General features: G+C 33.2%; 49 protein-coding genes (1 of these 49 running past the window's edge). 27 read left to right on the forward strand and 22 right to left on the reverse strand.

The window, feature by feature from the left end:
* Positions 1-344 precede the first annotated feature (344 nt).
* Entirely contained in the window at positions 345-1,139 is a 795-nt protein-coding gene (locus tag AC13CQ_RS11490; protein ID WP_474507019.1) for a glycoside hydrolase family 16 protein, read from the forward strand.
* Between the two features lie 186 nt (positions 1,140-1,325).
* Here AC13CQ_RS11490 and AC13CQ_RS11495 read toward each other — a convergent pair whose 3' ends face one another.
* Positions 1,326-1,595, reverse strand: a complete 270-nt coding sequence (locus AC13CQ_RS11495; protein ID WP_474507018.1) for a hypothetical protein — start codon at positions 1,593-1,595, stop codon at positions 1,326-1,328.
* Between the two features lie 114 nt (positions 1,596-1,709).
* Entirely contained in the window at positions 1,710-2,954 is a 1,245-nt protein-coding gene (locus AC13CQ_RS11500) for a 3-deoxy-D-manno-octulosonic acid transferase (protein WP_474507652.1), read from the reverse strand.
* A 97-nt stretch (positions 2,955-3,051) separates the two neighbouring features.
* On the opposite strand from AC13CQ_RS11500, the gene AC13CQ_RS11505 reads away from it, so the two are divergent.
* Both AC13CQ_RS11505 and galE read left to right on the forward strand, forming a co-directional pair.
* Positions 3,052-4,197, forward strand: coding sequence for a DegT/DnrJ/EryC1/StrS family aminotransferase (locus AC13CQ_RS11505; protein ID WP_474507016.1), 1,146 nt, complete (start codon positions 3,052-3,054; stop codon positions 4,195-4,197).
* 45 nt (positions 4,198-4,242) lie between these two features.
* The gene (gene galE / locus AC13CQ_RS11510) at positions 4,243-5,259 is read left to right on the forward strand and encodes a UDP-glucose 4-epimerase GalE (protein WP_008611034.1); all 1,017 of its coding nucleotides are present in this window, start codon (positions 4,243-4,245) and stop codon (positions 5,257-5,259) included.
* A 103-nt stretch (positions 5,260-5,362) separates the two neighbouring features.
* Here galE and AC13CQ_RS11515 read toward each other — a convergent pair whose 3' ends face one another.
* Positions 5,363-6,145 carry an SDR family NAD(P)-dependent oxidoreductase gene (locus tag AC13CQ_RS11515; RefSeq protein ID WP_008611035.1) on the reverse strand — a complete coding sequence of 261 codons (783 nt, stop codon included), beginning with the start codon at positions 6,143-6,145 and terminating at the stop codon, positions 5,363-5,365.
* A 333-nt stretch (positions 6,146-6,478) separates the two neighbouring features.
* Between AC13CQ_RS11515 and mfd the strand changes: the two genes are divergently transcribed.
* Positions 6,479-9,859, forward strand: coding sequence for a transcription-repair coupling factor (mfd, locus tag AC13CQ_RS11520; RefSeq protein ID WP_474507015.1), 3,381 nt, complete (start codon positions 6,479-6,481; stop codon positions 9,857-9,859).
* Positions 9,860-9,898: 39 nt separating this feature from the next.
* The gene (locus AC13CQ_RS11525; protein WP_474507014.1) at positions 9,899-11,206 is read left to right on the forward strand and encodes a TlpA family protein disulfide reductase; all 1,308 of its coding nucleotides are present in this window, start codon (positions 9,899-9,901) and stop codon (positions 11,204-11,206) included.
* Between the two features lie 89 nt (positions 11,207-11,295).
* On the opposite strand, the gene AC13CQ_RS11530 is transcribed toward AC13CQ_RS11525, so the two are convergent.
* Together AC13CQ_RS11530 and AC13CQ_RS11535 are read right to left on the reverse strand one after the other, a co-directional pair.
* On the reverse strand, positions 11,296-11,955 hold the full coding sequence (locus tag AC13CQ_RS11530; protein ID WP_008611038.1) for a hypothetical protein: 660 nt from the start codon (positions 11,953-11,955) through the stop codon (positions 11,296-11,298).
* A gap of 138 nt (positions 11,956-12,093) precedes the next feature.
* Positions 12,094-12,453 (reverse strand): YraN family protein, encoded by a 360-nt coding sequence (locus AC13CQ_RS11535; RefSeq protein WP_335587546.1) that lies wholly within the window; start codon positions 12,451-12,453, stop codon positions 12,094-12,096.
* Between the two features lie 532 nt (positions 12,454-12,985).
* Here AC13CQ_RS11535 and metG point away from each other — a divergent pair.
* The 5 genes from metG (at position 12,986) to AC13CQ_RS11560 (ending at position 19,385) form a co-directional block, all read left to right on the forward strand.
* The gene (gene metG, locus AC13CQ_RS11540) at positions 12,986-15,082 is read left to right on the forward strand and encodes a methionine--tRNA ligase (protein ID WP_335587547.1); all 2,097 of its coding nucleotides are present in this window, start codon (positions 12,986-12,988) and stop codon (positions 15,080-15,082) included.
* A 188-nt stretch (positions 15,083-15,270) separates the two neighbouring features.
* Positions 15,271-17,397 carry a Tex family protein gene (locus tag AC13CQ_RS11545; RefSeq protein WP_335587548.1) on the forward strand — a complete coding sequence of 709 codons (2,127 nt, stop codon included), beginning with the start codon at positions 15,271-15,273 and terminating at the stop codon, positions 17,395-17,397.
* A gap of 224 nt (positions 17,398-17,621) precedes the next feature.
* The gene (locus AC13CQ_RS11550) at positions 17,622-18,497 is read left to right on the forward strand and encodes a phosphatase PAP2 family protein (protein ID WP_008611042.1); all 876 of its coding nucleotides are present in this window, start codon (positions 17,622-17,624) and stop codon (positions 18,495-18,497) included.
* Between the two features lie 119 nt (positions 18,498-18,616).
* A complete protein-coding gene (locus AC13CQ_RS11555; RefSeq protein WP_335587550.1) occupies positions 18,617-19,135 on the forward strand; it encodes a ferritin in 519 nt (172 codons plus the stop codon).
* An 85-nt stretch (positions 19,136-19,220) separates the two neighbouring features.
* Entirely contained in the window at positions 19,221-19,385 is a 165-nt protein-coding gene (locus tag AC13CQ_RS11560; RefSeq protein WP_337901009.1) for a hypothetical protein, read from the forward strand.
* A 157-nt stretch (positions 19,386-19,542) separates the two neighbouring features.
* On the opposite strand, the gene AC13CQ_RS11565 is transcribed toward AC13CQ_RS11560, so the two are convergent.
* Complete coding sequence (locus AC13CQ_RS11565; RefSeq protein ID WP_008611044.1) at positions 19,543-19,881, reverse strand: single-stranded DNA-binding protein; 339 nt, start codon at positions 19,879-19,881, stop codon at positions 19,543-19,545.
* 176 nt (positions 19,882-20,057) lie between these two features.
* On the opposite strand from AC13CQ_RS11565, the gene AC13CQ_RS11570 reads away from it, so the two are divergent.
* The 3 genes from AC13CQ_RS11570 (at position 20,058) to AC13CQ_RS11580 (ending at position 22,221) form a co-directional block, all read left to right on the forward strand.
* The gene (locus AC13CQ_RS11570; RefSeq protein ID WP_008611046.1) at positions 20,058-21,578 is read left to right on the forward strand and encodes a bifunctional GNAT family N-acetyltransferase/carbon-nitrogen hydrolase family protein; all 1,521 of its coding nucleotides are present in this window, start codon (positions 20,058-20,060) and stop codon (positions 21,576-21,578) included.
* A gap of 50 nt (positions 21,579-21,628) precedes the next feature.
* Entirely contained in the window at positions 21,629-21,781 is a 153-nt protein-coding gene (locus AC13CQ_RS11575) for a hypothetical protein (protein WP_474507013.1), read from the forward strand.
* A gap of 89 nt (positions 21,782-21,870) precedes the next feature.
* Entirely contained in the window at positions 21,871-22,221 is a 351-nt protein-coding gene (locus tag AC13CQ_RS11580) for a hypothetical protein (protein ID WP_456867898.1), read from the forward strand.
* Positions 22,222-22,225: 4 nt separating this feature from the next.
* Here the strand turns inward: AC13CQ_RS11580 and AC13CQ_RS11585 are convergent, their stop codons facing one another.
* Entirely contained in the window at positions 22,226-22,687 is a 462-nt protein-coding gene (locus AC13CQ_RS11585) for a CBS domain-containing protein (protein WP_008611051.1), read from the reverse strand.
* A 183-nt stretch (positions 22,688-22,870) separates the two neighbouring features.
* Between AC13CQ_RS11585 and AC13CQ_RS11590 the strand changes: the two genes are divergently transcribed.
* The 3 genes from AC13CQ_RS11590 (at position 22,871) to AC13CQ_RS11600 (ending at position 27,034) form a co-directional block, all read left to right on the forward strand.
* Positions 22,871-25,138 carry a M20/M25/M40 family metallo-hydrolase gene (locus AC13CQ_RS11590; protein WP_474507012.1) on the forward strand — a complete coding sequence of 756 codons (2,268 nt, stop codon included), beginning with the start codon at positions 22,871-22,873 and terminating at the stop codon, positions 25,136-25,138.
* Positions 25,138-25,950 (forward strand): NAD-dependent epimerase/dehydratase family protein, encoded by an 813-nt coding sequence (locus AC13CQ_RS11595; RefSeq protein WP_008611053.1) that lies wholly within the window; start codon positions 25,138-25,140, stop codon positions 25,948-25,950. Before AC13CQ_RS11590 ends, AC13CQ_RS11595 begins: the two co-directional genes overlap by 1 nt.
* Positions 25,951-26,299: 349 nt before the next feature.
* On the forward strand, positions 26,300-27,034 hold the full coding sequence (locus AC13CQ_RS11600) for a hypothetical protein (RefSeq protein WP_008611054.1): 735 nt from the start codon (positions 26,300-26,302) through the stop codon (positions 27,032-27,034).
* A 321-nt stretch (positions 27,035-27,355) separates the two neighbouring features.
* On the opposite strand, the gene AC13CQ_RS11605 is transcribed toward AC13CQ_RS11600, so the two are convergent.
* From AC13CQ_RS11605 to AC13CQ_RS11615, 3 genes are all read right to left on the reverse strand, one after another.
* Entirely contained in the window at positions 27,356-27,721 is a 366-nt protein-coding gene (locus tag AC13CQ_RS11605; RefSeq protein ID WP_008611055.1) for a hypothetical protein, read from the reverse strand.
* Positions 27,722-27,816: 95 nt separating this feature from the next.
* Positions 27,817-30,288, reverse strand: coding sequence for a DUF5916 domain-containing protein (locus AC13CQ_RS11610; RefSeq protein ID WP_474507011.1), 2,472 nt, complete (start codon positions 30,286-30,288; stop codon positions 27,817-27,819).
* Positions 30,289-30,351: 63 nt separating this feature from the next.
* Positions 30,352-30,765, reverse strand: a complete 414-nt coding sequence (locus AC13CQ_RS11615; protein WP_474507010.1) for a hypothetical protein — start codon at positions 30,763-30,765, stop codon at positions 30,352-30,354.
* Positions 30,766-30,898: 133 nt separating this feature from the next.
* Between AC13CQ_RS11615 and AC13CQ_RS11620 the strand changes: the two genes are divergently transcribed.
* On the forward strand, positions 30,899-32,266 hold the full coding sequence (locus AC13CQ_RS11620) for a sensor histidine kinase (RefSeq protein WP_337901002.1): 1,368 nt from the start codon (positions 30,899-30,901) through the stop codon (positions 32,264-32,266).
* 141 nt (positions 32,267-32,407) lie between these two features.
* A complete protein-coding gene (locus AC13CQ_RS11625; protein WP_008611058.1) occupies positions 32,408-33,088 on the forward strand; it encodes a response regulator transcription factor in 681 nt (226 codons plus the stop codon).
* Positions 33,089-33,175: 87 nt separating this feature from the next.
* On the opposite strand, the gene AC13CQ_RS11630 is transcribed toward AC13CQ_RS11625, so the two are convergent.
* From AC13CQ_RS11630 to AC13CQ_RS11660, 7 genes are all read right to left on the reverse strand, one after another.
* Entirely contained in the window at positions 33,176-33,454 is a 279-nt protein-coding gene (locus AC13CQ_RS11630) for a F0F1 ATP synthase subunit delta/epsilon (protein ID WP_008611059.1), read from the reverse strand.
* A gap of 55 nt (positions 33,455-33,509) precedes the next feature.
* Entirely contained in the window at positions 33,510-35,018 is a 1,509-nt protein-coding gene (gene atpD, locus AC13CQ_RS11635; protein WP_008611060.1) for a F0F1 ATP synthase subunit beta, read from the reverse strand.
* A 550-nt stretch (positions 35,019-35,568) separates the two neighbouring features.
* The gene (locus AC13CQ_RS11640) at positions 35,569-37,194 is read right to left on the reverse strand and encodes a G-D-S-L family lipolytic protein (RefSeq protein ID WP_337901001.1); all 1,626 of its coding nucleotides are present in this window, start codon (positions 37,192-37,194) and stop codon (positions 35,569-35,571) included.
* A gap of 22 nt (positions 37,195-37,216) precedes the next feature.
* Complete coding sequence (locus AC13CQ_RS11645; RefSeq protein WP_337901000.1) at positions 37,217-39,964, reverse strand: TonB-dependent receptor; 2,748 nt, start codon at positions 39,962-39,964, stop codon at positions 37,217-37,219.
* Positions 39,965-40,051: 87 nt separating this feature from the next.
* Positions 40,052-41,899: a glutamine--fructose-6-phosphate transaminase (isomerizing) gene (gene glmS / locus AC13CQ_RS11650; protein ID WP_008611063.1), complete on the reverse strand. Its 1,848-nt coding sequence runs from the start codon at positions 41,897-41,899 to the stop codon at positions 40,052-40,054.
* A 15-nt stretch (positions 41,900-41,914) separates the two neighbouring features.
* Positions 41,915-43,552 (reverse strand): BamH family beta-barrel-assembly machinery protein, encoded by a 1,638-nt coding sequence (gene bamH / locus AC13CQ_RS11655; RefSeq protein WP_474507009.1) that lies wholly within the window; start codon positions 43,550-43,552, stop codon positions 41,915-41,917.
* A 12-nt stretch (positions 43,553-43,564) separates the two neighbouring features.
* Positions 43,565-44,374, reverse strand: coding sequence for a glycogen/starch synthase (locus AC13CQ_RS11660; protein ID WP_008611065.1), 810 nt, complete (start codon positions 44,372-44,374; stop codon positions 43,565-43,567).
* A gap of 108 nt (positions 44,375-44,482) precedes the next feature.
* Between AC13CQ_RS11660 and panC the strand changes: the two genes are divergently transcribed.
* The 4 genes from panC to AC13CQ_RS11680 are packed head-to-tail and all read left to right on the forward strand — an operon-like array spanning position 44,483 to position 47,841.
* Entirely contained in the window at positions 44,483-45,331 is an 849-nt protein-coding gene (gene panC, locus AC13CQ_RS11665) for a pantoate--beta-alanine ligase (RefSeq protein WP_337900997.1), read from the forward strand.
* Positions 45,332-45,343: 12 nt separating this feature from the next.
* Complete coding sequence (panD, locus tag AC13CQ_RS11670; protein ID WP_008611067.1) at positions 45,344-45,694, forward strand: aspartate 1-decarboxylase; 351 nt, start codon at positions 45,344-45,346, stop codon at positions 45,692-45,694.
* Between the two features lie 2 nt (positions 45,695-45,696).
* A complete protein-coding gene (locus AC13CQ_RS11675) occupies positions 45,697-46,662 on the forward strand; it encodes a lysylphosphatidylglycerol synthase transmembrane domain-containing protein (RefSeq protein WP_335587559.1) in 966 nt (321 codons plus the stop codon).
* Between the two features lie 33 nt (positions 46,663-46,695).
* A complete protein-coding gene (locus AC13CQ_RS11680; RefSeq protein ID WP_008611071.1) occupies positions 46,696-47,841 on the forward strand; it encodes an alpha/beta hydrolase in 1,146 nt (381 codons plus the stop codon).
* A 217-nt stretch (positions 47,842-48,058) separates the two neighbouring features.
* Here the strand turns inward: AC13CQ_RS11680 and AC13CQ_RS11685 are convergent, their stop codons facing one another.
* Together AC13CQ_RS11685 and AC13CQ_RS11690 are read right to left on the reverse strand one after the other, a co-directional pair.
* The gene (locus AC13CQ_RS11685) at positions 48,059-48,553 is read right to left on the reverse strand and encodes a DinB family protein (RefSeq protein ID WP_008611073.1); all 495 of its coding nucleotides are present in this window, start codon (positions 48,551-48,553) and stop codon (positions 48,059-48,061) included.
* Between the two features lie 200 nt (positions 48,554-48,753).
* Complete coding sequence (locus AC13CQ_RS11690; RefSeq protein WP_008611074.1) at positions 48,754-50,190, reverse strand: glycosyltransferase family 2 protein; 1,437 nt, start codon at positions 50,188-50,190, stop codon at positions 48,754-48,756.
* A gap of 493 nt (positions 50,191-50,683) precedes the next feature.
* On the opposite strand from AC13CQ_RS11690, the gene radA reads away from it, so the two are divergent.
* Positions 50,684-52,045 carry a DNA repair protein RadA gene (gene radA / locus AC13CQ_RS11695; RefSeq protein ID WP_008611078.1) on the forward strand — a complete coding sequence of 454 codons (1,362 nt, stop codon included), beginning with the start codon at positions 50,684-50,686 and terminating at the stop codon, positions 52,043-52,045.
* A gap of 184 nt (positions 52,046-52,229) precedes the next feature.
* A complete protein-coding gene (locus AC13CQ_RS11700) occupies positions 52,230-53,018 on the forward strand; it encodes an META domain-containing protein (protein ID WP_008611079.1) in 789 nt (262 codons plus the stop codon).
* A 219-nt stretch (positions 53,019-53,237) separates the two neighbouring features.
* Here AC13CQ_RS11700 and AC13CQ_RS11705 read toward each other — a convergent pair whose 3' ends face one another.
* Positions 53,238-54,278: an aldo/keto reductase gene (locus tag AC13CQ_RS11705; protein WP_474507537.1), complete on the reverse strand. Its 1,041-nt coding sequence runs from the start codon at positions 54,276-54,278 to the stop codon at positions 53,238-53,240.
* Positions 54,279-54,499: 221 nt separating this feature from the next.
* On the opposite strand from AC13CQ_RS11705, the gene AC13CQ_RS11710 reads away from it, so the two are divergent.
* The 3 genes from AC13CQ_RS11710 to AC13CQ_RS11720 all read left to right on the forward strand — a co-directional run bounded on the left by AC13CQ_RS11710 (position 54,500) and on the right by AC13CQ_RS11720 (position 55,752).
* Positions 54,500-54,661: a hypothetical protein gene (locus AC13CQ_RS11710; RefSeq protein ID WP_474507538.1), complete on the forward strand. Its 162-nt coding sequence runs from the start codon at positions 54,500-54,502 to the stop codon at positions 54,659-54,661.
* Positions 54,662-55,192: 531 nt separating this feature from the next.
* Positions 55,193-55,438, forward strand: a complete 246-nt coding sequence (locus tag AC13CQ_RS11715; protein WP_008611083.1) for an AbrB/MazE/SpoVT family DNA-binding domain-containing protein — start codon at positions 55,193-55,195, stop codon at positions 55,436-55,438.
* Positions 55,429-55,752 carry a type II toxin-antitoxin system PemK/MazF family toxin gene (locus AC13CQ_RS11720; protein ID WP_008611084.1) on the forward strand — a complete coding sequence of 108 codons (324 nt, stop codon included), beginning with the start codon at positions 55,429-55,431 and terminating at the stop codon, positions 55,750-55,752. Before AC13CQ_RS11715 ends, AC13CQ_RS11720 begins: the two co-directional genes overlap by 10 nt.
* A gap of 166 nt (positions 55,753-55,918) precedes the next feature.
* On the opposite strand, the gene AC13CQ_RS11725 is transcribed toward AC13CQ_RS11720, so the two are convergent.
* Together AC13CQ_RS11725 and AC13CQ_RS11730 are read right to left on the reverse strand one after the other, a co-directional pair.
* Complete coding sequence (locus AC13CQ_RS11725) at positions 55,919-56,878, reverse strand: OmpA family protein (protein WP_474507540.1); 960 nt, start codon at positions 56,876-56,878, stop codon at positions 55,919-55,921.
* Positions 56,879-56,935: 57 nt separating this feature from the next.
* Positions 56,936-57,671 carry the 3' portion of an exodeoxyribonuclease III gene (locus AC13CQ_RS11730; RefSeq protein ID WP_008611086.1) on the reverse strand. Its footprint extends 29 nt past the window's final position, so 736 of the gene's 765 nt are visible here — the last part of the coding sequence; its start codon lies off the right edge, out of view; it ends in the stop codon at positions 56,936-56,938.

The raw sequence follows: 57,671 nt of genomic DNA on the forward strand, positions 1-57,671 counted from the left end.
GTATACTTGTCTGCTCTTTTATCGCTTCAATGGCTACTTTGGCCTTAAAGGATGCGCTGAATTTTCTTCTTGATGTTTTCATATTGACAGGGTTAAAATTACAACTTAATTTCCTGTCCTAAATTTGGGGAGTATTATATAGTTTAAAGAAACAACTTTATTAGAAATCCACTTTTTATTCATTTTTATTAATGGTAAGGGGTCTATTTTAAAAACCTCATTTAAACCTTGACACAATTGAAGTCCTATAAATCCCGCTAACTTTTATTGAGCAACAATAGATTAAAAAAGATAATTATTTTTTGTTAAATTCAGCCTCACTAAAAACCAACTAACAAAACAAAATGAAACTACTAACACTATTCTGCATTTTACTATTATCTTTTTCATGTTCAAAATCTACAAACGCACAAGAGCCCGAAACTTCAACAGACTTAAAACTTATTTGGGAAGAGAATTTTGATGGCGCATCTTTAAACAAAACCGATTGGAATTTAGAACTCGGTAATGGCTGTCCTAATAATTGCGGATGGGGAAATAATGAACGACAAGTTTATACCACCAACAATCATCAAATAAAAGATGGAAAATTAATTATTACTGCAAAAAAGGAAGGGGACAAATACACCTCTACACGAATGACCACTCAAAACAAACATCAATTTCAATATGGAACTATTGAAGCTAGAGCAAAACTTCCTATTGGACAAGGCATTTGGCCTGCCTTTTGGATGTTGGGAGCTAATATAAGCGAAGTAAGTTGGCCTCAATGTGGCGAAATAGACATTTTAGAATACGTTGGAAAAGAACCTGAAACTGTATACACAACAATTCACACTACCGATACTCATGGAGAAAATGCAAGTTCCCAGAAAACACCTTTTAAAAACATAGAAGAAGGGTTTCATACCTACAAAGTTAATTGGACCGCAAAAAAGATCGAGTTCTTAGTAGACAATAAATTAGTTTATACGTATGCTCCATTAGAAAAAACAGAAAGCAATTGGCCATTCAACAAACCTCAATTTATACTATTAAATATGGCTGTTGGAGGAAATTTTGGAGGCCCAGAAGTAGATGATAGTATTTTTCCGCAGGAATATATAGTTGACTATATTAAAGTCTATCAAACAAAATAATCATGTTTTTTAAACACGGATTCATTAAAGTTCTTTTATCTCCAATTACCCCCCTGTTACACCCTACAGAAATGGAGAATAATGGATACTTGGAATGTACCCTAAAAATCTACATAAAACCAACAAAAAAACCCGATGCTTGGCATCGGATTTATAATTCTTCTATAAAAAAGATTTTTTTCTAAATTACAGTTCAGCTTTTTCAGCCTCAGTTTTTACTTCTTCAGCAGCATTCTCAGCTCCTTCTTTAGTATCTTCTGCAGCCTCTTCAATAGCGTCTCCAGTTTCTTCTGCAGCTTCTTCAATAGCAGCTCCAGTGTCTTCTGCAGCCTCTTCTACGTCATCAGCAGCACTTTCTATAGCGTCTTCTGCTTTCTCTTTTGTTGTTTCTTTACAAGATACAACTGAAAATCCTAATGCGAATACAAGAGCTAAACTTAAAATTACTTTTTTCATGGTTTTTTTGTTTAATTATTTACTTAAATTTTGCGATACGAATGTAGTAATATTTTTCATTCGTAAACAAATAATTTCTATGCATTTCTAATATATTTATAGCTATGCTAAAAATCATTTAATTAATTTACGAATGTAGTCCCCTATTTGGATCTTAGCCCCTTTATTTTTATTTATAAAATTTTTATTTTTTTCACCTAAATCGTTTAAAATCAACCCATTATTAATCAAATAATCAAATTCTTTTTTAAACTCATTTTTTCCATTTACGGAAATTACTCCACCTATTCCTACCAAATTTTCAGCCTCTATAAAACCTTTATAGTTTTTTCCAATCAATACAGGAATCCCAAAAACAGCAGGTTCCAATGTATTATGCAACCCAGTTACGCCCATTCCCCCACCAACATAAGCAATATCAGCATAACTATAAATTTTTGTAAGCAGTCCAATTGTATTTATAATTAACACCTCAAAATCTGCTAAGTTTTTTTCTGCTATTTCTGAAAATAATATTGTTTTTTTATCTAACGAAGCCTTTAGTTTTTCAATCTCGCCTCCTTTAATATTATGTGGCGCAATTACATATTTTATAGCAGCAGAAGCATCATTATTTATATAGTCTTTCAATAAGACCTCATCTTCTGGCCACGTACTTCCCGCAACAAAGCACAGTTTATCTTGTTTAAATTCTTCTAAAAAAGCTAAAGCATTATCTCTTTCTAATATTTCTGAAACTCTATCAAAACGTGTGTCTCCACTTACGGTTACATTTTTAATATCTATACTTTCTAGTAATTTTTTGGAGTTTTCATCTTGAACAAATAAATGATCAAAAGTTTGAAGGGATTTTCTCATAAAGCTTCCATACCAATGAAAAAACGCCTGACTTTCCCTAAAAATTCCTGATACTAATAATGTTGGAACATTTTCTTTTTTTAAAGCGGAGAGATAATTAGGCCAAAATTCATATTTAACAAAAATAGCGAGCTCAGGTTTTACAATTTTTAAAAACTGCTTTGCATTGTAGGTTGTATCTAAAGGAAGGTAACAAACAATAGCTGCTGCAGTAGTATTCTTTTTTACTTCATACCCAGATGGCGAAAAAAAAGTAACTAAGATTTTATGCGAAGGAAATTCTCTTTTGGTTTGCTCAATTACAGGTAAACCTTGTTCAAATTCTCCTAAAGAGGCGGTATGAAACCAAATAATTTTATCGTTGTCTGAAATTTCTTCAGCTAAAAAATCAAAAATCCCAACACGACCTTTAACAAAAAGCTCTAACTTACTGTTAAATAAGGCTATTATTTTAATAAAAAAGCCCGATAAATAAACTAAGATATTATATAAAAAAAGCACATTATTTTGTTTGCTGCTAAAATACGTTACTTTCTGTTAATACATTGGGTGTGGTAACTTAATTTTGTAATTTTGTAGCTACTTAAGATTTATCTCCATGAGGAAAATACAGATGGTTGACTTACAAAGTCAATATAGTTTCATAAAAGAACAAGTAAACAATTCCATAACCGAAGTTTTAGAATCTGCCGCATTTATAAACGGCCCTGAAGTTCAGAATTTCCAAAAAGAATTAGAAGAATATTTAGACGTAAAACACGTAATCCCATGTGCAAATGGTACAGATGCATTGCAAATAGCAATGATGGGATTAAACTTAAAGCCTGGGGACGAAGTTATTACCGTAGATTTTACCTTTGCTGCAACAGTAGAAGTTATTGCTTTACTGCAATTAACTCCTGTTTTAGTAGATGTAGACCCGTCTACTTTTAATATTGATATTGAGGCCATAAAAAAAGCCATCACACCAAAAACAAAAGCTATTGTTCCGGTGCACCTTTTTGGTCAGTGTGCCAATATGGAGGCTATTATGGAAATTGCTAAAGAACACAATCTTTATGTTATTGAAGATGACGCGCAAGGAATTGGAGGCGATTATACATTTAGCAATGGAGTTACAAAAAAATCTGGCGCTATAGGTCATGTTGCTGCCACTTCTTTTTTCCCTTCTAAAAACTTAGGATGTTATGGTGATGGAGGAGCAATTTTTACAAATGATGATGAATTAGCGCACACGCTTAGAGGAATTGTAAACCACGGAATGTACGAACGCTACCACCATGATGTTGTAGGAGTAAATTCTCGTTTAGACTCTATTCAAGCTGCCGTTTTACGTGCTAAACTTCCATTATTAGACACCTATAATACTAAAAGAAGGAAAGCTGCAGTAAAATATACGGAAGCATTAAAAGGACACAACCATATTATTACGCCCGCTATTACTGAAGGAGCGTTAACGGAAAATAATAATCATCATGTTTTTCATCAATATACCTTGAGAATTACCAATGGAAAACGAGACGAATTAGTGAAATTTTTAAATGAAAACGGGATTCCTTGTGGCGTTTATTACCCAATTCCATTACACAGCCAAAAAGCATATATGGATTCTCGCTACAACGAAAATGATTTTAAAGTAACAAATCAATTGGTAAAAGAAGTTATATCGCTTCCAATGCACACAGAATTAGATGATGACCAAATTTTATTTATTACAGATAAAATAAAAGAATTTATTAACTAACCGGGTTATTCTATATAATAACTCACACCAAACAAACTACAATTAATGAAAATACTTGTAACTGGAGGACTAGGCTTTATAGGGTCTCACACTGTAGTAGAGCTTCAAAACAAAGGTTTTGAAGTAATTATTATAGACAACCTTTCCAACTCTTCTATAGATGTTTTAGATGCTATTGCTAAAATTACAGGCAAAAAACCTGAATTTGAAAAACTCGATTTAAGAGAAAAAGAAGCTGTATCTGCATTCTTTAAAAAACACACCGATATTGCGGGAGTAATCCATTTTGCAGCCTCTATTTTTGTAAATGAAAGTGTCGAGAATCCGTTATTATACTACGAGAACAACATCAATACTTTAATTTATTTACTAAAAGAAGTTTCCGCTAGAAAAGAGATGTCAATGATTTTTAGTTCTTCCTGCACCGTTTACGGTCAGGCAGACGAATTGCCAATTACAGAAGAAGCTCCAGTTAAAAAAGCAGAAGCTCCTTACGGAAACACTAAACAAATAGGAGAAGAAATTATAGAAGACACCTGTAAAGTTTATCCAAACTTAAAAGCTATTTCATTGCGTTATTTTAATCCAATTGGAGCGCATGAAACTGCCAATATTGGAGAAACTCCACAAGGCAAACCTCATCATTTAGTTCCTTATATTACACAAACTGCTATTGGCATTAGAGAACAATTATTGGTATTTGGAGGCGATTATGACACCGCAGATGGTACTTGTGTTAGAGATTACATTCATGTTGTAGATTTAGGAAAGGCACATGCCACAGCATTAGAACGCTTACTAAACAACAAGAACAAATCTAATTATGAAGTTTTCAATATCGGAACAGGTAAAGGAAGTACCGTTTTAGAAGTAATTTCTAGTTTTGAAAAAGTAAGCGGACAGAAACTTAATTATAAAATTGTAGACAGACGTCCTGGAGATGTAACTGCTATTTATGCCGACACCAAAAAAGCAAATAATGAATTAGGTTGGCAAGCAAAATCTACGCTAGATGAAGCCATGGATTCTGCTTGGAAATGGGAGAAAAAAGTTAGAAGTTAATAACTTCTAATTACACCAATATATAATTATAAATAGAGCGTAGTCAGACTATTATTTTCATGACTACGCTCTATTTTTTGTATTCCAACTAGGGTATACTAAATTAAAAAGCTGTTTTTACAGTCCCTCCATCCGCACGTAAAGCTGCGCCATTTGTTGCCGAAGAAAGCGGACTAGCAACATAAACTACCATATTTGCAACCTCCTGTGGATCGGTAAAACGTTGTAATAAAGAGGTAGGGCGTTCTGTTTTAAAAAACTGTTTTTCAACTTCGTCTCTTTTCCCCTCTTCAACGCCTGCAAATTCTTTCACTCCTTCAGAAAGTGTTGGTCCAGGTAACACCGAATTTACTGTTACATTAGTTCCTTTTGTAGTTTCTGCTATTCCACGAGAAATTGCAAGCTGTGCTGTTTTGGTCATTCCATAGTGCACCATCTCAACAGGAATATTTATACTACTTTCACTAGAAATAAATATAATTCGCCCCCAATTCTTTCTCTTCATTGCTGGTAAAAAAGCACGAGATAATCTAACCCCGCTCATTACATTTATGTCATAGAATTTCTGCCATTCATCATCTGCAATTTCTTCAAATGGTTTGGGCTCAAAGATTCCAACATTGTTTATCAGAATATCTACTTCTCCTACATTTTCAATAAGAGATTTCACTTCTTCAGGACTTGAAAAATCACACGCAACCCCTGTTACTTCGGCATCATTTATTGTTTCTTTTATTCTTTTTAAAGCATCGTCCACAGTGCTTTTACTTCTCCCATTAATAATAACTTCGGCACCTTCTTTGACTAATGTTTTCGCTATTGCAAATCCAATTCCTTTAGTAGAACCAGATATAAAAGCGCGTTTTCCTTTTAATTCTAAATCCATAATCTATTTTTTTATCAATTACTTGGAAGCAAGCCCGTAAAAAAGATAAATAAGCATAGTTTACTCATCTAATTCAGAGTCTTTCAATAAACTCAAGGCATGCTTTAGGGAATTAAACCCTCTATGAAGTATTAAATTATTCAATAAAAAACACTTAAAAAAGTTTCATTAGCGTTTTAAGTTTAATTTAGCTTTTGGAATGATTACTTATCAATTATCTTTGTAGCTAACTACCTTGTGGAATAGTCAATAACCGTTAAGATAAAATATATTATTCCGCATATTATATTGAATAAACAAGCCCAGTTATTGGGATAAAATAAATAAGTTTTAGTGAGTAATACAATCACGCTGGCCGGTCTCAGTCAGGTTATAACTACGTATAAAGAATCTCTGCAACAACAGAAATTAGGGCGTTCTATTGCCAATTCTAAAAATAATACTTATTTAAAAGGTCTTGTAGGCTCTTCTATTTCTATTGTAATTGCAAATGCTTTTAGAGAAACTGAACTTCCTTTTTTATTGGTGCTCAATGATAAGGAAGAAGCTGCATATCATTTAAATGATTTAGAACAACTTATAGGAGAAAAAGATGTTCTTTTTTACCCCGGAAGTTACCGCAGGCCCTATCAAATAGAAGAAACAGATAATGCGAATATTCTGCTTAGAGCTGAAGTTTTAAACCGAATAAATTCTCGGAAAAAACCCGCAATTATTGTTACCTATCCAGAAGCGCTATTTGAAAAAGTTGTTACTAAAAAAGAACTCGAGCGTAGTACGTTAAAAATAAATTTAAACGATAAACTTTCAATAGATTTTATAAATGAAACTCTTTTTGAGTACAAATTTAAAAGAGTAGATTTTGTTACTGAGCCTGGAGAATTTTCTGTTAGAGGAGGTATTGTGGATGTTTTTTCATTTTCTAATGATGAACCTTACCGAATTGAGTTTTTTGGAGAAGAAGTAGATAGCATTCGAACCTTTGATGTGGAAACACAACTTTCCACTGAAAAACTAAAGAAAATCAATATCATTCCGAATGTTGAAAATAAATTTTTAGAAGAAGAGCGGGAAAGTTTCTTAAAATATGTTTCAGCTAAAACAGTTGTTTTCAGTAGAAATAGCGAGCTCCTTTTTTCTAGAATAGACGGATTGTTCTCTAAAGCAGAAGAAGCCTTTACTAAACTTTCAAAAGAAATAAAACATGCGCCTCCAAAAGAGTTATTTTGTGATGGTGCTCTACTAAAAAATCAGCTTAAAGGTTTTATTACTATTCATTTAAGTGCTCCAAAAGCTAATGATATAGCTTATGAAACTATCCTTTTTAACACAACGCCACAACCGTCTTTTAATAAACAATTTGATTTATTAATAGAAGATTTAAATAGCAACCATGAGAAAGGATACAAAAATTACATCTATTGCGTAAGCGAGCAGCAAGCAAAGCGTTTCCATGATATTTTTGATGATGTAGAAACAGAAGTTCATTATCAAACCGTGGTGTTTTCTATGTATCAAGGTTTTATTGATAACGAATTTAAGATTGCTTGCTATACCGATCATCAAATTTTTGAACGGTATCATAAATTTCAACTAAAAAATGGCTATTCCAAAAAGCAAGCTATTACACTTAAAGAGCTTACCAATCTTGAAATTGGCGATTATGTAACCCATATTGACCATGGTATTGGAACTTTTGGAGGCTTACAAAAAATTCAAGTAGAAGGAAAACTACAAGAGGCTATAAAACTAATTTATGGCGAGCGTGATATTTTATATGTAAGCATCCACTCACTCCACAAAATAACCAAGTTTAATGGAAAAGATGGAAAACCTCCTAAAATATATAAGTTAGGGTCTGCTGCATGGAAAAATCTAAAGAAAAAGACTAAAAGTAAGGTTAAAGAAATTGCCTTTAACCTTATTAAACTCTACGCAAAAAGAAAAACTGAAAAAGGTTTTCAATACGGTCCAGATAGTTACCTACAAAACGAGTTGGAAGCTTCTTTTTTATATGAAGACACCCCAGACCAAAGTACTGCCACTGAAGATGTAAAAAGAGATATGGAAAGTGAACAGCCCATGGATAGGCTTGTTTGTGGAGATGTAGGATTTGGAAAAACAGAAGTTGCCATTAGGGCTGCTTTTAAAGCAGTAGACAACGGCAAGCAAGTAGCCATTTTAGTTCCTACAACAATATTGGCTTTCCAACACCATAAAACCTTTAGTGAACGTCTTTCCGATATGCCTGTAACTATAGATTACTTAAATAGATTTAGAACTGCAAAAGAAAAAAGAGACACCCTTGAGAGGTTGGAAGAAGGAAAAGTAGATATTATTATTGGAACCCACCAATTGGTAAATAAAAATGTGAAGTTTAAAGACCTTGGACTTCTTATTGTAGATGAAGAACAAAAATTTGGGGTTGCTGTAAAAGATAAATTAAAAACCATCAAAGAAAATGTGGATGTACTTACCTTAACAGCTACTCCTATTCCTAGAACACTTCAATTTAGTTTGATGGCAGCTAGAGACCTTTCTGTAATTACTACGCCACCTCCAAACAGGTATCCTATTGAGAGTAATGTAATTCAATTAAACGAAGAAATTATTAGAGATGCTGTTTCTTATGAAATCCAACGTGGTGGTCAGATATTTTTTATTCATAATAGAATTGAAAATATTAAGGAAGTTGCAGGAATGGTTCAACGTTTGGTTCCAGATGCTAAAATTGGTATTGGTCACGGGCAAATGGATGGAAAAAAACTAGAGCAATTAATGTTGAGTTTTATGAATGGGGATTTTGATGTTTTAGTTGCCACTTCCATTATTGAAAGTGGTTTGGATGTGCCTAATGCAAATACTATTTTTATAAACAACGCCAATAATTTTGGCCTTTCAGATTTACACCAAATGCGTGGGCGTGTAGGAAGAAGTAATAAAAAGGCTTTTTGCTATTTTATTACACCTCCCTATTCTGCAATGACAGACGATGCAAGAAAACGGATTCAGGCATTAGAGCAATTTACAGAGCTAGGAAGTGGCTTTAATATTGCAATGAAAGATTTAGAAATTAGGGGCGCTGGAGATATTTTAGGAGGCGAACAAAGTGGATTTATGAATGAAATTGGCTTTGATACCTATCAGAAAATATTACAAGAAGCTATTGAAGAACTTAAAGAAAATGAATTTGCCGATTTATACGAAACTCCTAAAAACGAGGATAAAGTATATGTAAAAGACACGCAAATAGACACCGATTTCCAGTTATTGTTTCCAGACGATTATATCAATGCTATTACAGAACGTTTAAATTTATACAACGAATTAAGCACGATTAAAACAGAAGAAGCGTTAACTTTATATGAAACTAGACTTATTGACCGCTTTGGAGAGCTCCCAGAAGAGGCAACCGACTTACTAAACAGTGTTAGGATTAAATGGATTGCTACCGAGCTAGGCTTGGAGAGAATTATCTTGAAGCAAGGAAAAATGGTAGGTTATTTTATTGCCGACCAACAAAGTAGTTTTTATCAAAGTAATCGTTTTAGAAATGTACTTCAATACATTCAAACACATCCAAACGTTGGAAAAATTAAAGAAAAACAAACTAGAAATGGGTTGCGCCTACTTATTACTTTTGAAAATATAAAATCTATAAACAAAGCGCTAAATACCCTAAAACCGTTTTTAGACCGTATTTACGTAGCCTAATTTATAGTTTCGATTATACATCTATAAAAGATTAAACTGATGAAAAAGATTTTATTCTTACTAATGTTAATTCCGTTTATTACATTAGCACAACACCATATTTCGGGAACTTTTACTCCTAAAGAACAATTTTCAAAGGTATTCTTGTATCAAGTAACGCCAAATTACCCAAGCTATATTTCTTATGCTTCCATAAAATCGGACGGAACTACAAGTATTCCTTTAGAAAGCAATTTAGAAACAGGCATGTATCGTTTGGTATTTGGTGCTCCTCAAGACGAATATTATTTTGACTTTATTTATAATGGAAATGAAGATATTACTTTTGAATACACAGCCACAGAAGGGGTTACTTTTTTAACTTCTGAAGAAAATGTGTTACTTCAAAATTATAATGCAAATGCAGATGAAGCTAAACATCTATTAGGCGCTACTTTTGAGCCCTCCGTTTCTAAGGAAACTTTCTCCAATGTTTTTAAAGCTATTGATGGAATTCAAAATGAATATGAAACAAAGAGTGAAGGCATGCTTGCTAATCATTTTATAAAAACTGGAAGACTTCCTATTCCACAAAAACAAATTTCTTTAGAAGAATATTTAGCCCTAGAGAAAGCTAATTTCTTTAAACATATCGATTTTAATGACAATGCCTTACAACATTCCAACTATTTAGTAAATGCTTCTAAAATATATGTATTCCGATTTGCAGACAAAGAACAACCTCAACAATATATTAACAATATTGAAGATGTTATTAAAGAAATTGGAGATAATCCAGTGGTTCAAAAGTCTATTCTAGAAGCTTTGTGGTATGACTTTTCGGACAATGAAAATATGAAGGTTGCCAATTATATCTCCGATAATTATCTAGAGAAATTAGCCACAGTTGCTGGAGATAAAAAATTGCTTTCAGAAATTAAAATATATAAAAATACAGGAGTTGGAGCAAAAGCTCCTAATTTTAATATTGGCAATTCTAAGAGTTTATACGACCTAAAAGATGCAAATAATTACCTCGTTATTTTTTGGAGTAGCACGTGTTCTCACTGCTTAAAAGAGCTGCCTGAAGTAAAAAAATTTCTTTCTAATTTAGAAAATAAAAACTTACAAATAGTGGCCTTTGGTTTAGAAGAAAATGAAAACCCTTGGAAAGATACCATTAAATTATATCCAGATTTTATACACGTCTATGGAGCTGGAAAATGGAATAATGCAACTTCCAATGCGTATAATGTTACAGAAACTCCTACCTATTATGTTTTAGATACCGATAAAAATATAATTGCAAAACCAGACTCATTAGAAGAACTAGAAGCTGCACTTCAGGGGTTACCAACAACAAAATAATAGCTTGATCTTTTTGTTGCAAAATCATTAATAAACTATACCTTTCTAAAGTATTAAACTCTCTAAGGTGGTTAAAGATTTGAAAACTTCTATAAAGCTTTCAAATCTTTAATTACTTTAAATGCAACATCAATTTGGTCTTCGCCAACAATAATGGTGAATTCATTGGTGGTAGAAATTACTTCGTGAAGTATAATTCCTTCCCAAGCCAATCTTTGAAAAATAAAGTAATAAATCCCTGGAATAATAACATTCTCTTCTGGAAGCTTCACACTAATAGAAGATAACTTATCTATTTTTTGAGTAAGCCTTTCATCTTTAAAAATGTTTTCAACCACTTCGTTCATAGAATCGCTTACTACAATATTGGTTTCATTAACTCCGCGTGAAGACGTATAAAACACATCTTTATTGTCATTAATTTCTTGCAATAAACGTGCTTGTTTGTTCAGAATAGTGTCGGAGACTAAAAAAGTATAATCAATCAGCGAGGAACGCACTGTAATTTCCCCTATGTTTTTTAATACTTTTAAAATTCGGTGTGTAGCTCTAAACTCTAATTCAGACGAGAGTCTTTTTAAAGCCATTACAATAGCTCCATTACGAACATCTTTACCTAGTTGCTCTTCAATTTCTGGCTTAATATTTCTAGAAAGGGAAGTTAAATTTATAATTCCTTGTGCCAGTGCACTTTGCAAAAATGGCTTTGATTTAATGTAATTTTCTACAATTGACGATATTGTTTTCATTTTGTGGTTTGGTTTGGTACTTATGAGGGCGTAAATTTAAGTCATCTTTTCCTTAAAAACAAAAAATTAAACGAAATGTTTTATTTATAACAATTTGTTTGTATTGAAAAAGCCCAGTATTAAAGGGCTTTCAGACGATTAAAAATAATAAAAAGCATCTTCAAAATGCTGGATATCGTAAATTCCTTTGTTTTTAAAGACGGCTATAATATCAAAACGAACTTCTTTATCAATACCATTCTCTATTATATAATGATTCATTACTTTAACCAACAATTTAATTTTCTTTGGGATTACAAAACTCTGTGGATCTCCATAAAAAATTGAACTTCTAGCTTTCACCTCTACACAGATAATTTGGTTATTTATTTCAGCTATAACATCTACTTCAGCAAAATTATATCTATAATTACGTTCTAAAATAGTATACCCCTTTTTAAATAATAATGCCACAGCCATTTCTTCTGCCTTTTGCCCAAATACATTATGAACTGCCATGATTCTATTTTATAGAAAATATTCTTCAATATAAGCTTTTAACCAGAATAAAAAAATATTTTCATAAAGTTTATAACTCATTAATTAGAAGCGTATTTATCATATTAAAATCATTAATGTCCGAGTAAAAATACAAGAATGCTTCGCTATTAGAAAAAAGAACAAATTTTAACTGTCACAAAATAGGTAGTTTATAGAAAAAAACAGCGTTGATGGTTAGCGCAGCTAAAGCCCTTTAGATTAGTATTAGAGCTAACAAATAATCAACGTAATTCTAAACTAGAGCCTAACAAAATTACTAAAATCATCTTTTTATTCAATTTTATTAATAGCAAGGGGTCTTATTTTAAAAACCTCATTTAAACCTTGATATAAATGGAGTCCAATAAATTCTGTTACCTTTTTTCATCTAAAACCAAAGTGTATATAAGTAATAAACAGTAATGATAAAACAAGCTTTATGAATTGATTACTATTTAATATAAAACTCTCTTGAAAATCCTTATTTTTGTGACTTCAATAAATTTTGAGAATGTCACAGAAATACAACGATACCCCCCAAAACAAAAACAGATTTACAATTACAGCAGCATTGCCATACACCAATGGTCCAATTCATATTGGCCATCTAGCAGGTGTTTATGTGCCAGCAGATATTTATGCAAGATATTTAAGACTGAAAGGAAAAGATGTAGCTTTTATCTGCGGAAGCGATGAACATGGTGCTGCCATCCCAATGAAAGCAAAAAAAGAAGGTGTTACTCCACAAGAGATTATTGATAAATACAACGGAATTATCAAGAAGTCTTTTGAAGAATTTGGAATTTCATTTGATAATTACTCTCGTACTTCTGCTAAAATTCATCATAAAACGGCCTCCGGTTTTTTTAAGAAAATGTATGAGGACGGAAAGTTTATTGAAGAAATTACAGAACAGTTGTATGATGAAGAAGCACAGCAGTTTTTAGCAGATAGATTTGTAGTTGGAACTTGTCCAAAATGTAATCATGACGGGGCCTATGGCGATCAATGTGAAAGCTGCGGAAGTTCTTTAAATGCTACAGATCTTATCAATCCAAAGTCTACAATTTCGGGTTCTATTCCTGTTTTAAGAGAAACAAAACACTGGTTTTTACCTTTAGACCAATACGATACTTTTTTAAGAGAATGGATTATTAAAGGTCATAAAAAAGATTGGAAATCTAATGTATACGGACAAGTAAAAAGCTGGATTGATGAAGGCTTAAAAGCCCGTGCTGTAACGCGCGACTTAGATTGGGGAATTCCTGTTCCTGTAGAAGGTGCCGAAGGAAAAGTGCTTTATGTATGGTTTGATGCGCCTATTGGCTATATCTCTTCCACCAAAGAATGGGCAGAACGCGAAGGAAAAGATTGGGAGCCTTACTGGAAGGACTCACGACTAATACATTTTATTGGGAAAGACAATATTGTATTCCATTGTATTATTTTTCCTGCTATGCTTCAGGCTCATGGAGATTTTATTTTACCTGAAAACGTTCCTGCAAATGAGTTTTTAAACCTTGAAGGACAAAAACTTTCAACCTCAAAAAATTGGGCAGTTTGGCTCCATGAATACCTAGAGGATTTTCCAGAAAAACAAGATGTTTTGCGTTATACGTTAACTGCAAATGCTCCAGAAAACAAAGACAACGACTTTACTTGGAAAGATTTTCAGGCTAGAAATAATAATGAACTTGTGGCAATTTTTGGCAATTTTATTAACCGAGTTATTGTCCTCACACATAAATATTACGATGGAAAAATTCCAGCACCAAATACTTTTTCCGATATAGATACACAAACACTTCAGGAATTAAAAAAATATCCTGAAATTATTTCGAATTCTGTTGAAAAATATCGATTCAGAGAAGCATCTCAAGAGTTAATGAATGTAGCGCGACTTGGAAACAAATACCTTGCCGATGAAGAACCATGGAAGGTTATTAAACAAGACGAAGAGCGCGTAAAAACTGTTATGTATGTAGCATTACAAATAGCTGCTGGATTGGCTGTTTTAAGCGAACCTTTTTTACCTTTTACATCCAATAATCTTAAAAAGATGCTTGCTTTTGATACCTTGAACAACATACCAGCATGGAATGATATTGCTGAAAAAGACGTGCTTCTTCCTGCCGAACATACTGTTGAAAAAGCTTCTTTACTATTTACAAAAGTAGAAGACGAAGAAATTCAAAAACAATTAGACAGATTAGAAGCTACTAAAAAAGCAAATCAGGCAAGCATTGCAGAAGAAAATGCAACGGTAGAGCCTCAAAAAGACACCATCACTTTTGACGATTTTTCGAAATTAGATATTCGTGTGGGTACTATTTTAGAAGCTGAAAAAATGCCAAAAGCAGACAAACTTTTGGTACTTAAAGTTGATACTGGATTAGATGTTAGAACCATTGTTTCGGGCATTGCAAAAAGCTTTACTCCTGAAGAAATTGTAGGAAAACAAGTTAGTGTTTTGGTAAATTTAGCTCCTCGAAAATTAAGAGGTGTAGAAAGTGAAGGCATGATTTTAATGACCGAAAACAAAGATGGGAAATTAGTCTTTTTAAATCCAGATGAAGCCAATATTCCAAACGGGAAAACCATCAATTAAAAAAATAATCTAATATATTTAATCCATTTCGACGTAGAGTCCTTCGGTAAACTCAGAAAAGGCTTTGGGGAATAAAACCCTCAATAAGGGATTTAAAACCCCAAAAGTTTAAAAAGCCTTTGGGGTTTTAAAATAGAGAACCTCAGCGCCTACTTTGAGGCACTAAATTCTCCAAGAAATTAACCACTATGCAATCACTCATTCATTATATAGCCAGTAAAACTTCTATCTCCAACAAAAGTATAGAAAGTACTATACATCTTATTAATCAAGACTGTACAATTCCTTTTATATCACGCTATAGAAAAGAAGCAACTGGAAATTTAGATGAAGTACAAGTTGGAGATATTGTTACGCTTAAAAAAGACTTTGAAGCCTTACAAAAACGAAAAGAGAGTATTTTAAAATCGTTGGAAGAGCAGGCAGTACTTTCTGATGAATTAAAACAAAAAATAGAGAATACAGATACGCTAATTGCGTTAGAAGATTTATACCTTCCTTATAAAAAATCGAGAAAAACAAAGGCAGACACTGCTAGAGAAAATGGTTTGGAGCCTCTTGCTAAAATAATCATGGCACAAAACGCTAACGACCTCGATTTTCTAGCTTCCAAATACTTAAATAAAAATATTTCTTCGGAAGAAAATGCACTGGAAGGCGCCAGACATATTATTGCTGAATGGATTAACGAACGCATCGATATTAGAAACTCCCTTCGTAATCAATATGACCGTTATTCAGAAATTACTACAAAAGTTATTAAAGCAAAGGCTGAAGAAGAAAATGCTCAAAAATATAGAGATTACTTTGATTGGAATGAACCTCTAAAACGCTGCCCATCTCATAGACTTTTAGCTATTTTAAGAGCAGAAAATGAAGGTTTTATAAAACTTAAAATTTCCATAGACCAAGACAGAGCGTTGGATTATATTGAAAATAGAATTATTAAATCTGATAACCACTGTGCTACTCAAATAGAACTTGCTATTAAAGATGCGTTTAAAAGATTATTAGCCCCTGCATTAGCTAACGAAGCGCTATCCAATGCAAAAGAAAAAGCAGATACTACTGCAATAGCTGTTTTCGCAAAAAACTTGAATCAGTTGCTTTTGAGTCCGCCATTAGGAGAAAAAACTATTTTAGCTATTGATCCTGGCTTTAGAACCGGCTGCAAAATAGTGTGTTTAGACAAGCAAGGCGGTTTAGTACATAACGAAACAATATATCCTCACGAGCCGAGAAAAGAAGCCACACAAGCAATAAAAAAAATAAGCACGCTTGTAAATGCATATAAAATTGAAGCCATTGCCATTGGAAACGGAACGGCATCTCGAGAAACAGAAACATTAATTAAGCGCATCCGATTTGAAACTGATGTTCAGGTTTTTGTTGTTAGTGAAGCTGGAGCTTCTATATATTCGGCTTCTAAAATAGCCCGAGAAGAATTCCCAAATTACGATGTAACAGTAAGAGGTGCAGTTTCTATAGGAAGAAGACTTTCTGACCCTCTCGCAGAATTAGTAAAAATTGAAGCAAAGTCTATTGGAGTTGGGCAATATCAACACGATGTAGACCAAACTAAACTAAAAGAAGCGTTGGACCGCGTTGTAGAAAGTTGCGTAAATAAAGTAGGCGTAAATATTAATACTGCAAGTCCTTCGCTATTAAGTTATGTTTCTGGTATTGGAGAAAAACTAGCCGAAAACATAGTGATTTATAGAGATGAAAACGGGGCTTTCACTTCAAGAGAAGAGATTAAAAATGTAACTAGACTAGGGAATAAAGCCTTTGAGCAAAGTGCAGGGTTTCTAAGAATCAAGAATGCTAAAAATCCGTTAGATGATTCTGCCGTACATCCTGAAAGTTATTCCGTAGTAAAAAAAATGGCTGCCGATTTAAAAGTTAATATTCAAGAGTTAGTTGGAAATAAAGAACTTATAAAAACTATTCAGCTTAAAAAATATTGTACCGAAAATATTGGTTTACCAACACTTACGGATATTGTAAAAGAATTAGAAAAACCAGGTATAGACCCTAGAGAAAAGGCGAAAATATTTGAATTCGACCCTACAATTAAAACCATAAACGATTTACGAGAAGGGCAAATACTCCCTGGAATTGTAAATAATATTACCAATTTTGGGTGTTTTGTAGATATCGGAATTAAAGAAAGTGGCTTAGTACATATCTCAAAATTAACCGATGGTTATATTACTGATGTAAATGAAGTGGTAAGTCTTCAACAGCATGTAAAAGTAAAAGTGATAGAAATTGATATCCCTCGTAAGCGAATTCAGCTTGCAATGAATTTTTAAGTAAATAATCTGTATCTTAATAAATTAGAATAATAACTTCCATTGGAAGTAGTTTATAAAACAATAGTAAGAAATACTAAAAAAACCGACAAAGTGTTATTTCAAGTAATTACCTCGATGCAAAGCAGGAGGTGCTCTGGGAAATAAAGCTCTCAATGAGGGATTTAAACCTCGATTATCGAGTAGCAGTATTATTAGTTATAAATTAATGAAAATTTTGTAAAATGTTTGTCAATCGTTATTTTAAAAAAGTAGTTTCAGGGTTTTGCTATGCTGTATTACTTTTTTTTATACTGAATTCTTATTCAGTTCAATCGCAAAATGTAAATTTTCTGGATAAAGATGCTACTCGGTGGCAAATGTTAAAATACGATACAGGAAACATGTTTAAAGGAATTTTATATTCCTACAGTCGCCCTTTTCATTGGCAGAAAAAACAATGGATACAATTTGGAGGAGTTGCAGCCACCACCTCATTTCTATATGTTTTTGACGAACAAACCAACGACTATTTTGTTGAGCAAAGTGATGACGTTCCTGAATTTATAAAAGATTATGGCTGGTATTACGGAAGTCCGCAAAACAACTATATGCTTACGGCTGCGGTATATTTAACAGGACTTGGATTAAAAAACGAAAAACTTAGAAGAACAGGAGTGCTTTTAATTTCCTCGGCATCGGCGGCTGGATTGTTACAGCAAATGAGTAAATATGCTTTTGGGAGAGCAAGACCTAGAAGTGGCGATAATAAGAACTCATTCTATCCGTTTACAAGTAATAAAGATTATCATTCATTTCCTTCTGGACATACTATTTTAGCTTTCACCAACGCCTATGCCATAGCAAAACAATTTAAAAACCCTTGGATAAAAGGCGGTATCTATACTTTAGGATTAGTTCCTGGCGTGTCAAGGTTATGGGCAGACGCCCATTGGCTTACAGATGTTGTTGTTGGAGTAGCAATAAGTATTGCAACCGTAGAAGCTATTGATAGATTTTTAGATAGTAAATACGAACAAAAATATAACGATAAAAGAAAAAAAGTTAGTTGGGATCTACGCATCGGTGCTGGTCAATTTGGGGTGGTTATGCAATTTTAAACACTTCCTATTACCCCCCTCTTACTTTTAGATAGACTATTTTTAAATTGTCAAGAAGACCTTCGGTTTTCTTAAATCTAATTTTTTATTTCGTTATTTTTATCAAAAACAAAGAAACCATGTTAAAGAAGAATATAGAAGACGCATTAAATAAACAGATAAGAGTAGAGGCTGAATCTTCTCAAATATACCTTGCTATGGCTTGTTGGGCAGAAGTAAAAGGACTTGAAGGAGTTGCTCAATTTATGTATGACCAATCTGATGAAGAACGCGAACATATGCTTAAATTAGTTAAGTTTATAAATGAACGTGGCGGACATGCAAAAATTTCTGCTTTAAAAGAGCCAAATGTTACTTTTGAAAGCTTTAAAGGAATGTTCGAGAAACTTTTTGAACACGAAGTATTCGTATCAGAAAGCATTAATAACCTTGTACATATAACTTTGGAAGAAAAAGATTATGCTACCCATAACTTTTTACAATGGTATGTTGCCGAACAAATTGAAGAAGAAGCAATGGCAAGAACAATCTTAGATAAAATTAACCTTATTGGAGATGATAAAGGAGGTCTTTACCTTTTTGATAGAGATATCCAACAATTAACTGTTACTAGCTCTGCTTCAACACCTCTAGAATAATTTTTTCAACTGAAAAAGTGTTAAAGTTTATTTAGATTAAGTTTAAATAAATATATTTGTCAACGGTAATTAAATCATTTTTCCGTTGGGCAAAAAGAAGAAAGATAAAGAAAAGAAGAAAAACAAGAAGATTAAGGAGCTTAAAGTAAAAGGCTTAAAATCTAAATGTTGTGAAAAATATCAGAAAAGCGAATCCAAGCGTTGTAAAAAATGTCCTTGTTTTGACTTAATGAAAGAAAAAGCAGCATAAGTTTATCTTTACTCCTCTTACTTAATAGTATAAAAAAGGTGTCTTAAAAATTTTATTAGTCAGTCTGAGTTTAAATTGACAACTATAAAATTTTTAAGACACCTTTTTATTTTTTAGAATTCGATTAAATGAATTTTAATTTCATCAAAATTTAATCCTAATTAGCCTTCCCTAACAACAAAAGTTCATTGCAATTTATTTCTGTAGTATACCGTTTTATCCCCTCTTTATCTAAATAGCTTCTGGTACTTAATTTCCCTTGTATAGCTACTTCTTTTCCTTTGGTTAAGTACTTCTCAACAATTTCAGCAGTTTTTCCCCAAGCAATCACATTGTGCCATTGCGTATCTTTAACTAAATTACCACTGTGATCTTTATAACTTTCGTTGGTAGCTATGGAGAATTTTGCTAAAATTTTACCGCTCTCTAATTTAATAATTTCAGGGTCGTTACCTAAGTTTCCTATTAACTGTACACTGTTTCTTAAAGTATTCATAATTGAAAAATTTAAAAGATTAATATTATTTTTAATTGTAAATTCGATTGACTCAAATCAACATTGCAAAGATTGATTAAGGTCATAAGTTTACTCGGTTCTTACTTAGTTACTTTCGTTTAATTTCGGTTGTAACCGTTTGTAATCATTTGTAAACTTTTATAAAAGAAGCATATATGGAAACTATAAGTAAAATAGAACTAAGAAACCTTCAAATAGAAGACTACCTTGAATTGCGTGCTTCCATGATAGAAGCCTATAGCGGAATTGAAGATGCTCCTTGGAAAGAACATGAAATAAAAAAATTACTTTCAATCTTTCCACAAGGACAATTAGTAGTATTGGCAGATGAAAAAGTAGTTGGTTGTGCCTTATCCTTGATTATTGATGATAAAGATATTGACGACAATCATACGTATGAAGAAATAACAGGTAATTATACTTTTTCAACGCACAATCCATCGGGAGATATTATGTATGGAATTGATGTTTTTATTCACCCAAAATATAGAGGTTTACGCTTAGGGCGTCGTTTATATGATAAACGTAAGGAACTAGCAGAGCAACTCAATATTAAAGCGATCATGTTTGCAGGAAGGATTCCAAACTACAGCAAATATGCAGAAGAAATTAGTCCGAAGCAATATATTGAGAAAGTGCGGATGAAAGAGCTTTTTGATCCAGTGCTTGCCTTTCAATTAAGCAACGATTTTCATGTAAAGAAAATCATGAAAAATTATTTAGAGGGCGACACACATTCCTTAGACTATGCTGTCTTGATGGAATGGAATAATATTTATTACGACAAAAGTCCGAAGCTAATTAATTCTGAAAAATCTATTGTGAGATTAGGGCTTATTCAATGGCAAATGCGACCCCTAAAAAATTTGGATGCCTTATTCGAGCAAGCTGAATTTTTTATTGATGCTGTTTCTGGATATGGAAGCGATTTTGCTTTGTTCCCCGAATTATTTACAGCTCCCTTAATGGCAGATTATAATCATTTAAATGAAGCGGATGCCATTAGAGAATTAGCAAAATACACGGAACCAATTTATCAGAAATTTCAAGAGTTTGCCATTTCCTATAATATCAATATTATTACAGGAAGTATGCCAAATATAATAGATGGAAACCTGTATAATTGTGGTTTTTTATGCAAGCGTGATGGTTCTTCAGAAATGTATACAAAAATACATATCACTCCAAATGAAGTTGCTCATTGGGGAATGAAAGGTGGAGATGTAATTAAAACCTTCGATACCGATTGCGGTAAAATCGGGATTATTATTTGCTACGATGTGGAGTTCCCAGAGTTAAGCAGACTTATGGCAGATGAAGGCATGCAAATTTTATTTGTTCCATTTTTAACCGATACTCAAAACGGATACACCCGTGTAAAAAGTTGTGCGCAAGCTAGAGCTATTGAGAACGAATGTTATGTAGCTATAGCGGGTTGTGTTGGAAATCTCCCTAGAGTAAATAATATGGATATTCAATACGCGCAAGCAGCTGTTTTAACTCCTTCAGATTTTGCTTTTCCTAACAACGGAATTAAAGCAGAAGCTACACCAAATACAGAAATGACATTGCTTGTTGATGTAAACATTGATTTATTAAAAGAATTACACGAACATGGAAGTGTTAGAATTCTAAAAGATAGAAGAACTGATTTATACGAAATAAAGAAAAAATAGTATATTTATAGATAATAATCTCTCATAAGAGAAATTTAAACCTATAAATTATGAATGTAAAAATTACTGGAAAAGTTATTAAAATATTTTTATTAGGCGCATTTGCCATGTTTATTTTAATATTAATTGTTGATTGGGATGAATTTAAAAAAGGTTACAATGAAGGTATATCAGCACATAAAACAATGAATGTAACAAAGTAAGAAAGGATTATAAACTGAAATAAATGAATTTGTAATTAAAAGCACTTTCAAATCAATACACCTACTTAACAACTAAAGGTGAAATTAAAATGGAAAAAACCTGTCTTGAATGTAATGAAAAACTTATAGGCAGAGCCGATAAAAAGTTTTGCAATGATTATTGTAGAAATGCATTTAATAATAATTTAAATAAAGACAGTAAAAATCTTATTAGGAATATAAATAACCGACTTCGAAAGAATTACAGAATATTAGAAGCTTTAAATCCAGAAAACAAAACAAAAACCACAAAAACCAAATTATTAGACAGAGGATTTGATTTTGAACATTTTACAAGCACCTATACTACCAAAAAGGGCACTACCTATTACTTTTTGTATGATTTAGGTTATTTACCGTTGGAAAACGATTATTATATGTTAGTCCGCAGAGAACAATAAAGCACTAATAATTATGACTGTTTAATTTTAAAGCAGCCACCACAATATCCTTACGACTTATTTGCCCAACCAATTTTCCGTGATCCATAACAGGCAATCTACGGCGATGACCTTTGTAAAAACGAGAAGCTGCGTCAAAAATATTCATGTCATGTGGAATTGTTTCCACATCTCTAGTCATAAAATTTTCCACATTTTTATCGAGAATTGGCATGTTAAAATAGCGACTTTCAGAAATTTGCTTCATACAATCTGCTTCAGATATTATCCCAACTAAATGTCCATTTTCATCACAGACAGGCCCTCCAGAAATCCGATGTTTTAAAAAAAGTTCCATTACTTCCAAAATAGATTGATCTGGTTTAAAAAGCACTAAATTTTTAGTCATATAATCTTCCACTAAAATTGGAGCATTATACTTCTTTTTTTGTTCTTCCCTTGCTCCTTGAAAACTTTTAATTCCCATATTCTTGCAGATTTTTTTGATTGGTGTGAAATATAAATATAATCAATATTCTTTGAATAAAATAAATTATTCGTAATCTTATTGTTAATTATCGTGATAATCATAAAATAACAAACTTGAATTCATCATTATGAAAAATAAAATTCTTATCCCTATATTTATAAAGCTAACGAACCTAAAGATTTGAAAAAACTATCGCTCCTATTATCGTTTATTATTATCATGGCGCTTACCGCTTGGCGTTTTTATGATTTAATGCCACAGAAGGAATTTTCTCCTCAAACTTTTTCTACGGAAAACACGCTAAATCACATTAAAAAAATTGCCGAAAAACCACATTTCGTTGGTTCTAAATCGCATGCCGAAGTAAAAGAATACATTATTTCTGAACTACAAAAAATAGGTTTAACAACAGAAGTTCAAAAGGGATACACAAGTGGCGACTGGGGAAATCTGAGCTATGCGCAAAATATTGTAGCTAAAATAGACGGATCCGAAGAAGGGAAAGCCTTGGTTTTAATGTCTCATTACGATAGCAACCCTCATTCTTCTCTGGGTGCAAGCGATGATGCCGTTGGCGTGGCAGTAATCTTAGAAGGCATCCGCTCCTATTTAGAAGCTGGGAAAAAACCAAAAAATGATATTATAGTTTTATTTACCGATGCTGAAGAATTAGGCTTAAATGGAGCTCAGTTATTTGTAAATGAGAGTCCGCTAAAAAACAATATTGGACTCATCCTCAATTTTGAAGCCAGAGGTAGTGGCGGCCCTAGCTATATGTTGATGGAAACCAATGGTGGAAATAAAAATATGATTGAATCTTTTAATGAAGCGAATCCACAATTTCCTGTTGCCAACTCTTTAACTTATAGCATTTATAAAATGCTTCCAAACGACACCGATTTGACTGTTTTTAGAGAAGATTCTAATATTAATGGGTTTAATTTTGCCTTTATAGACGACCATTTTGACTACCATACCGCCAATGATAGTTTTGAGAACGTTGACAAAAACACTTTACAACATCAAATTTCATATCTAATTCCGTTACTAAATTTTTATGGAGATTATGACCTAAACTCTATAAAATCCAATCTTGACTACATCTATTTCGATATCCCAGTATTTAATTTTGTTTACTATCCGTTTAGTTGGATTTTTCCAATGCTACTAATAGCCTTTACAATATGGATTGTGCTTGTTTATATAGGTGTTAAAAACAGAAAACTCTCTGGCAAAGGCATTCTTAAGGGCTTTTTAACATTCCTTGTCTCTTTGCTAATTAATGGACTTATTGGCTATTTTAGTTGGACAGCATTAAAAGAGTTATATCCACAATACCAAGATATTCTGCATGGATTTACATATAATGGACATTTATATATTGCTAGTTTTACTGCATTGAGTTTTGGGATTTGCTTTTATGCCTATTCAAAAATTAAGGATATTTCTGTTCCAAATCTTCTTATTACACCTCTCCTTTTTTGGTTGGTAATTTGCTCGGGGATTGCAATATATTTAAAAGGAGCTAGCTTTTTTATTATTCCTGTATTTGCAGCTTTAGGAGCCTTATTTATCCTTATAAATCAAAAAAAGAAGAGTCCGTCGCTACTTTTCTTAATTATATTATGTATTCCCGCTTTATGGATTTTTGCGCCATTAATACAAATGTTTCCTGTTGGATTAGGACTAAAAATATTAATTGCATCCTGCGTTTTAAGTGTGCTTTTATTTGGACTCTTACTTCCTGTATTCGGTTTTTATAAAAACAAAAAAGCATACGCCTATTTAGGGTTTGTTCTGGCTATACTTTTATTTGCTTCTGCACATTTCCAATCCAATTTCACCAAAGAAATGCCACATCCAACTAGTTTATTATACGTTTTAGATAGTGATACAAATACCTCACAATGGGCAACTTACAATAAAGTTTTAGATCCTTGGACTTCAGCATATTTTAATGAGAATAATACTTTTTCTGAAGATAAAATAAAATTTAGCAGTAAATACGGAACTGTGTTTACACATACCTCCAAAGCTCCCATAAAGGAAATTCTTGCCCCTACTATTAACATTGAAAAAGATACTGTTATTAACAATAAAAGACACGTTAGAATATGTGTTACACCTCGTAGAGAAGTAAATCGTTTAGAAATTACTACAAACAATGTCAACATATTGAGCTGTAATGTAAATGGCATTTCTTTTTCTGAAGATTTTTTAAAAAAACGAGGAAGCCGACTTTTAACACATTACATTAGTAATAATGATTATTCTGAAATAAATTTAGTATTTTATGCTACTGAAAAACCTGTTCTAACTTTTTTTGAAGCTTCAAATAATTTGTTAGAACATGCATTATTCAGTGTTCCTGTCAGACCTGAAAATGCAATCCCCATGCCTTTTGTTTTAAATGATGCTATATTGATTAAAAAAACATTAGAACTATAATGCCGAAAAAAATTGCTGTACTTGGTTGTGGTTGGTTAGGATTTCCACTTGCAAAATCTTTTGTAGAAAAAGGCTATGCTGTAAATGGAGCCACTACTTCTGTGGATAAAATTTTAAACATTGCCCACCAAAAAATAAATCCATTTCTATTAGCTGTACACAAGCATCATATAGAAGGAAATATTAGTTATTTTCTTCAAGATACAGATGTATTAATTATTAATATCCCGCCTCGAATTCGCAAAAATTCTGAAGCTAATTACATTTCAAAAATTAAAACGCTTTCAGAAAAAATAGAACAATCAAATGTCAAAAAGGTACTTTTTGTGAGTAGCTCATCAGTTTATGCTAATGATAATTCTATTGTAGATGAAAATACCCCTGCAAAACCTCAAACTGAAAGCGGAAAACAAATTTTAGCTTCCGAAGAGCTTCTTCAAAAGAATCCAAATTTCAAAACAACTGTAATTCGTTTTTCTGGATTGTATGGAGGAGACAGGCATCCAGTAAATACCCTTTCAGGAAAAAAAAACATTGCCAATCCAAATGCACCAGTTAATTTAATCCATTTAGAAGATTGTATTGGTATTATCAATAAAGTTATTGAAAAAGAAGTTTGGGGAATTACTCTAAACGCTTCCGCTCCTATACACCCTTCAAAAGAAGAATATTATACTGAGCAGGCAAATAAATTAGGCATCAAGATTCCTCAGTTTGAAAACACTAAACAAACCAAAGGAAAAACCATTACCTCTACATTAATTAACACTTATTTATCATATAATTTTATCTATCCAAACCTAGAATATTAATAGCTCTTAAAAACCTTAACACATGGAGTATTTTCTAGTTAAATATAGGTTAAACAGCTTAAAAGCTGAATTTTGAACGCTTACTTCTTTGTAATTTTACAGTGTAAAAGAAATTGAATTAGTTTTCATTTATAAAAAACACATAAAAATTTTAGGTTAGGTTTTTAAGTTAGTTTAGATTAGTTTATTAAAAAGGAGTATTGTTTGTCCATAAGAACAATGCTCCTTTTTTTTATGCTTTTGCATAGATTTAATATTTTTATTGAATAATTTTAATAGATTTGGCAGGTTAAACTGAAGTAGCAGACGTAAACCGCTTCATGTTATTTTTAAACTACAATTTTCTACTATGAAACATTCTATAATACTTTTGGTTTTTTTAGCATCTTTTGCTGGATTTTCTCAAAATAACAGTACTCTTTCTCAGCATTATGAAGCATTTTACAAGCAAATGAAAGAACAAGGCGATGTTAGAGGCGTAATTAATGCTTTGACGCATTTAAATGTATTGAGTCCAAATGAGGCAAGAAAAGATACATTGGCATATTTTTACAGTAATTCTGGGCAACATGCTCAAGCTATTAATCTGTTAGGTGCCGAGAAAGACACTAAAGCATCTAACCTTGCGGTAGAAGTAAAAGCTAGGTCTTTAAAAGCTTTAAATCAACCGCAATTAGCAGTTCAACAGTTTGATATTATGTTCAGCAGAAAACCAGATATCTATATTGCTTATGATTTGGTTGATCTTAATTTACAAATCGGAAAAACTGTAGAGGCTGCCACCTATATTAAGTATGGTCTTGAGCATTCTACGGATGAAGATATGCTTCCTTTCTATGAGTCTAATCCTCCTTACCAAGTGCCTCTAAAAGCTGCTTTTAAATATCAAGAAGGACTTTTAAAATATAATGAAGATAAAGAAAATATTGACGCTTCTATAAAACTTGTAGATGAAGCTATTGTAATGGCTCCAAATTTTAAATTGGCAAAGCAAATAAGACAACTCTTATTAAACCAGAAAGAAGCTGGTAATGCTGAAAAAGCTAAACTTACTCCTAATACAACTACTCCAAAAGAGAATTAATTTCTCCAATTTATTATAATAAAACTCCCTAAATAGTTTTAAACTGTTTAGGGAGTTTTTATTTTATTGACTGTAATGCAGACTAATTTTCGTCGATCCACTTGTATAAATAATCCAAATCAAAACCCAATGTAGTTAAGTTTGTTTTTAGATGCATTGCTGGAATTTCCTTATACTGACTTCTAAATGTTATTGTTCGAAAACAATTTGGGCATTTCCAATGCTCATGTGAAGTTCCTTTATGGCGTTTTTTGGAGCAATTGTGAGCTTTTAAAATTCTATCCAATCTTTAAGTTTAACTGGTCTATTATTTCCCAAACCTTAAACATTTGCTGGTTCCAAAATAGTTTTTTTAACTTGTTTTGGAGAATCAAAATTCTGTAATACTCCTTTATCATCAACATAAGCCGAAGAGTATTGTTGTTTAAAAAATTTATTTCGTGACCAACCCAGATTTTTTAATTCAGCATCTCTTTGACCTTGAGACAATTTAAATAAGTCATCACAAAGAACCTTAAGATTGTATTCTAAGTCTTTGATAGCTTCTTTTTCTGTATCCCCATAACCAGAAACGTTTAAAGAAGGAATAATACTTACCCAATACTCTCCCGATTTTCCAGTGAAATTTAAAAGTTTTCCTTTTAAACCATCATGAGTTAATTTTAGATGCTCTTTATTTTCAGTCATTTATACTAGAAATTATTTTTCAAGACTTACCAAAGTAACGAAAAAAACTGAATTAACTATCATATTTATCAAGCACTACTTTTAATATAAAACCGTTATAACCGCCTTCCATATTTTCTATTGTTATAGATAGAGGCGTGTTCTTCTTTTAAATGTTTCTTTCCAAACCAACTTTTAGCACGATTGTAATCCAAAAAATAACTAATTCGAAGCGACAAACTATGCAATTGTGGCTCGTTAAAAAGATTATCAAAATTTCTATTTAAGTCTCTTACCGCTTCTTCTTGATAACTTTCTATAGCATTTCGATACAATAAAGTTAACTGACTCCCAGGTGCAAACCACCAAGAGAAACGTAAATCTATATTCCAATTATTGTATGTAGTGTTATGATTTTCTAGATAATCAGGATTCAAAATTAAATTACCATCTTCTTCCAAACTAAAGAATTTATCATAACTCACATCCGAATAATAATGTCTAAAAGATAAATTTAGCGCCATTACATTATTAAAAATGTATTGAGATTCAATAGCATTTTCAATTGTATTTCGATCTCTTTGACCAAAAATTATATCCCCATCCAAATTATTTACATAGCCTCTGTCTTCATTATTTAAAATAATATTGGTAGTTAAAAACAATTTCCATTTATCTGAAAAGCGATAACGCGGGTAAAAATCAATTCGTTTTTCATCTCTCCAACCTTCACTATATACATACCAATCATAGGTAATTCCAATTGCAAACTTCTTCCTATAATCTGTTTCAAACCAAGCCCAACCATCATAATAACTAGGTACCTTAACGTACCTGCCTTCTTCTCTAGGTTCGTAAATATCGTTAACACCAAAGGGAGTCATTTCAAAACCTCCTCCAAAACTTATAAATTTTTTAGTTGTAAAACTGGAATTAAAATTAAAGTTAAATTCAGAATACAACCTTGGATCCAAACGCCTTGTTAGATTTAAATTAAAATTTAAATACATGTTATTTAAGTTGCCTTTCGGTTTTAAATAACGATATCCATAATATCCGTAATAGCGAATGTAATTGGTGGTACTAGAATACCCAAGATCGTTGATGTCATAATCTTTTGTCCTAAAGTTAACCTCTCCAGAAAGTCTATGGTTCCCAGCTATTTTAGAAATTCCTGTGCTTCCTTCTGTTCCAAACTTAGTAGAATCTCCTTGCATTACCCAACTCCCTTCTCCACTAACCCAATATTTTATGGTATTTTTTTTATTGGTAACATCCAAATAAAGTCCTGTTGCATTGGCATCTCTAAAATTGCCTTCGCGGGTGGTGTTTGTATTGACTAAAGAAATAGAAGAATTCTCCCCAAAACGCTGGTCTAAAACAAACACATTATAATTTGCTAAAGGCTCAACTAATTCCTCTCGGGTTTCGTTTGTATTTGTGTTTGTTATTTCGGCGTACGTACGCTCGGTAACAGCGTTAAAAAAACCAATTCCTAAACCTCCATCTGTACGACCCGAAATTTTCATGGCATTAATTAAATCTACCGTTTGCGGATAAAAAGAAAGTGAATCGTTATCATTAATTTGAACAGCTCCAGTTGGTGCACTTCCTACTCGACGAGAATAAAAAAGATTTCCTTTACTAAACAATTCTGTCCCTTCTGTAAAAAATTGCCGCTGCTCTTCATATTGAACTTCAAATGCAGAAAGGTTAAGCACTCGCTCATCAAATTTAGTCTGCCCAAAATCTGGAATTAAAATCATATCCAAAGTAAATGCATCTGTAATTCCATATTTTAAATCCATTCCTCCATTAACACTTACCTCAGATTTCCCATCAAAAGAAGTAATATATGAAGAAACATAAGGCTGAAATGATAATCTTAATGGCGCATCTATATTTTTAATATTATGAATTTCTCCATCATAAATAGAAAAAGAACCTTTACTATTATCCACATGATTCCAACTAAAACGCCTACGCTCTCGTCTAAACTCTCGCTCCATATTTAATCCCCAGGTTTGGATATCCTTCTCTGGAAATCTAAGTTGAGAATAAGGAATAAATATTTCGGCTGTCCAATTATCCTCATTTATTTTCACATTACTATACCAAACTCCATTCCATGAGGAATCTTCATTTCCGTTTGTCAGTTTCGCATCCCATTGAACACCAGCCGCGGTAACAATAAACTCAAAACTCTGCTGATGATCGTTGTATCCATTCAGTAAAATAAAAAAGAAATCGTCGTTTCCTATATCATCTCTTTCGGTTAGTTCTTTTGCTATTTCACTAGTATTAGGATCATTCATAATTGCTCCAAAATAGATTCCAAGGTCGTCATACACAATTCTAACTTCCGTATGCAGACTATCTGGAATTGGAGTGCCATTATTAGGTTCTCTCTCAATAAAATTTGTAGCTACAGAAGCACTATTCCAAATAAGCTCATCAAGAACACCGTCTATTTTTGGTGCTTCTGTAATTCTAATGGCATCTATTTTTTTTCTGGAAATAGAGTCTCCTTCTTGAGCGCTCACTATATGCAAGCTAAAAAGTAGAAAAATAAAGTTTAGGTATTTCATTAAAAGTTCAGTTTTTATAAAGACAACTTCAAACAGCAATTGTTACAATTATAAAAAAGGAACTTAACTACGCTGGGGTGTTTTAGGAGGTTCTGGAGTTTCTTCACTACCAAGAGTTTCTGAAATCTGATCGGCTAAATCTTCTATTTTTAATTGAAATGACTTGGTGGTTGCTTCTTTTTCCATTTCTATTTTAACTCTCCCCTGACGCAATTGCACGCTATATCCAGTTCCTTCCCAGTAAGCAGTACGTGTATTTTTATCTAATGCTACCCCCAAAACCTCTTCAATAACTTCTTTAACACTTTCTGTATTTTCCTTATCAAAAGAAGCCGTATAATTATATTCAAAATCGGTGTTGCTTACTGAAATAGATAAATAAGAGTTATTACTTACGGATGTAGAAACCGATGTACTTTGCGACCATAGGTTTACAAATGAAACCAAGAATAAAAAGACAATTACTAATTTTTTCATGATATTTAAGTTTTAATTATAAAAGCAAATATGAAAAAACATTGGGGCAATGTGGGTTAACCGTAGGTTAATGAAGGGTTAATGCCCAAATTATCTCCCTATAATTTTTTAAGTTGGTTATTTTTGTAAATGAATGAAACAGCGAAATAAAATAAAACTCTTAGTCTTTTTTTGCCTCCTTGCATTAGCTGGACTGGTTTCTATACAATACTACCTTATTCAAAACACTTATCAATTAACTTCCAAAACATATATAAACGATGTTAAAAAGCAAATAGCTCCCGTAATAGAATCTGCCGAGATTGATACTATTGAAGAACAGTTTTTCGAAGATTTTAAAAAGCTTTGCTTTCAAAAAGTTTATGATAGTATTACGTCAAATCAATTTCAAGCAAGCGCACATATTTTAGCAGATTCTATCCAAAAAATAAGTCATATTTATCTACAATCTCACTTTAAAAATTACCCTATTTTAAAAGAGATTAGCATTCGTATACAGTTAACTCAGATTATTTTTGAAGCTAATGGAGTTTATGATACGGTGCTAAAAACTAACGATAATCCTCTTGTTTATTTTGGTGAAGATTTTGAAGGAAAATCTTTTAATATCAGTAAAGGAATAGCACAATCTTCTATAGACCAAAAAAAGGATTCTATTAATGAAGCCATTAAATACTCTTATAAGCATCTTCAATCTGTTGATATGGATATTTCCAATTTTCAACAAAAAATTTGGAATAAAATGCTTTGGATGCTGGTTGCTGGAGTTGCACTAATAGTTGCAGTTGTTTTATTGTTTTTTTATATGTATCGGTCGCTCATAAAGCAAAAAAAGATTGCTGAAATGAAAACCGATTTTGCCAACAATATTAGTCACGAATTAAAAACACCTTTAACTTCCCTTAACCTCATTACAAAATCTTTACAAAAAGAAGAAGCTTTTCAAAATTCTGAATCTGCAAAAAAGCTTATTCTTACACTTGCTAGACAAAACACTAGGATTCAAACAATTGTAGATCGAGTAATGGAAACTTCTCTGGAGCCTCAAAAGCTAGAATTGCAGGAAATAGACATTGTAAAATTCTTAAAAGACGTAACATCTCATTTTGATTCAAATACGCACAGTCTAAAATCTAATATATCTCCTAACAGATTGATCCTAAAAACAGCTATTGATCAATTGGAAAGTGTACTCCAAAACTTACTAGAAAATGCTATAAAATACAGTCCTGATGCTACAGAAATAATTTTAAAATCTTATGTAAAAGATCATTTTTATTATATAGAAATTACAGATTTTGGAAATGGTATCCCGTCTTCAGAGCAAAAAAACATTTTTAAAAAGTTTTACCGCATATCAGAAGGAAATAAACATGATATTAAAGGCTTAGGACTGGGTTTATATCTATGTAACCAGATAATGAAAAATTTAAAAGGTACTATTAATGTAAAAAGTGTTCCAAAAAAGGGGAGCACATTTATTTTAAAAATTCCCACCTAGGAATTCACTAGCTCTGGGCAAGCCGAGAGGTATTCAAAGGAAAATAATTTAATCCTTTTTCGACCTAAAGCCTTTCGGTAAACTCAGGGAAAGGCTCTGGGGAATTAAACCCCAAATGAGGGATTAAAAGACAGCTAAACCATGATTAAAATACTAATAGTTGAAGATGATTTAGATTTAGGAGATTTACTAAAACAGTACCTAGAATTGAACAAATTTGACGTACAACGTGTTTTTAACGGGATTGAAGCTCGAGAAATTTTAAAGGAGCAAAGTTTTAATATCCTCATTCTTGATGTTATGATGCCAAAGGAAGATGGTTTTACGCTAGCACAAAAGCTCCAAATTAAATATCCCGATTTGCCTTTTCTTTTTGTGACTGCTCGTAAAATGAAAGAGGACATTTTAACAGGATTAAAACTTGGCGCCGATGACTACATTACAAAACCTTTTGATGCTGACGAGCTCATCCTTAGAATTCAAAACATACTAAAAAGAAAACCGCTTGTTAAGGAGAATAAATCGGAAACATATTCCATAGGGAAATTTATATTTGAACCTAAAAATTTGTTACTAAAGACTTCTTATTCTGAAAAATATCTTACCGAAAAAGAAGCCCAACTCTTGGAATATCTGTACAAAAATAAAGACTGTGTTATCCGAAGGGAAGATATTCTTAACCATTTATGGGAAGAAACTGATTTCTTTTCAGGGAGAAGTCTGGATGTTTTTATCAGTAGGTTACGGAAATACCTTTCAGAAGATAAATCTATTCAAATTGAAAGCCTGCGTAGTGTAGGATATCGATTTATAATAACATAACTTTCATTTCGTCTAGTCTTTAAAACTACACCATAAAAAAACGCCACAATACTATTGCGGCGTTCTTATATATATTATGTTTATTCTTTAATCTGCTAGAACAATAACTTTATTGTTGTTCATCTCTACAGTTCCACTAGTGATAGGCAATATTGTCTCTCCATTTTCTCCTTTAGAAAACTTAGAAGCATATGCTTTTTCTATATTAACTTCTCCGTAGATTTTCACATTTCCTTTTCCTAAAAGTGAAACTATAGGTGCGTGATTGTCTAACATCTGAAACTCACCATCAACTCCTGGAACAGCTACCGAAGTAACGTTTCCGCTAAATAAAGTTGCCTCTGGTGTTACTATTTCTAATTTCATACTTTTTAGTTATAAGTTGTAAAGTTTAGAACTAACAACTGTTACTGCTCCTAATTTATGCGTCTGCAAGCATTTTCTCTCCTGCTTCGATAGCTTCCTCGATAGTTCCTTTTAAGTTAAAAGCAGCCTCTGGAAGGTGATCTAATTCTCCATCCATAATCATATTAAATCCTTTAATAGTGTCTTTAATATCAACTAAAACTCCTGGAATACCTGTAAACTGCTCAGCAACGTGGAAAGGTTGAGATAAGAAACGTTGCACACGACGTGCTCTTGATACCGCCAATTTATCTTCTTCTGAAAGCTCTTCCATACCAAGAATTGCAATAATATCTTGTAATTCTTTATAACGTTGTAAAAGCTCTTTTACATTTTGAGCACAAGCATAATGTTCTTTTCCTAATACTTCAGCAGAAAGAATTCTAGAAGTAGAATCCAATGGATCTACCGCTGGATAAATACCAAGCTCAGCAATTTTTCTAGAAAGTACTGTTGTAGCATCTAAGTGAGCAAATGTAGTTGCTGGCGCTGGATCCGTTAAATCATCCGCAGGTACGTAAACCGCCTGTACAGATGTAATAGATCCTCTTTTTGTTGAAGTAATACGCTCTTGCATCGCTCCCATCTCTGTTGCTAACGTAGGTTGGTATCCTACCGCAGATGGCATACGTCCAAGAAGTGCAGATACCTCAGAACCAGCTTGTGTAAAACGGAAGATATTATCTACGAAGAAAAGTACGTCTTTCCCTTGTGCTTCTCCAGCCCCATCACGGAAATATTCTGCAATTGTAAGTCCAGATAAAGCTACACGAGCACGTGCTCCTGGTGGCTCATTCATCTGTCCGAAAACGAAAGTTGCTTTTGAGCCTTTCATAGCTGTTTTATCAACTTTAGAAAGATCCCATCCACCTTCTTCCATAGAGTGCATAAATTCGTCTCCGTATTTAATAATACCAGACTCAAGCATCTCTCTTAAAAGGTCATTTCCTTCACGCGTACGTTCTCCTACACCAGCAAAAACTGATAAACCACCGTGACCTTTTGCTATATTATTAATTAACTCCTGAATAAGTACTGTTTTACCAACACCAGCTCCTCCAAAAAGACCAATTTTACCTCCTTTTGCATAAGGCTCAATAAGGTCGATTACTTTAATACCTGTAAAAAGTACTTCAGTAGAAGTTGTTAAATCTTCAAATTTTGGTGCCTCTCTGTGAATAGGAAGTCCATCTTTACCAGATTTTGGCAAATCTCCAATTCCATCAATAGCATCTCCAATTACATTAAACAAACGTCCGTAAACATCGTCACCGATTGGCATTTGTATTGGGTTTCCAGTAGCAAGAACCTCTGTTCCTCTACTCAAACCATCTGTAGAGTCCATAGATATTGTTCTTACCGTATCTTCTCCAATATGAGATTGTACTTCAAGTACTAATTTAGAACCATCTTTTCTATCAATTTCCAAAGAATCGTAGATATTTGGTAATTCAGAACCTGAATCAAATGCTACGTCTACAACCGGACCAATAATTTGTGCAACTTTACCTGTAATTTTAGACATTACTTAAGTGTTTAATGTTATGCTTATTATTTGCTAAAAAAGTCTTAATATATAGATGCTTTTTCGCGGTGCAAAGATATATTTTTAATTGAAAAAATTAATCAATTTAAATATTTTTTTTTCTTATGCTATCAGGTTGTTTTTTTGAGAGTTATATCATCTCACAAAAAAATATGTTTTTGACTTATTTTTTAAATACTGCATAAACGTCAACAGCTCCATTTAAGAGGATATTCATTTTTTAATATTTCCCTGCTTTTACCACTACACCACTGTTTGACATCATTAACAGCAGCTACAATTAACTCAACCTAGATTAATAGAAACCACCCATACTTTTTATTTATAAACTTCATTTATTTAAAGAAAAAATAGTAATCAACTACCTCGAGGTAAGCCTACGAGGTATTCAAAGGAAAATAATTTAACCCATTTCGACGTAGCACCCTTCGATATACTCAGAACAGGCTCTGAGGAATAAAACCCTCAATGAAGGATTTAATTATACCTGCTTATTCTATTTATAACAAAATTTGTAATTTAAGTTGCTTTATGGCAATTGTGCTGGATAGAGCGTATTATAATCTGCCGCTCGTACTCTTGGTAAAACAGCATTATATTTCTTTTCAATAGCTTCCATAAATTTATTTGCCAAATAGGCATATCCTCTAGCTGTAGGATGCACTCCATCTAAAGAAAAAGCACCCCCAAACACCAAACTACTGTTCAGTATAAATTCGTCAAAAGGAACGCCACCCCCTTGTGACAACATTTTCATAATTGCATTTGCATCTACTAATGCCAAGTCATTTTGTTGGGCAATAGTAGCAATTGCCATATTATAGGCATCGGTAGCTGTTTTTACACTTGCTTGTTCTGAAGGTATTAACACCCATTTATCTTCTAAAGGCAAGGTAATCCCTTCTATTGAAAATTGCCCTGCTAATTCCTGCGGGACTCCCATTCCCATTAAAGCTTGTAATGCGGTTACATTAACAGTTCCTATAACATTACTACTTGGCAATACTATTAAATCTGCTTCGTTTGCTTGTCTTGACTGTCCATACCTTTGCCCTAATATATTCGCAACAAGAGGAACTGCCTGGGCAGGTAATCCGAATTGCGAAATAAATGCAGGGAAAGTCGGACTAGCATTTAACACTCCTTCAATTTGAGCAGAAATATCGGTTAATGCCTCATCTTTAATTACAACAGCACTTGCGGCATTTGTAGCAAATTCTATTTTACGCTCGGGCGCACCAAGCACCTCATAAACTTGATTTAAAGCTCCAAAAATGTTATTTAACATTGGAATTTGAGAACCAAAATCAGGATTAGTAGGATCTAACGGAGCATAAGGAACTGTTGTAAAATAAGGAATCCCCGTTACATCTGGAATATTTGCAACTATTCCTTTAGCATCATTCTTAGACAGTTCAGAAACAATAGCAGTATAAATATCTGCAAAAATGGTTGGGTCGGTAATATCGTTTAATGCATACGTAGCATAATCAAGATTTCCAGTTTGATCAATTCCAACACCACCTCCAGTTGCATACCCTAATACATCATTATTTCCTATCCAAAGACTAAAAAAAGTAGGCTTCTGAGCCACTGCATCGGCAATTACTGTTGTAGACGGACTTGAAGCAAAACGAACAAAATAAGGGTTTGCCAACCCAGCTGCTACACCTGCTATATTTCCATAGCCCGGAGATAATAAATGATAACTAAACGCTCCTGGCACTCCCATATTATTAAATGACCCTGAAAGGGTTTGTGCAATATCGGTAGTTGGACTCCCAGGTAAACGAGCAGGCCCAGAACCATTAAAGTATAATCTGTTTTCAATCCCTGGTAATGGAAAACCTCCCGCAAGAAGTCCCCCAATATTATCGTTAGTTAATGGTTGTTGAAATTCTCCTCCTCCAACAAGTGCAAATTGTTGTGATAATATATTAGGCAACGAATTTGATTGTCCGGATACAAAAAGAGCACCATCTGTATATCCTGCAGTTAATGAGTTCCCTACAGCTACATAATTTGAAAAATCTGCAGTTCCAGAGGAATATTCCATCTCCATTTCACTTCCGCCGTTCCCAGCATCATCATCCGAACTGCACCCATACAGTCCCAAAAACATTAAAAACAAAAGGCTTACATAATTGGTCTTCATAAAAATATCGTTTAGAATTAGCTTAAAAATTATTAATTGTCCAAGAGACATATAGCTGCGTTCCTATTAAACCTGTACCATATGCTGTGTAATATTCCTCTCCAGATAAATTAGCAGCCCCTACTTTAAAAATAGACTTTAGACTAGGAACAGTATAGTTTAATTGCGCATCTAACACAGTAATAGAAGGGATATTTCCATCCCCAAAACTAGCTTGCCAGAAATAAGAATCGCTCCATCGGTAACTAAAATTAAATCCAAAATTCTTCACAAGTTCTGTATGGCCAAAAGAGGCTTTAAATTTATGCTTTGGCGTATTAAATCCCGCTCGAAAATCTGGATCTTCTTGTTCAAAATCAGCATAAGTATAATTTCCGCTTAAATCAAAACCATTAAAAACTTTTGTTGCTATTGCAATAGAAGCTCCATAAGACTGTACTCCAGACTTTGCATTAGTATAAGTCTGAAAAACTTTAAAATCATCACTTTCCAACGCTGCTAAAGATTGCGAATTATCTCCCACCTGTCCGTACAAAGGAACAATTACGTTTTGATTAGCAATAAAATCTGTATAATCTGTATAATACCCGCTCAAATCAATTTCAAATTTGCCCAATTGCCCTCTATATCCAATCTCATAAGCAATAGCCTGTTCTGGTTTTACTAAACCTACGTTTGAAGCAACTGGAGCACCAGCTTGGACAGAACTTGCCAAAAAAGAATTTTCATATGCGTCTCTAGCACTTATAGTAGCTGTAGCTTCCCCTCCATTTGCTACTGAGTTATTCACATTAAATGTTCTTTGATAACGATCTAAATTATTTTCAGCAGAACCTACCAATATAGCTCTCCCAACATCCAAGCCTATGTATAAATCTTGAGTGGTTGGGTTTCTAAAGGCTGTTTGAATAGAGGCTCTTAAATTATGATTTCTATTAGCTCCTGCCGTATATCCAACTGAAAAACGAGGCGTTACTTGTCCTTCAAACAACTCTGATTTATCATATCGTAACGACCCTGTAAGTTTTAATCGTTCGTCCATAAGTTGTTTTTGAATTTGAGTGTAAAGTCCAAGCTCACTATAACTTATTGGCCCATCATAATCTGTAAAAATAGTTCCGAAGGAATTTAAACGATAGGTTCTATAAGATCCCCCAACCTGAATATCGGCGAAATCAATTAAATGTGAAAAATTATAATTTGCATCTGCATGATATAATTGAGAAGCATCTCTAAACTGAGACCCCGTTGCTAAGTCAGCGTTTGTAGTTACTGTATTAAATGCTTGTTCAAACTCTGGAGTTCCTGGAATAAGTCTTCCAGTATCGGCAGCTTGTCTTGCAATATTATGAGCTTGCTCACTCGAAGCGCCCCCTAAAGTTGACTGTACATATGCTCCAGCATATTCTCCAAACCATTGCTGATCTGTTTTCCAATATCGGTTCACATTTATCCCCGTAAATCGCATATCATAAGAATCGCCCGCATCTTCATCGGTCATATAACCCCGTACAAAAAAATTGTCGTTCTTAAACTCAATTTTATGTTGTTGTAAAAAGAAGTTCTTTAAGGAATATCTGTTTGCCCCTTGATAAATAGTAGCTCCTTTTCCTATTTTTCCTTGATAGATAATTTCAAAATCATCTGCAAAAGGACGGTAATGTAATGCCGCATCAAATTTTACACTTTCTGCCTCATAATTAGTTAAATCGCGTTCTAAATATCCTGTTCTACTCACACTTTCATTAGGCAATAAATTAACTGCCGCTGCAGGTATTATTCCATTTTCTGCAAGAGCTAGTCCTACTGCCCGTATGTTTGTACTCACCTCATCTCCATAAACATTAAGTCCGTCATAATTAGGTAATTCCCGTCCCGTTCCAGGATTCAGCACATTCTCTTCACTAACGGCAAACCAATCTGTCCCTTTTAAATAAGAGAAATTAGCTTTGGCAGCAAATTTTTCTGAGAACTTTTTAGCAACACGAATTCCTAAATCCCAGAAAACATTGTCTCCTGCAGCTTTTTGAGAAGTCATTCCAGATTTTGCATACGTACTTATTCCTTCAAAATCGAAAGGGCTTTTACTTCTCATAAATAAAATTCCGTTAAAAGCATTTGCTCCATATAGTGCAGAAGAAGCACCAGGAAGTAGCTCAACGCTTTGAACATCTATTTCTGTCATCCCCAATAAATTTCCTAATGGAAAATTTAAAGCTGGCGCAGCATTATCCATCCCATCAATGAGTTGTACAAAACGAGTATTAGCAAAAGCTGCAAATCCTCGTGTATTTATAGATTTAAATGTTAAACTATTGGTATTAATATCGACACCTTTCAGATTTTCCAAACCATCATAAAAATCAACAGATGCTGTATTTTTTATTTCTTTTAAACCAAATCGCTCTACCGTAACAGGAGATTCAAAAATACGCTCTGGGGTTCTAGATGCAGAAATAATAATTTCCCCCAAGCTAGTAGTTTCCTCTTTTAATTGAATCTCTATTGATTGAGCAGAAGATAACGCAATCGTTTGCGAAGTAAACCCAATACTAGAAATTATAATCTTAAATGGAAGGTTTTGATCGGTTGATAAATTGAACTCCCCGTTAAAATCAGTCACAGTTCCTACAGTTGTAGCACTTATTTGAATGCTCGCTCCGGGAATAGGTTGATTTTGCTCGTCTGTAACTTTTCCAGAAATAGTAGTTTGGGCAACTCCTAATACACTAAATAGAAAAGTAAAGGCAAAAAAAATTGTTCTTATCATAATAAAATTAGTTTTAGATAAGAACAATATACATATTTTTTCAATTCCGTAATTTTTTAATACAAAAATTACGGAATTGATAATCATTTATTCAACCGTTACTGATTTTGCTAAGTTTCTTGGTTGATCCACATTACACCCTCTCATTACTGCAATATGGTAAGAAAGTAATTGCAGCGGAATTGTTGTTAATAAAGGTGTTAATCCTTCAATTGTTTCAGGAACTTCAATAACATAATCGGCCATCGATTTAACTTCTGTATCTCCTTCAGTTACGATTCCAATAATTTTACCTTTTCTTGATTTAATTTCTTGGATATTACTCACAACCTTTTCATAATGTCCTTTTTTGGTTGCAATAACCACCACTGGCATTTGCTCATCAATTAAAGCGATAGGCCCGTGTTTCATCTCTGCTGCTGGATATCCTTCCGCATGAATGTAAGAAATCTCCTTTAATTTTAGTGCCCCTTCCAAAGCAACTGGGAAATTATATCCACGTCCTAAATATAAAAAGTTAGGTACATCTTTAAAAACTGATGCTATTTCCTGGATATGTCCGTCTATTTTTAAACTCTCCTCCACCTTAGTAGGGATAGCTTCCATTTCTGCAAGGTAATTATGAAATTCTGTTTTCGAAATTGCTCCTTTAGATTGCGCTAATTTTAGCGCTATTAAAGTAAGAACCGTAATTTGTGTTGTAAATGCTTTGGTAGAAGCAACTCCAATTTCTGGCCCCGCATGTGTATAAGCTCCTGCATGAGATTCTCTTGCAATAGTAGAACCTACCACATTACATACGCCAAAAACAAAGGCTCCATTTTGCTTAGCCAATTTTATAGCTGCTAAAGTATCTGCTGTTTCTCCAGATTGAGAAATTGCAATAACCACATCTTTAGAAGTAATTATAGGATTTCTATATCTAAATTCTGATGCATATTCTACCTCAACAGGAATTCTTACAAGATCTTCAAATATATATTCTGCTACCAAACCAGCATGCCATGAAGTCCCGCAAGCAACAATAATAATTCTATTAGCATTTAGAATACGCTCTAAATTATCCTCAATTCCAGCCATTTTAATAATCCCGTCATTGATACGTAATCTACCACGGTAAGTATCTTTTATAGCCTCAGGTTGCTCATGGATTTCTTTCAGCATAAAATGGTCAAATCCATTTTTTTCAATCTGCTCCAAACTAAGTTGTAGCTCATGCACATACGGAGCTACAGGTTTATCATCCTTTATTTGTCGGATTTTAACATCTCGACCTAAACGGACAATAGCCATTTGCTCGTCTTCTAAATAAATAGCATTGTTAGTAAACTCAATAAAAGGAGAGGCATCTGAAGCTATAAAAAACTCATCTTCACCTACCCCAATTGCAAGTGGGCTTCCTAATTTTGCTGTTACTATTTCGTCTGGTTTCGTTTTATCAAAAACAGCAATTGCATACGCACCAATAACTTGATTCAAAGCAATCTGAACCGCTTTTCCAAGCTTTACATTTTCATTCTGTTTAATATCTTCAATAAGATTTACCAATACTTCAGTATCCGTATCCGATTGAAAAGTATACCCTCTTTTCTCAAGTGCTTTTTTTATAGAACCGTAATTTTCTATAATTCCATTATGGATAATTACTAAGTTCCCAGAATTTGAATAATGTGGATGTGCATTTACATCATTTGGAACACCATGGGTTGCCCAACGGGTATGCCCTAATCCTATTTTCCCCTTTGTTATTCCTTCTGAATTGGCCTTTTCTTTAAGATCGGCTACTTTTCCTTTGGTTTTACACAGTTGGGTTTCTCCATCATTATAAAGCACCACACCTGCACTGTCATAACCTCTATATTCTAATCTTTCTAATCCTTTTATTACAATAGGATAGGCTTCTCTAGGGCCTATATAACCTACAATCCCACACATAATTTTTTATTTAAGTTAATTTCCCTTTGTCTCAGTATAGTAGATTTCGAGCTTTAGTTTCTTATCACTCTCATTATCTGGAACATTATTTCCGTATAAAATTGTTCCATATAAATTGGTAATAGTTGCTTGGGGAATTTTTACTTCTTCTGTTTGATTAAATGCGGATACATTTAAAGAATTTGCAATACTACTGGTTGTAGACAAACCTAGCTTAACATTTGTAGAATCATTACGAACAATATCATTCATATATTCTGTCAATCTAAACTTATATCGTGTCCCAACTTCATTATCTTCATCTAAAATACCATTATAGACAGTATAACTAGTTGAATCAACACCAGTATTCCCTGCCACATCTCTAGTATAATCAACTATTGTGCGTTCATTCCCTAAATCATACAAATAAAGCCTCTTTGGTAACGTAATATCTGTTTTTTCCGAAAGCGAACCTTCGTCTACATAAAATATCAAATTAGCTTCATTTATTAACCATCCTTTTTCTTTAGCTTCTTGAAATACTGTTGTTACATCAGACCCTCCAGCCAACATATCCAATTCTATATAACTCCCTGCTCCTCCATTAGGATATAATCTTGTAGCATTAGCATCGGTAAATTGATTTGAAACTTCTGAAGGATACGAATCTTGAGTAAGATAATTAACTTTATTTCCACTCATCTGCAATTTATAGGTACCACTTTCTACAGTAGCTTCTCCATCTACCGTTGCATCATAATCATATTGAATTTCAACATATGAAGCCTGAATATTAAGCAACATTGCTAAGTCGTTATTAGGCATTTCAGCAGAAATATACAACCCTCTCAAAAAGTCTTTAAAGTTACTTTGACTTGTTAGAACAGTACTTCCTTCGTTGTCTAATATTTTTTCCTGAAAAAATTGATTGTCAAGTTTTACACGAATTCCCGGAGCAATTCTTTCTAATGGAATTATGGATTCATCCTCATCCGTCTCAGGATCGTCTTCTGCATCTGGATCTGGAATTACAACTTCTTCTTCATTTATTTGATATGTATCATCATACAAAATTGTAGTTGCAAAAGAAGCTCCGTCTTCATCTGAAAAATATTCTTGCGCATCTTGAAAATTACTATTTGGATCTAAATCTCTCAAATATTTTGTAAACTCCTGTACTTTCAAATTAAACTCCGCAGCTCTATTTCCAACAATAGAATCTACTCTATAAGGTTTAGGCTCGTTTTCAGCCAACTCTGTAGTATCACTCAAAGCCGTACTAAAAAAAGGAATATTTAAATACACCGCCGTTACCCTTTCATTCTCTTGCTTATCTGCAGAAGAACTCTCTATAGCCTGTGTGTTATTTCCAAAAGTAGGATTGCCACTTTGCAGCAACAATTGAGCTGCAAAAGAACTTTTACCTAATCCATAAACAGGATGTGCATATGCCCCTAACTGATATCCCGAAAGTCCGTTAGTACGAACACTCTCTAATTTTTTATTATAAGCATAAACATCAAATGTTTTCTTGCTCGCCTGTATTTCTCCGTTGTCTATTAAATCTACACCTATAGTATTATACTCTCTTTCGCAAGCTGTAAAAAAAATAACACTACCTATTACAAGCAGTGTTGGCAATACATTCCTTCCTTTAAAACTCATCTTCATTTGTACTCTGTATTAACTTAAAACTTTAGTTTCGTAAAATTTATTGTAAGCCTCTTCAAACTCATAGATAGAAACATGAGGTTGAACAGGAATTGAAAGTGAATCAATATGCTCTTTAAGATCGTCTGGAATTTCTTCTGAAGCAACAATAACTGCATCCGAATTATCTACAGCCACTTTTAAAAGGTTGCTATATGTTGGATCTGCTAAAGGTGCTATTTTATCCTCCTCTATTCCGTCAAACTTCACTTTATTAATCATCTCTTTGTCTAACGTACCATCAAAACCTTTGTTGTATACAGAAGTAACTATTTTACTTTCAGCAAAAAGTGGTTCGTCGGCATAATATTTCTTCAAATACAATGGTAATAAAGAAGCCATCCAACCATGAACATGGATAATATCTGGATTCCAATTAAGCTTTTTAACAGTTTCAACTACTCCTTTTGCAAAGAAAATTGCTCTTTCATCGTTGTCTGGAAACAAGTTTCCATCTTCATCTGTAAAGGTAGCTTTACGCTTAAAATACTCTTCGTTATCTATAAAATAAACTTGAATTCTTTCTTTAGGAATGGATGCTACTTTTATAATAAGCGGCATATCCATATCATTCACTACAAGGTTCATTCCCGATAGGCGAATAACCTCGTGGAGTTGATGTCTTCGCTCATTAATGTTACCAAAACGAGGCATAAAGATTCGTATTTGTCCGCCTCTATCATTCACCATTCGTGGGCTTTCATAAGCCATTGAAGACACTTCGTTTTCCGGTAAGTAAGGAACCATTTCTGAAGCGACAAATAATACTCTTTTGTCTGTCATAAAATCAATTTGTTTCTTTAGACTAAGGTTTAAAGGATGCAAAAATACAAAAAATATGCCTAATTAGTTAATTTTATATAGCTTTGCACGCTATTAATTTTATACCAAATGCAAATTTTCAATCAAAAAGAAGCATTAATTCAATTCCTAAAACAGGAAAAAACAGAGAATAAAACCCTTGGCTTGGTTCCTACTATGGGCGCTTTACACAAAGGACATCTTTCTCTAGTTGAAAAGGCGCTTATTAACAACGATGTTGTTGTGGTTAGTATTTTTGTAAACCCTACACAGTTTGACAATAAAACGGATCTTGAAAAATACCCCAAAACCTTTGACAGAGATTTAGAAACTTTAAAGTTACTTAACGAAAATATTATAATTTTTGCTCCTTCTGCTGAAGATATTTACGATAATAATGTTACTTCTGAAACTTTTGATTTTGATGGATTAGAGCATCAAATGGAAGGTAAATACAGAAGCGGACATTTTGACGGTGTAGGAACTATTGTAAGAAAATTATTTACAATTGTCCAGCCAGATAATGCTTATTTTGGTGAAAAAGATTTCCAACAACTACAAATTATTAGAAAAATGGCAGCTAAAAATCAGCTTCCAGTAAATATAGTTGGTTGCCCTATAAGTAGAGAGGAAAACGGACTCGCAATGAGCTCCAGAAATGAACGCCTTCCTCAAGATATACGTAAAGAAGCTTCTTTTATTTATAAAACACTACTGCAAGCAAAAGATAAGTTTGGCACAGAAAGTGCAATAGATACAGTAAATTGGATTGAAGAGCAATTTAGTAAACACTCAGATTTTTCTTTGGAATATGCTGAAATTGCTGACGAAAAAACGTTAAAACCTGTTAAAACAAAAAAAGAAAACAAACGCTACAGGCTTTTTGTTGCTGTTTATGCAAATGATATAAGACTGATAGATAATGTTGCTCTAAATTAATACCTTTGTACCATGCAAATTGAAGTAGTAAAGTCTAAGATTCACCGAGTTACGGTTACTGGAGCCGACCTAAATTACATTGGGAGTATTACCATTGATGAAGCATTAATGGAAGCTTCTAATATTATTGAAGGGGAGAAAGTACAAATTGTAAACGTTAATAACGGCGAACGATTAGAAACATACGCCATTAAAGGCGCAAAAAATAGTGGAGAAATTACCTTAAACGGTCCTGCAGCTAGAAGAGTACAGCGGGGAGACATTATTATTATTATCTCCTACGGAATTATGGATTTTGAAGAAGCTAAAAACTTTAAGCCTTCCCTTATATTCCCAAATGAAAAAGATAATTCTCTTACCTAAAGGTGCGTAAAAAACTTATAAATATTTTAAAAAAACTACTCCCACTTTTGTTGGGAGTTTTTTTAATTTGGTATTCTTACAATAACACCACTCCTACCGAGCGCGAGAACATCTTTAATGCTATTAAAAATGCCAATTACTTTTGGGTAATAATCTCCGTAATTCTTGGCTTTTTAAGTCATTTTTCTAGAGCTTTACGCTGGAATTTACTCCTGCAACCCATAGGTTATCAACCTGCTTTATTAAATAATTTCATGGCTATTTTTGTTGGCTATTTAGCCAATTTGGGAATTCCAAGATCTGGAGAAGTGTTAAGAGCCACCACCCTTACCTCTTATGAGAAAGTCCCTTTTCAAAAAGGTTTCGGAACTATTATTGCAGAACGTGTAATAGACGTTATTATGCTCTTATCTATTGTTTTAATAACAGCTATTTTACAAACCGAAATTATAGCTAACTATTTTGCTGAAAAAAATATAAACTACACAAAGCTTATTATAGCTGGAGTTATTTTAATTGCTGTGGGAGTTATTTTTTTACTCTTGATAAGAAAGGCTAAAACTGGATTTTTCTTGAAAGTTAAGAATTTTGTCTTTGAACTGCTAGAAGGCGCTTTGAGTATTTTTAAAATGAAAAATAAATGGCTTTTTATTTTTCATACGCTTTGTATTTGGGTTCTTTATATAGCTATGTTTTGGGTAATAAAATTTAGTATCCCAGAAACAGCTTCCTTACCATTAAATGCCATCTTAGCTTCATTTGTTGCTGGAGCTTTTGCCATGAGCGCCACCAATGGAGGTATTGGATTATACCCAATTGCTGTAAGTAAAATTCTACTTATCTACGGAGTTTCTGAAGCTTCTGGAGATGCATTTGGATGGATTATGTGGACTTCCCAAACGTTGATGGTCGTTGTTTTTGGAGCTTTAGCGTTTCTTTTTCTTCCTATATACAATAGAAACAAATAATTTTTTATCTTTCAGCCACCAAATCTAATTACCATGAAAAATACTACACTCACATGTATTGTGCTGTTTTTGTGTGCTTTAATTTCTAACGCACAAACAACTTCCTCCACAATTGAATCCTTTAAACTTGCGGAAAAAAGAGACATCCAATTGTATGTTCCAGAGGACTATTCCGCAGAAAAATCATATCCTTTAATTGTTGTTTTGGATGCCGATTATCTGTTTGATATAGTGGTAGCAAACTCAAAATTTTATGCTTATAAAGACGAAATGCCAAAGAGTATTGTCGTTGGAATCAATCAAAGAGATACCCGTTATGAAGATTGTTTTTATAGTGATGAAAACGGTTTTCCTGATAAAAAAGGAAACTCTTTCTTTGAATTTATCGGGATGGAACTCATCCCTATGATTGCTAAAAACTACAACTTAGCCAATTTTAAAGCCATAGTAGGACACGGAACTACAGCAAATTTTAGCAATTATTATTTATTTAAAAACAATATGCTCTTTAATGCATATATAGAATTGTCTCCAACATTTGCTCCTAGCATGGAAAGAAATACTCCTGAAAGACTAGGAGCCATAGAAGCTATGACCTTTTATTATTTAGCAACTAGCGAAAATGATGAAAAAGAAAATCAGCAAAGAATTAAAGTATTCAATAATACCATGAAGGGCATTTCTAACGATAATGTACATTATTACTTTGATGAATTTGAAAACGCAAATCACTATGGAGTAGCTTCGTATGGAATTCCTAAGGCATTGGATAAAATATTCAAAGTATACAAACCAATTAGTATTGAAGAATACAAAAAAGAGGTCTTAGCTTATGAAGGACCAATAGTGGAATATTTAACAGAAAAGTATAATACCATTGAGACGCTATTCGGATTTAAAAAGCAAGTTAGCCTTAACGACATGATGGCTATTTATGCTGGAACAAAGAAAAAGGAAGATTTAGAGTCTCTTAATGAGTTAAGTAAGATTGCAAAAAAAGAATATCCAGACACTATGCTTGGTTTCTTTTTTGAAGCTGAATATTTCGAACAAATGGGCGAGCCTAAAAAAGCAATGCGTACTTACGAAAAAGCTTTCGGAATGGAAGAAATAGATTTCTTAACCAAAGACCTTGCCCTAGAAAGAATTGATGCTTTAAAAGCAGATTTCGGGTGGTAAACTAAAAATAATTCCGAAGAGATAATTCTATTTACTTCTTCTAAAAAAATAAGAGTGACTGTCTAAAAAGCAATTTGTAATTATCAAACTTGTCGAAGTTTTAAACATCTAACAACCAAAAGAATTCTTCAATAAGCTTAGAATAACATTTAGAGTTTGGATACATTTTTAGACAGCCACTTATAATATTTGAATATTACTACATAAACCTGTCACACTATACATTACCTCTCTCTCGTTCCCGAGCCCATTCAATATAATCTGTTTGAGATATTTTAGAGACTCCCAATTGCCGCATCATCATAACCACTTGTCCGCGGTGATAACTTCCATGGTTAAAAACTGTCTGAACCATTTCTCTAGCTGGAATAGAGAATTGCTCTCCTTTGTGTTCAAATTTTATTTCATTTTCCAAATCTGCTGTTTCTACAAATTCTTTAAATTTTAAAGAAGTATCCTTCCATTTATTAAAAAGTACATTAGTATCCTCAGAGAAATTTACAACTTTATCTACAGACCATTCGCCATTTTGCATCCGAGACAACCAACCAGTTTCCGCATACCAAATGTGCAAAATAGTAGCACGAATTGTTGGAAAGCTCCCAATAAACTCATGGTTTAAAATCTTATCTTCTTGAGATGCTAAATCGTTAATCAATCTATTATTTGCCCAAATATTATAATTAGCGTAATCTAGATAGCTTTTATTCATCTAATTTATAGGTTTTTTATGTTCGATATCAAGATAATTATTTTTATAGTACTAGATTACCTTCATTATAAAAACATTTTAATACGAAAGAATTCAAGTAGATAAATCTTCAAAATAATTCCACAAAAAAAACGTTCATCTAGATTATTCCAGATGAACGTTTCTCATTTAAATATATATGGACTATTAAGTATTTTTAATTAAGAGGTTATTGCAACCACACGTTGCTCTTTTAATTGCTTTTTAGTTAAATCTCTGGTTAACCACCCACTTCTTCCAGCAGTTACAATTGCATATGGAGTAATCCAGAATAAAGTAAAAGCATAAAACACACTATATGGATATGCCCAAAAAGCTTCAGACAAACTGTGTTTTTTTGCATAAAAGAAAGCCTGCATACTTGAAAAAACCATGATACCTGCTAATGTTGAACTAAGAAACAATACTGGGTATGACACTACAAAATATAACATTAATATTATTGCAGGGTATGCCAATACCATTTTTAACCATTGATTCAATAATAATATTCTAGTTCCACCTTTAGCTCCTTTTCTAAAATCTCCAAAAGCAAATCTACTCATTGCAATATTCTCTCGAACATTACTTCTTTCCCAACGAATAAACATTTTATATAAGTTTTTATAACGTTCTGGAATATTAGTATACACATATGCCTTACGTTGAAACAATACTTTATATCCTTGTTTCAATATCATGTTTGTCATAGCACGATCCTCTCCAATTTTAGAAACTTCCCCCATAAAAGTCTGGTTAATCCAATCGTGTAGACAATTAAATACAGCCTCTCTACGGTAGGCAGACAATGCTCCTGGCGTACATAAAACAGAACCTAAACTACTTTGTGCCGAACGAATAAACTCAAAACTAAAGGCAAAACTTACATTCAACATCCTTGGAATAAGTGCTTTTTTACTATTTAACACACGAACATTTCCTGCAACTGCACCACAATCTTGATTTACAACAAATGGGCTCGCCATAGTTCTCAAGGTATCTTTTAAAACTATAGAATCACTATCTACAGTTATAAAAACATCTCCTGTTCCCAATTTAAATCCACGGTATAATGCATGTCTTTTTCCTCTATTTTCTGGTTGCTGATAAATAGAAACACGATTTCCTAATTCATTTTGAGCCTTCTTCATCCACTCCCAAGTGTTATCTTGACTCCCATCGTCTATAGAAATAATTTGCAGTTTCTCTTCTGGATAATCACTAGCAACCAAACTTTTTAAAGTTTTGTAAACTAACTCTCCTTCATTATAAGCAGGAACAATTACCGTACAAAGTGGCAATTCTGAATCTGAAACTGGCTTAACAACTTTATATTTCAGATATAAAAATAAAATATAGGTTATAAAACTAAGCTTTATGGTAAGTAATGAAAAACCAATAATCATCAAAACAATCCCCCAAGTAGAACTCATTCTTTCTAGGTGAATTCTTTCAAAATAGGGTGCTAGAATAAAGAATAAAGATACCGCACCAAGCATTAGTAAAAATGTACCTACTAAAATGAAAGATGATGATGAGTTTGAAATAAATCGTTCGATACGATTTTTAGATTCCTGTATCGAGTCTTCGGTTGATTCTTTTAATATTGATTGTTCCATAGGGTATAATTTTGTTCCCTATACCATAACCAACATTGATACCAATTCCAATTTCACTGAAAAACAGACACTTACGGAAAAATTGATTTTACATAAGTGTGTAAAATTTACACACAAGTGTATACTTGGGAGCAGTTTTTAATACATTTTTTCAGGTAAAACAAATACACTTATAAGTCCTTACTAAACTCTTATACCTCATTTCCTAAAAAATACCATTAATGTCCAAGTAAAAATGCAAGACCGCTTCGCTTTAAGAGAAAAGAAGAAAGACCAAATTTTAACTATCACAAAATAAGGAGTTTAAAGAAACAATATTACTAAACTCCTCTTTTTATTCATTTTTATTAATAGTAAGGTAGCTATTTTGAAAATCTGTTTTAAACCTTGGTATAAGTGGAGTCCAATAAATTCCGTTAACTTTTATCGGACAACAATAAAAAAATACTAACCAAAAATCTTTGTACCTTTCAACTTTAAAATTTATAGTATAATGGCAAAGGTCAAAACAACTTTTTTTTGTCAAAATTGTGGTACGCAATACGCAAAATGGCAAGGGCAATGTTCTTCTTGCAAAGAATGGAATACGCTAGTAGAAGAAGTTGTTCAAAAAGAAGAAAAGAAAGGATGGAAGCCTACAGATACTTCCTCAAAAAGAACAGCTAAACCATTACGCATTCAAGAGATTGATGGTTCGCAGGAAATGCGAATGTCTTCTGGCGGATTAGAATTTGACCGTGTCCTTGGAGGTGGTATTGTTCCTGGTTCTGTAACTTTACTTGGAGGGGAACCTGGAATTGGAAAAAGCACCTTGCTCTTACAAATTGCATTGCATCTTCCTTTTAAAACATTATACGTTTCTGGAGAAGAGAGTCAGAAACAAATAAAAATGAGGGCAGAACGAATTTTCCCTGATAGCCAGCAGTGCTACATCCTCACAGAAACAAAAACGCAAAATATTTTTAAGCAAATTGAAACTACAGAGCCCGATATTTTAATTATCGACTCAATTCAAACATTGCACACAGACTATATAGAATCTTCAGCAGGAAGTATAAGTCAGATTCGCGAGTGTACTTCAGAACTTATAAAATTTGCTAAAGAAACCAATACTCCTGTTATTCTAATTGGACATATTACCAAAGATGGACATATTGCTGGGCCAAAAATTCTCGAGCATATGGTAGACACTGTGCTCCAATTTGAAGGCGACAGAAATCATGTTTACAGAATTTTGCGAGCCTTAAAAAATCGTTTTGGATCTACAGCAGAACTTGGGATATACGAAATGCTTGGAAAAGGTTTACGAGAAGTTAGCAATCCATCAGAAATATTAATTTCTAAAACTGAAGAAGAACTTAGCGGTACAGCAATTGCTGCTACGCTTGAAGGAATGCGACCATTAATGATTGAAGTTCAAGCATTGGTAAGTACCGCAGTTTATGGTACTCCGCAGCGCACCACCACAGGATATAATGTAAAGCGCCTTAATATGCTGCTAGCTGTTTTAGAAAAAAGAGCTGGTTTTAGACTTGGTGCCAAAGATGTTTTCTTAAATATTACTGGAGGAATTTCTATTGAAGAACCTGCTATCGACCTTGCAGTAGTAGCTGCAATATTATCTAGTAATGAAGATGTTGCCATAGAAAAAGATTTTTGTTTTGCTGCTGAAATTGGATTGGCAGGAGAAATAAGACCTGTTCAAAGAGTAGAACAACGCATCTTAGAAGCCGAGAAACTAGGTTTTTCTACTATTTTTGTATCTAAACTAAATAAATTATCTATAAAAAATCCTCAAATAAATATTCGTCGCGTTTCAAAAATTGAAGATGTTGTTGCTTTTTTATTTGAATAAATAAGCTAACTCAGGACGGGCTTTGGGGAATTACACCCTCTATAAGGGATTAAAAATAAATGTATAAAACCTCATTAAACCTTGATATAAGTGGAGTCCAATAAATTCCGTTAACCTTTATCAGACAACAATACTTAATTATATAATAAACTTAAAATCTATTGTTTAACTTAAATTTATTCATGTGAAAAAAATAATATTAATAGGAATCTCTTTACTTACACTTACAGCTTGTAATGACGCTAAAAAGAAAGAAGAAGCAAAAACAGCTGAAGAGAACACAGCAAAAGAAACTCCTATGAAAAAAGAAGAGGCTATCCCACAGGGAATAGATTTTATTGCTTCGGGAGAAAATCCTTCATGGAGTTTACTTATCGACTTTGATAAATCTATGACGTTTACCTCTTTAGACAATCCTAAAAAAATAAGCACTCCAGTTCCAGAAGCTCGGATTCCACAAGATGTTAGCGCCGTTAATTATTCAGCAGAAACAGAAGCTGGACTATTACAAGTTACCATCTTTAAAGAATCTTGTGAAACAGAAAATGGCGAATCTTTTTCATATAAAGTGACAGTTAGCACAAAAACAGATGAAATGCAAGATTATAATGACTTTAAAGGCTGCGGGAAATATATAGGCGACTATCGTTTAAACGACATTTGGGCACTAGAAACTATGAATGGGAAACCTGTAGATAAGAGCATGAAGCGCCCAAATTTAGAGTTTAATTTACGTAGCGGAAAAGTATTTGGCTTTAGTGGTTGCAATAGAATTAATGGGACTTTAGTAGTAGAAAAAGATTCCCTTGCAATTGGAGAGTTAATGAGTACAAAAATGGCTTGTCCAAACGCCGAATTAGAAACCAATTTTCTAGATGCTGTTAATAATAAAAAATTCAGCTTTACATACAAAAACCTTATCCTTACGCTTACTTCTGGAGAGAATAACCTTACTTTTAGAAAAGTAGATTAATAACTAGTAGTGTCTGAACAAAGAAACAATACCGCTTAGCTGTAAAAAACAGCGTAAAGACTAAATTGTAATTACCATAAAAACTTTATGTGTTACCCTGAACTTGTCGAAGGATTTTTTGAGTATTAATAAACAAGCTCCTTGACAAGTTCAGGATAACAACTATAAATTACTTTTTAGACTACTCCTTAACACTTCTTCTATATTACGTTCCTTGTATTATGGTGCTGGATTAGGAATCTCATTATGGATTTTATTTATTTCTGAAAGAATTTCTTCGTCTAAATCAACATTAATACTAGCTATATTTTCTTCCAACTGCTCCATTTTAGTAGCTCCAATAATAGTACTCGTTACAAAGGGTTGTGCATTTATAAAGGCAAGCGCCAATGTTGCCAAAGACATATTGTACTTTTTAGCCAAATTATAATATTTCTGAGTAGCTATTAGAGAACGCTCTCCATTATACCTAGCCATCTCTGGAAATAGCGTTAATCGTGCGTCTTCAATCCCTTTATTTTCAATATACTTATCGGTAAGTCTAGCAAACCCTAATGGAGAATACGGCAATAACCCTACATTTTCACGCATAGATATTTCTGCTAACCCTATTTCATAAGTTCTGTTCAATAAATTATAAGGATTTTGAACGGTTGCAATACGAGGGAGTCCATTAAATTTATGCTCCTCCAAATAACGCATCACACTCCAAGGCACATCATTTGAGAGTCCGATATAGCGTATTTTTCCTTGTTTAATATATCCTTCTAAAATTTGAAGGATTTGCTGAATATTATCTTCCCATTGTTCATTTTCATCATGCACATAGTCTCGCTGCCCAAAACAATTTGTAGCTCGGTCAGGCCAATGTAATTGATACAAATCGATATAATCTGTTTGTAGTCTTTTTAAACTTGTATGGATAGCATCATCAAAAGCAGCCTCAGTAAAACCTTCCTCTCTAATAAAATGTTCATTAAACTCTGGTGGCCCAGCAATTTTAGAAGCTAAAAATATATCCTCTCGTTTTCCTGTTTTTTTAAACCAATTCCCAATAATGGTTTCTGTACTTCCTTGCGTTTCTTTTTCCTTCGGAATAGCATACAATTCTGCTGTATCAAAAAAATTAACGCCCTTTTCTACCGCATAATCCATCTGTCTATGCCCTTCCTCTTCTGTATTTTGCTTCCCCCATGTCATGCTTCCTAAGCAAATTCTACTTACGTCAATAGCTGTATTTGGTAGTTTTTTATATTTCATTTATTCAAATTTTCACAATTAATTGTTTTCTAATACTATAATTATGTTGGTTAGTACCAACCATTTCCTATCAAATGCCTATTATGGGCTTTGATATTGCAATTTTTTATAATAAAAGAAGATTCCTAAAAAGGATTTTCTTACTTCCCTTTTGAAATCTTATCAAAAATACAAAATCCAAAGTTTGGAATTATTGATGTATGTTATTTAAAAATAATTGAGTGAAAGATTGCTTTGCTGGAAGAGCAAAGATTCAAGACCGCTTCGCTGAAAGAAAAAAGATTCAAGACCGCTTCGCTGGAAGAACAAAGATTCAAGACCGCTTCGCTGAAAGAACAAAGATTCAAGACCGCTTCGCTGAAAGAATAAAGAGAAAAGACTAAACATAGCTATCATGAAAACATCTGTGTATTTGTGTATCTGTGGCTAAAATTTAAAGAAACCACTAAAGAAAATGCTCCTGCACCAAAAAAAATGCTTCCTGCAGGGTAAGTTACCCTTCCTCCGGGGTTTGTTATCCTTCCTTATGAGATTGTCGCCCTTCCTGCAGGGCTTGTTACCCTTTCTGCAGGGATTGGTATGCTTTCCCCGCACCTCTGCAGTGCTTCACGGCGGTCGGGAAGCCTCTAAGCAATTCAATAAGCATACTGGCACATATCTTTTAGCCTTAATCAATTCCTTCGTTGCAGGCTCACGGGTATTTAAAAGAAATAAACCTAACTCATTTCAATGCAAAATCTTTAGGCATACTCAAAACAGGCGCTAGGTAATTAAACCCGCTTTGAGGAGTTAAAGAGACTACTTTAATTACGCAAGCCTTTCCAAGTATATTTATGGCGTTGTTGGCATTAATACAGAACAAATTTTGATGTTTCAACAAAATGTACTTACCTTGTAATAACATTTAAGAAATTATGGAAATATCAATAATTAAAATCGGAAATTCAAAAGGACTCCGTTTGAGCAAGACCATCTTGGAGAAATATAACATAAAGGACAAAGTAGAACTTATTCTCGAAAAGGAACAAATAATCTTGAAACCAATTGATTTACCTAGAAAAAATTGGGAAAAAGAATTTAAAAGAATGAGTGAAAACGGAGATGACAAGCTACTTATGGACGATGTTTTCGAGGACGAAAATCTTGAGGAATGGATCTAAAACAATACTCAATTGTTCTTGTCAATCTTGACCCTACCATTGGAAGCGAAATTAAAAAGACTAGACCTTGTGTAATCATTTCACCAAATGAAATTAACAAGCATCTAAACACAATAGTTCTTGCTCCAATGACTACTAATTTAAAAAAATATCCAACAAGAGTTTCGGTCAAACACAACGGGAAAAAAGGAATGATTGCAATTGACCAGATTCGGACAGTTGACAAAATCAGGATAATCCGAATTTTTGAAAACCTAACCGAAGCAGAAATTGAAAATTGCAAAGAGGTTATAAAAGAAACCTTTGTTGACTAAAAAATAAGTACTAATACCAACAATGGCCCCTATAGTAATTGCTTGTTCTCTACTAGCTAGGGGTAATCTCATGGGTATTAAAAGGAAACAAACCTAACTCATTTCAATGCAAAATCCTTACATAAAATCAGAACAGGCTCTAGGTAATTAAACCCGCTTTGAGGAATTAAATATCATTAAGCAATTTAGAAACCTCATCTAATTTTGGCGTTAAAATAACCTCTATTCTACGGTTTCTAGCTTTCCCTTCTGTAGTTTCGTTACTTGCAACAGGTAGGAATTCTCCACGTCCCGCCGCTGTTAAATTTGAAGGATCAATCTGCTTATTTTCTTCTAAAATCTGCACTATAGAAGTAGCTCTTTTGGTAGATAAATCCCAATTATCCTTCAAAGCACCATTACCTCCATAAGGTACATTATCGGTATGTCCTTCAATAAGCACATTAATATCTGGGTTTTGCGCTAAAACTGTTCCTAATTGCTGTACAGCTTTGCGTCCGTTTGCATTTACTGCCCAACTTCCGCTTTGAAACAATAATTTATTCTCCATGGAAACATATACTTTTCCATCTCGTTGCTCCACCGTTAATCCTTTTCCTTCAAAATCTAATAATGCACGAGAAATAGCATCTTTTAAATTCTTCATAGCGGCATCTTTTGCAGCAATCAACCCTTCCAATTCTGCTACTCTTTGAGAACGGGCTTCTAATTGTTGCTTCAGAGTTTCTAACCGAGCATTTTCAGCAGCCAACGCCTTTTCCTTCTCTTCTAACTGCTTTAATAGCTCTCTGTTTTTTTCTGAATTTGCAGCAATAGCAGCACTACTATTTGTTTCTAATGCCTTATACGATTCTTCTAAATTTGCAAGATTATTTTTTGCCGCTTCATAATCTTGCCTTAACTGATTGCGTTCTGCAACTGCATCATCATATTGCTTTTGAAGCTGGTCTAAATCGTTTTCTAAACGATTGTTAGCCGACTTTAATTCTTGATTTTCGATTTCAAAATCGTCTTTCTGATCTTTTAACGCATTGTACTTACTTTGCAGATCGTTGTAAACTTTTGAGGACACACAAGAAGTAACAAGTCCTAAAAATAGAAATCCTATAAAAATCTTTTTTATCATTATATGCTTTTGAAAGTATTTATTTTAAACAATAGTATTCTCTTTCAATTGAAAAGCTCAATCTTCAATCTCCACTAAAATAGGACAATGGTCGCTATGCTTAGCTTCTGGTAATATAACGGCTCTTTTCAATTTTTCTTGTAATGGTTTGGCTACCATATTGTAATCTATTCGCCATCCTTTATTATTATTCCGTGCATTTGCTCGGTAACTCCACCAACTGTAATTATCTGGTTCCTTATTAAAATGACGGAAACTATCTATAAAACCGCTATCTATAAAGTTTCCAATCCACTCACGCTCTACCGGAAGAAACCCAGAGACTTTAGCATTTCTAATAGGATCGTGGATATCTATAGCTTCATGACAAATATTATAATCTCCACAAACAACCAAGTTTGGAACTTCATTTTTCAAAGCATTAATATACGTTTGAAAATCGTCCATATACTTCAGCTTATGCTCCAAACGCTCAATATTGGTTCCAGATGGCAAATACAAACTCATTACTGAACATGTATCAAAATCGGCTCGAATATTCCTACCTTCAAAATCCATATAATCAATTCCTGTTCCGTAAGTAACGTTATTGGGTTGTGTTTTTGATAAAATAGCCACCCCACTATATCCTTTTTTTTGCGCACTATACCAATAATGATAAGGATATCCTGCTTCTTCAAAAACCGATAAGTCAATTTGTTCTTTATTAGCTTTAATTTCCTGCAAACAAATTACATCTGGGTTTGCAGATTGCAACCACTCTAAAAAACCTTTTTTAATTGCTGCACGTATT

It is taken from the genome of Galbibacter sp. L-19 (genome assembly GCF_056857615.1).

Coding starts and splice junctions, on each gene's coding strand:
- panC (WP_337900997.1), top strand. CDS start 44,483: ATGCAAATTTTCAATCAAAAAGAAGCATTAATTCAATTCCTAAAACAG.
- AC13CQ_RS11640 (WP_337901001.1), bottom strand. CDS start 37,194: ATGAAGACCAATTATGTAAGCCTTTTGTTTTTAATGTTTTTGGGACTG.
- AC13CQ_RS11645 (WP_337901000.1), bottom strand. CDS start 39,964: ATGATAAGAACAATTTTTTTTGCCTTTACTTTTCTATTTAGTGTATTA.
- AC13CQ_RS11625 (WP_008611058.1), top strand. CDS start 32,408: ATGATTAAAATACTAATAGTTGAAGATGATTTAGATTTAGGAGATTTA.
- AC13CQ_RS11585 (WP_008611051.1), bottom strand. CDS start 22,687: ATGGGAATTAAAAGTTTTCAAGGAGCAAGGGAAGAACAAAAAAAGAAG.
- AC13CQ_RS11615 (WP_474507010.1), bottom strand. CDS start 30,765: ATGAAAAAATTAGTAATTGTCTTTTTATTCTTGGTTTCATTTGTAAAC.
- AC13CQ_RS11620 (WP_337901002.1), top strand. CDS start 30,899: ATGAAACAGCGAAATAAAATAAAACTCTTAGTCTTTTTTTGCCTCCTT.
- AC13CQ_RS11715 (WP_008611083.1), top strand. CDS start 55,193: ATGGAAATATCAATAATTAAAATCGGAAATTCAAAAGGACTCCGTTTG.
- AC13CQ_RS11495 (WP_474507018.1), bottom strand. CDS start 1,595: ATGAAAAAAGTAATTTTAAGTTTAGCTCTTGTATTCGCATTAGGATTT.
- AC13CQ_RS11545 (WP_335587548.1), top strand. CDS start 15,271: ATGCAATCACTCATTCATTATATAGCCAGTAAAACTTCTATCTCCAAC.
- AC13CQ_RS11595 (WP_008611053.1), top strand. CDS start 25,138: ATGCCGAAAAAAATTGCTGTACTTGGTTGTGGTTGGTTAGGATTTCCA.
- AC13CQ_RS11630 (WP_008611059.1), bottom strand. CDS start 33,454: ATGAAATTAGAAATAGTAACACCAGAGGCAACTTTATTTAGCGGAAAC.
- metG (WP_335587547.1), top strand. CDS start 12,986: ATGTCACAGAAATACAACGATACCCCCCAAAACAAAAACAGATTTACA.
- AC13CQ_RS11525 (WP_474507014.1), top strand. CDS start 9,899: ATGAAAAAGATTTTATTCTTACTAATGTTAATTCCGTTTATTACATTA.
- AC13CQ_RS11605 (WP_008611055.1), bottom strand. CDS start 27,721: ATGACTGAAAATAAAGAGCATCTAAAATTAACTCATGATGGTTTAAAA.
- atpD (WP_008611060.1), bottom strand. CDS start 35,018: ATGTCTAAAATTACAGGTAAAGTTGCACAAATTATTGGTCCGGTTGTA.
- AC13CQ_RS11575 (WP_474507013.1), top strand. CDS start 21,629: ATGAATGTAAAAATTACTGGAAAAGTTATTAAAATATTTTTATTAGGC.
- AC13CQ_RS11505 (WP_474507016.1), top strand. CDS start 3,052: ATGAGGAAAATACAGATGGTTGACTTACAAAGTCAATATAGTTTCATA.
- AC13CQ_RS11550 (WP_008611042.1), top strand. CDS start 17,622: ATGTTTGTCAATCGTTATTTTAAAAAAGTAGTTTCAGGGTTTTGCTAT.
- panD (WP_008611067.1), top strand. CDS start 45,344: ATGCAAATTGAAGTAGTAAAGTCTAAGATTCACCGAGTTACGGTTACT.
- AC13CQ_RS11580 (WP_456867898.1), top strand. CDS start 21,871: ATGGAAAAAACCTGTCTTGAATGTAATGAAAAACTTATAGGCAGAGCC.
- AC13CQ_RS11690 (WP_008611074.1), bottom strand. CDS start 50,190: ATGGAACAATCAATATTAAAAGAATCAACCGAAGACTCGATACAGGAA.
- AC13CQ_RS11660 (WP_008611065.1), bottom strand. CDS start 44,374: ATGACAGACAAAAGAGTATTATTTGTCGCTTCAGAAATGGTTCCTTAC.
- AC13CQ_RS11600 (WP_008611054.1), top strand. CDS start 26,300: ATGAAACATTCTATAATACTTTTGGTTTTTTTAGCATCTTTTGCTGGA.
- AC13CQ_RS11725 (WP_474507540.1), bottom strand. CDS start 56,878: ATGATAAAAAAGATTTTTATAGGATTTCTATTTTTAGGACTTGTTACT.
- glmS (WP_008611063.1), bottom strand. CDS start 41,899: ATGTGTGGGATTGTAGGTTATATAGGCCCTAGAGAAGCCTATCCTATT.
- AC13CQ_RS11565 (WP_008611044.1), bottom strand. CDS start 19,881: ATGAATACTTTAAGAAACAGTGTACAGTTAATAGGAAACTTAGGTAAC.
- AC13CQ_RS11610 (WP_474507011.1), bottom strand. CDS start 30,288: ATGAAATACCTAAACTTTATTTTTCTACTTTTTAGCTTGCATATAGTG.
- radA (WP_008611078.1), top strand. CDS start 50,684: ATGGCAAAGGTCAAAACAACTTTTTTTTGTCAAAATTGTGGTACGCAA.
- AC13CQ_RS11720 (WP_008611084.1), top strand. CDS start 55,429: ATGGATCTAAAACAATACTCAATTGTTCTTGTCAATCTTGACCCTACC.
- AC13CQ_RS11530 (WP_008611038.1), bottom strand. CDS start 11,955: ATGAAAACAATATCGTCAATTGTAGAAAATTACATTAAATCAAAGCCA.
- AC13CQ_RS11535 (WP_335587546.1), bottom strand. CDS start 12,453: ATGGCAGTTCATAATGTATTTGGGCAAAAGGCAGAAGAAATGGCTGTG.
- AC13CQ_RS11515 (WP_008611035.1), bottom strand. CDS start 6,145: ATGGATTTAGAATTAAAAGGAAAACGCGCTTTTATATCTGGTTCTACT.
- AC13CQ_RS11490 (WP_474507019.1), top strand. CDS start 345: ATGAAACTACTAACACTATTCTGCATTTTACTATTATCTTTTTCATGT.
- AC13CQ_RS11705 (WP_474507537.1), bottom strand. CDS start 54,278: ATGAAATATAAAAAACTACCAAATACAGCTATTGACGTAAGTAGAATT.
- AC13CQ_RS11555 (WP_335587550.1), top strand. CDS start 18,617: ATGTTAAAGAAGAATATAGAAGACGCATTAAATAAACAGATAAGAGTA.
- AC13CQ_RS11570 (WP_008611046.1), top strand. CDS start 20,058: ATGGAAACTATAAGTAAAATAGAACTAAGAAACCTTCAAATAGAAGAC.
- bamH (WP_474507009.1), bottom strand. CDS start 43,552: ATGAAGATGAGTTTTAAAGGAAGGAATGTATTGCCAACACTGCTTGTA.
- AC13CQ_RS11680 (WP_008611071.1), top strand. CDS start 46,696: ATGAAAAATACTACACTCACATGTATTGTGCTGTTTTTGTGTGCTTTA.
- galE (WP_008611034.1), top strand. CDS start 4,243: ATGAAAATACTTGTAACTGGAGGACTAGGCTTTATAGGGTCTCACACT.
- AC13CQ_RS11685 (WP_008611073.1), bottom strand. CDS start 48,553: ATGAATAAAAGCTATCTAGATTACGCTAATTATAATATTTGGGCAAAT.